This is a genomic window from Azoarcus sp. DD4, assembly GCF_006496635.1.
GTDB lineage: Bacteria > Pseudomonadota > Gammaproteobacteria > Burkholderiales > Rhodocyclaceae > Azoarcus.
The window spans coordinates 1,182,479-1,239,769 of sequence record NZ_CP022958.1 but is presented as its reverse complement, the minus strand read 5'-3'; the positions used below and the strand labels follow the sequence as shown (position 1 = coordinate 1,239,769).

Annotated in this window: 51 protein-coding genes, 3 tRNA genes and 1 other RNA gene (2 of these 55 only partly in view); 12 read left to right on the top strand and 43 right to left on the bottom strand. The window is 66.1% G+C overall.

Features of this window, described 5'->3' with window-relative positions:
• From CJ010_RS05910 to CJ010_RS05900, 3 genes are all read left to right on the top strand, one after another.
• Positions 1-107, top strand: the end of a protein-coding gene (locus CJ010_RS05910; RefSeq protein WP_141017178.1) for a hypothetical protein. Its footprint begins 988 nt before the window's first position; 107 of the gene's 1,095 nt are visible here — the last part of the coding sequence; its start codon lies beyond the left edge, outside the window; it ends in the stop codon at positions 105-107.
• 284 nt (positions 108-391) lie between these two features.
• Positions 392-2,371 carry a hypothetical protein gene (locus CJ010_RS05905; protein WP_141017177.1) on the top strand — a complete coding sequence of 660 codons (1,980 nt, stop codon included), beginning with the start codon at positions 392-394 and terminating at the stop codon, positions 2,369-2,371.
• A gap of 254 nt (positions 2,372-2,625) precedes the next feature.
• Positions 2,626-4,128, top strand: a complete 1,503-nt coding sequence (locus CJ010_RS05900) for a Fic family protein (protein WP_141017176.1) — start codon at positions 2,626-2,628, stop codon at positions 4,126-4,128.
• 131 nt (positions 4,129-4,259) lie between these two features.
• On the opposite strand, the gene CJ010_RS05895 is transcribed toward CJ010_RS05900, so the two are convergent.
• The 16 genes from CJ010_RS05895 to CJ010_RS05820 all read right to left on the bottom strand — a co-directional run bounded on the left by CJ010_RS05895 (position 4,260) and on the right by CJ010_RS05820 (position 19,757).
• Entirely contained in the window at positions 4,260-4,553 is a 294-nt protein-coding gene (locus CJ010_RS05895; RefSeq protein ID WP_141017175.1) for a type II toxin-antitoxin system RelE/ParE family toxin, read from the bottom strand.
• Complete coding sequence (locus tag CJ010_RS05890) at positions 4,543-4,791, bottom strand: type II toxin-antitoxin system Phd/YefM family antitoxin (RefSeq protein ID WP_065339862.1); 249 nt, start codon at positions 4,789-4,791, stop codon at positions 4,543-4,545. The genes CJ010_RS05895 and CJ010_RS05890 overlap by 11 nt, the downstream gene beginning before the upstream one ends.
• Positions 4,779-5,189: a hypothetical protein gene (locus CJ010_RS05885; RefSeq protein ID WP_141017174.1), complete on the bottom strand. Its 411-nt coding sequence runs from the start codon at positions 5,187-5,189 to the stop codon at positions 4,779-4,781. The genes CJ010_RS05890 and CJ010_RS05885 overlap by 13 nt, the downstream gene beginning before the upstream one ends.
• Positions 5,186-6,625, bottom strand: coding sequence for a site-specific integrase (locus CJ010_RS05880; RefSeq protein WP_141017173.1), 1,440 nt, complete (start codon positions 6,623-6,625; stop codon positions 5,186-5,188). Before CJ010_RS05880 ends, CJ010_RS05885 begins: the two co-directional genes overlap by 4 nt.
• A 259-nt stretch (positions 6,626-6,884) precedes the next feature.
• A tRNA-Phe gene (locus tag CJ010_RS05875) sits at positions 6,885-6,960 on the bottom strand.
• 173 nt (positions 6,961-7,133) lie between these two features.
• A complete protein-coding gene (locus CJ010_RS05870) occupies positions 7,134-8,852 on the bottom strand; it encodes a cation acetate symporter (protein ID WP_141017172.1) in 1,719 nt (572 codons plus the stop codon).
• Positions 8,849-9,157 (bottom strand): DUF485 domain-containing protein, encoded by a 309-nt coding sequence (locus CJ010_RS05865; RefSeq protein WP_141017171.1) that lies wholly within the window; start codon positions 9,155-9,157, stop codon positions 8,849-8,851. Before CJ010_RS05865 ends, CJ010_RS05870 begins: the two co-directional genes overlap by 4 nt.
• Positions 9,158-9,339: 182 nt before the next feature.
• A complete protein-coding gene (locus CJ010_RS05860) occupies positions 9,340-10,827 on the bottom strand; it encodes a sensor histidine kinase (protein WP_141017170.1) in 1,488 nt (495 codons plus the stop codon).
• Entirely contained in the window at positions 10,802-11,488 is a 687-nt protein-coding gene (locus CJ010_RS05855) for a response regulator transcription factor (protein ID WP_141017169.1), read from the bottom strand. The genes CJ010_RS05860 and CJ010_RS05855 overlap by 26 nt, the downstream gene beginning before the upstream one ends.
• A gap of 300 nt (positions 11,489-11,788) precedes the next feature.
• Positions 11,789-13,438, bottom strand: coding sequence for a chaperonin GroEL (gene groL / locus CJ010_RS05850; protein ID WP_141017168.1), 1,650 nt, complete (start codon positions 13,436-13,438; stop codon positions 11,789-11,791).
• Positions 13,439-13,489: 51 nt separating this feature from the next.
• Positions 13,490-13,780, bottom strand: coding sequence for a co-chaperone GroES (groES, locus tag CJ010_RS05845; protein ID WP_141017167.1), 291 nt, complete (start codon positions 13,778-13,780; stop codon positions 13,490-13,492).
• A 213-nt stretch (positions 13,781-13,993) separates the two neighbouring features.
• Positions 13,994-14,788 (bottom strand): ABC transporter ATP-binding protein, encoded by a 795-nt coding sequence (locus CJ010_RS05840; RefSeq protein WP_141017166.1) that lies wholly within the window; start codon positions 14,786-14,788, stop codon positions 13,994-13,996.
• A 152-nt stretch (positions 14,789-14,940) separates the two neighbouring features.
• Positions 14,941-15,831, bottom strand: a complete 891-nt coding sequence (locus tag CJ010_RS05835) for an ABC transporter permease (RefSeq protein WP_141017165.1) — start codon at positions 15,829-15,831, stop codon at positions 14,941-14,943.
• A gap of 105 nt (positions 15,832-15,936) precedes the next feature.
• Positions 15,937-16,908, bottom strand: a complete 972-nt coding sequence (locus CJ010_RS05830) for an ABC transporter substrate-binding protein (RefSeq protein ID WP_141017164.1) — start codon at positions 16,906-16,908, stop codon at positions 15,937-15,939.
• Positions 16,909-17,008: 100 nt separating this feature from the next.
• Complete coding sequence (locus CJ010_RS05825) at positions 17,009-18,751, bottom strand: autotransporter assembly complex family protein (RefSeq protein WP_141017163.1); 1,743 nt, start codon at positions 18,749-18,751, stop codon at positions 17,009-17,011.
• Positions 18,752-18,755: 4 nt separating this feature from the next.
• On the bottom strand, positions 18,756-19,757 hold the full coding sequence (locus tag CJ010_RS05820; RefSeq protein ID WP_141017162.1) for a class 1 fructose-bisphosphatase: 1,002 nt from the start codon (positions 19,755-19,757) through the stop codon (positions 18,756-18,758).
• A 181-nt stretch (positions 19,758-19,938) separates the two neighbouring features.
• Here CJ010_RS05820 and CJ010_RS05815 point away from each other — a divergent pair, with 181 nt between their 5' ends.
• Positions 19,939-21,189, top strand: coding sequence for a D-amino acid dehydrogenase (locus tag CJ010_RS05815; protein ID WP_141017161.1), 1,251 nt, complete (start codon positions 19,939-19,941; stop codon positions 21,187-21,189).
• Positions 21,190-21,228: 39 nt separating this feature from the next.
• On the opposite strand, the gene CJ010_RS05810 is transcribed toward CJ010_RS05815, so the two are convergent.
• On the bottom strand, positions 21,229-21,717 hold the full coding sequence (locus CJ010_RS05810) for a bacteriohemerythrin (protein WP_141017160.1): 489 nt from the start codon (positions 21,715-21,717) through the stop codon (positions 21,229-21,231).
• Between the two features lie 177 nt (positions 21,718-21,894).
• Here CJ010_RS05810 and CJ010_RS05805 point away from each other — a divergent pair, with 177 nt between their 5' ends.
• Positions 21,895-23,082, top strand: a complete 1,188-nt coding sequence (locus CJ010_RS05805; protein WP_141017159.1) for a glycosyltransferase — start codon at positions 21,895-21,897, stop codon at positions 23,080-23,082.
• Between the two features lie 35 nt (positions 23,083-23,117).
• On the opposite strand, the gene CJ010_RS05800 is transcribed toward CJ010_RS05805, so the two are convergent.
• The 8 genes from CJ010_RS05800 to dnaX all read right to left on the bottom strand — a co-directional run bounded on the left by CJ010_RS05800 (position 23,118) and on the right by dnaX (position 30,113).
• Positions 23,118-23,558: a ClpXP protease specificity-enhancing factor gene (locus CJ010_RS05800; protein WP_141017158.1), complete on the bottom strand. Its 441-nt coding sequence runs from the start codon at positions 23,556-23,558 to the stop codon at positions 23,118-23,120.
• Between the two features lie 64 nt (positions 23,559-23,622).
• Positions 23,623-24,219 (bottom strand): glutathione S-transferase N-terminal domain-containing protein, encoded by a 597-nt coding sequence (locus CJ010_RS05795; RefSeq protein ID WP_141017157.1) that lies wholly within the window; start codon positions 24,217-24,219, stop codon positions 23,623-23,625.
• Positions 24,220-24,328: 109 nt separating this feature from the next.
• Entirely contained in the window at positions 24,329-25,084 is a 756-nt protein-coding gene (locus tag CJ010_RS05790; RefSeq protein ID WP_141017156.1) for a cytochrome c1, read from the bottom strand.
• The gene (locus CJ010_RS05785; protein ID WP_141017155.1) at positions 25,081-26,349 is read right to left on the bottom strand and encodes a cytochrome bc complex cytochrome b subunit; all 1,269 of its coding nucleotides are present in this window, start codon (positions 26,347-26,349) and stop codon (positions 25,081-25,083) included. Before CJ010_RS05785 ends, CJ010_RS05790 begins: the two co-directional genes overlap by 4 nt.
• 3 nt (positions 26,350-26,352) lie before the next feature.
• Complete coding sequence (gene petA / locus CJ010_RS05780) at positions 26,353-26,946, bottom strand: ubiquinol-cytochrome c reductase iron-sulfur subunit (protein ID WP_141017154.1); 594 nt, start codon at positions 26,944-26,946, stop codon at positions 26,353-26,355.
• Positions 26,947-27,131: 185 nt separating this feature from the next.
• The gene (recR, locus tag CJ010_RS05775) at positions 27,132-27,725 is read right to left on the bottom strand and encodes a recombination mediator RecR (RefSeq protein WP_141017153.1); all 594 of its coding nucleotides are present in this window, start codon (positions 27,723-27,725) and stop codon (positions 27,132-27,134) included.
• Positions 27,725-28,048, bottom strand: coding sequence for a YbaB/EbfC family nucleoid-associated protein (locus CJ010_RS05770; RefSeq protein ID WP_141017152.1), 324 nt, complete (start codon positions 28,046-28,048; stop codon positions 27,725-27,727). The genes recR and CJ010_RS05770 overlap by 1 nt, the downstream gene beginning before the upstream one ends.
• 70 nt (positions 28,049-28,118) lie before the next feature.
• The gene (dnaX, locus tag CJ010_RS05765) at positions 28,119-30,113 is read right to left on the bottom strand and encodes a DNA polymerase III subunit gamma/tau (protein ID WP_141017151.1); all 1,995 of its coding nucleotides are present in this window, start codon (positions 30,111-30,113) and stop codon (positions 28,119-28,121) included.
• A gap of 105 nt (positions 30,114-30,218) precedes the next feature.
• Between dnaX and CJ010_RS25120 the strand changes: the two genes are divergently transcribed.
• The 3 genes from CJ010_RS25120 (at position 30,219) to CJ010_RS05755 (ending at position 32,860) form a co-directional block, all read left to right on the top strand.
• On the top strand, positions 30,219-30,365 hold the full coding sequence (locus CJ010_RS25120; RefSeq protein ID WP_168224908.1) for a hypothetical protein: 147 nt from the start codon (positions 30,219-30,221) through the stop codon (positions 30,363-30,365).
• Between the two features lie 115 nt (positions 30,366-30,480).
• Positions 30,481-31,842, top strand: coding sequence for a cyclopropane fatty acyl phospholipid synthase (gene cfa, locus CJ010_RS05760; protein WP_240794511.1), 1,362 nt, complete (start codon positions 30,481-30,483; stop codon positions 31,840-31,842).
• 109 nt (positions 31,843-31,951) lie between these two features.
• Entirely contained in the window at positions 31,952-32,860 is a 909-nt protein-coding gene (locus tag CJ010_RS05755; protein WP_141017150.1) for a ZIP family metal transporter, read from the top strand.
• Positions 32,861-32,922: 62 nt separating this feature from the next.
• Here the strand turns inward: CJ010_RS05755 and ffs are convergent.
• Positions 32,923-33,021, bottom strand: an RNA gene (ffs, locus tag CJ010_RS05750) — signal recognition particle sRNA small type.
• A gap of 193 nt (positions 33,022-33,214) precedes the next feature.
• On the opposite strand from ffs, the gene CJ010_RS05745 reads away from it, so the two are divergent.
• A complete protein-coding gene (locus tag CJ010_RS05745) occupies positions 33,215-33,748 on the top strand; it encodes a flavodoxin (protein ID WP_141017149.1) in 534 nt (177 codons plus the stop codon).
• 149 nt (positions 33,749-33,897) lie between these two features.
• Positions 33,898-34,722: a nitroreductase family protein gene (locus CJ010_RS05740; RefSeq protein ID WP_141017148.1), complete on the top strand. Its 825-nt coding sequence runs from the start codon at positions 33,898-33,900 to the stop codon at positions 34,720-34,722.
• Between the two features lie 45 nt (positions 34,723-34,767).
• On the opposite strand, the gene CJ010_RS05735 is transcribed toward CJ010_RS05740, so the two are convergent.
• The 16 genes from CJ010_RS05735 to rnr form a co-directional block, all read right to left on the bottom strand.
• Entirely contained in the window at positions 34,768-35,685 is a 918-nt protein-coding gene (locus CJ010_RS05735; RefSeq protein WP_141017147.1) for a restriction endonuclease, read from the bottom strand.
• 135 nt (positions 35,686-35,820) lie between these two features.
• Entirely contained in the window at positions 35,821-36,189 is a 369-nt protein-coding gene (locus tag CJ010_RS05730) for a cupin domain-containing protein (protein WP_205754905.1), read from the bottom strand.
• A gap of 47 nt (positions 36,190-36,236) precedes the next feature.
• Complete coding sequence (locus CJ010_RS05725) at positions 36,237-38,078, bottom strand: bifunctional diguanylate cyclase/phosphodiesterase (protein ID WP_141017146.1); 1,842 nt, start codon at positions 38,076-38,078, stop codon at positions 36,237-36,239.
• Positions 38,079-38,088: 10 nt separating this feature from the next.
• Entirely contained in the window at positions 38,089-38,997 is a 909-nt protein-coding gene (locus tag CJ010_RS05720; protein WP_141017145.1) for a nitrate- and nitrite sensing domain-containing protein, read from the bottom strand.
• Positions 38,998-39,034: 37 nt separating this feature from the next.
• Positions 39,035-40,204, bottom strand: a complete 1,170-nt coding sequence (locus CJ010_RS25255) for a methyl-accepting chemotaxis protein (RefSeq protein ID WP_141017144.1) — start codon at positions 40,202-40,204, stop codon at positions 39,035-39,037.
• Between the two features lie 58 nt (positions 40,205-40,262).
• On the bottom strand, positions 40,263-43,019 hold the full coding sequence (locus CJ010_RS05710; RefSeq protein ID WP_240794510.1) for a molybdopterin-dependent oxidoreductase: 2,757 nt from the start codon (positions 43,017-43,019) through the stop codon (positions 40,263-40,265).
• Positions 43,020-43,291: 272 nt separating this feature from the next.
• On the bottom strand, positions 43,292-43,597 hold the full coding sequence (nirD, locus tag CJ010_RS05705) for a nitrite reductase small subunit NirD (protein WP_141017142.1): 306 nt from the start codon (positions 43,595-43,597) through the stop codon (positions 43,292-43,294).
• Positions 43,569-46,070: a nitrite reductase large subunit NirB gene (gene nirB, locus CJ010_RS05700; protein WP_141017141.1), complete on the bottom strand. Its 2,502-nt coding sequence runs from the start codon at positions 46,068-46,070 to the stop codon at positions 43,569-43,571. The genes nirD and nirB overlap by 29 nt, the downstream gene beginning before the upstream one ends.
• An 11-nt stretch (positions 46,071-46,081) precedes the next feature.
• A complete protein-coding gene (gene cobA, locus CJ010_RS05695; RefSeq protein ID WP_141017140.1) occupies positions 46,082-46,846 on the bottom strand; it encodes a uroporphyrinogen-III C-methyltransferase in 765 nt (254 codons plus the stop codon).
• A 493-nt stretch (positions 46,847-47,339) separates the two neighbouring features.
• Positions 47,340-48,179, bottom strand: a complete 840-nt coding sequence (locus CJ010_RS05690; protein WP_141017139.1) for a tellurite resistance TerB family protein — start codon at positions 48,177-48,179, stop codon at positions 47,340-47,342.
• A 132-nt stretch (positions 48,180-48,311) separates the two neighbouring features.
• On the bottom strand, positions 48,312-49,106 hold the full coding sequence (locus tag CJ010_RS05685) for an ABC transporter ATP-binding protein (RefSeq protein ID WP_141017138.1): 795 nt from the start codon (positions 49,104-49,106) through the stop codon (positions 48,312-48,314).
• Between the two features lie 23 nt (positions 49,107-49,129).
• Complete coding sequence (ntrB, locus tag CJ010_RS05680; RefSeq protein WP_141017137.1) at positions 49,130-50,086, bottom strand: nitrate ABC transporter permease; 957 nt, start codon at positions 50,084-50,086, stop codon at positions 49,130-49,132.
• A gap of 91 nt (positions 50,087-50,177) precedes the next feature.
• The gene (locus tag CJ010_RS05675; RefSeq protein WP_141017136.1) at positions 50,178-51,437 is read right to left on the bottom strand and encodes a CmpA/NrtA family ABC transporter substrate-binding protein; all 1,260 of its coding nucleotides are present in this window, start codon (positions 51,435-51,437) and stop codon (positions 50,178-50,180) included.
• Between the two features lie 294 nt (positions 51,438-51,731).
• Positions 51,732-53,030, bottom strand: coding sequence for a nitrate regulatory protein (locus CJ010_RS05670; RefSeq protein WP_141017135.1), 1,299 nt, complete (start codon positions 53,028-53,030; stop codon positions 51,732-51,734).
• A 121-nt stretch (positions 53,031-53,151) separates the two neighbouring features.
• Entirely contained in the window at positions 53,152-53,904 is a 753-nt protein-coding gene (gene rlmB, locus CJ010_RS05665) for a 23S rRNA (guanosine(2251)-2'-O)-methyltransferase RlmB (RefSeq protein ID WP_141017134.1), read from the bottom strand.
• Positions 53,897-56,653: a ribonuclease R gene (gene rnr, locus CJ010_RS05660; protein WP_141017133.1), complete on the bottom strand. Its 2,757-nt coding sequence runs from the start codon at positions 56,651-56,653 to the stop codon at positions 53,897-53,899. The genes rlmB and rnr overlap by 8 nt, the downstream gene beginning before the upstream one ends.
• 38 nt (positions 56,654-56,691) lie before the next feature.
• Here rnr and CJ010_RS05655 point away from each other — a divergent pair.
• Positions 56,692-56,776: transfer RNA gene (locus CJ010_RS05655), tRNA-Leu, on the top strand.
• 161 nt (positions 56,777-56,937) lie between these two features.
• Positions 56,938-57,022: transfer RNA gene (locus tag CJ010_RS05650), tRNA-Leu, on the top strand.
• 170 nt (positions 57,023-57,192) lie between these two features.
• Here the strand turns inward: CJ010_RS05650 and CJ010_RS05645 are convergent.
• Positions 57,193-57,291: the 3' portion of an adenylosuccinate synthase gene (locus CJ010_RS05645; RefSeq protein WP_141017132.1), read on the bottom strand. Its footprint extends 1,212 nt past the window's final position; 99 of the gene's 1,311 nt are visible here — the last part of the coding sequence; its start codon lies off the right edge, out of view; the stop codon is at positions 57,193-57,195.

The window sequence follows — 57,291 nt, the reverse complement described above, 5'->3', positions numbered from 1 at the left end:
GCACCCCTGTGTGCAGCCGGGTGGCCAAGTACCACTTCAGCAAAGACAAGACCCGCCTCTATGTCGTCCGGGAAGCGTGGCCGACCAACGACGCCACCGAGGAGTAAGCAGGCGAACGGCACCCAGGACGAGCCCCCAGCCGATGGGCTCGTCAGTCTGCGATACCAAGAATCCGCTGATGAGCACGGCGCCATCCAGAGCCCCATCTTCAAGCCCCCACGGCACTCGGCAATAGAGGCGGAGACGGGCCTGCCCGCACAGCCAGTCTCCGCCACAAACTTTCTTGGCTCGCAGCAGACTCATCCCCCCCATCGCGCGCTATACGCCCTTACAACCCTGGCCCGCGATAACGCTACTCAGCCCTCCTGCCTGTCACGCAGAGGGGTGGAAAATGAAAGGAAATTACATTGGATTCAGCAACTTGGGAAACACGCGTTATTCCGTCGTTACTGGCGATAACGTCATCGAGGTCACACAGTTCAGCAGCGTGTTTGCGGGCTCCAACCCACCGGAGCTCCTCATGGCATTTCCTTACCTCGACCTCATCAACAAACTGAAGCAGAACTTCTCGATCGACGACAGCCCGACTGCCTCGGCAGTCCAGCAGTACCGCAATTACCTGAGCACCTTGAATGGCTACCTGGCGTTCTGCGGAAAAACCATCGAGTCGAACGTCGGCACGGAACTGGCCGGAAACTTCGATGCCAAGGTCCGGGACTATCTCGAAAGCATCACCGTGGCGCCTCGGACACGTCGCGACCGCAGGCTGCACCTCCAAGCGATTCAGAAGCTCTACCAGGCCTCGCTGACCGCTCGTCACACACCGCCGCCCGGCAAGCAATGCGGCCTGGGGGCTAGGCTCCGGCTGCTTATCGCCGAAACGGGCGTGCCGCCCAAGTCCTTGGCAAAGCAGGCGGGGGTAGACCCGACCACCCTGTGGCGCTGGCTGAGAGGCGCCACGCCGCGCGCCGATACGCTGCCCGCGTTGCGACGGCTCGAAGTAAGGCTCGGCCTTGCCCGCGACGCTCTCGTGAGCCTTATCGAGAAACCTGCGGACGAGCAGGCGGCGGCAGTAGCGATACCTGCTTATCGTCTCCGGATGGCAGAGCGAACACAGCACAACCTGCCGCTTCCCGAATCCGCCTTGGGTGCCTCCTTTTTGCAGGAATGGCGTGCCCTCTTCGACTACAAGATCAGTGATTTCCCTACCCTCGAGCGTCAATCGCGGGGGCATTGGCGCCTCATCCCGAGGGGCGTTTCTTCGACCCTCAGCCCCTTGGCCCAACGCGGACCGATGGTTTGTCCCACCGCTAACATCTTCATAGAGCGCATGCGGACCTTTCTAGGGGTACTGACCAACTTGCCGCCGGAGAAGGGAGGTATCGCTTGGAATGAATCCCCGCCGCAAACCCTTGCCTGGTGCGCCCACCCTCAGGCGCTCGAATGCTTCATGCAGTGGATGACCAGTCAGTCCAATGGCGTTCGACATAACGGGCAGAAGGTCTTCGCACGCGCAGTCTCCAGCCTGCTCCGCCCTCAGACCGGGTTCTTGTGGCAGCAGGCCGCCGTCTACCGGGTACGATTACCAGAGGGATTTCGGCCCGCAAGTGACGATGCCTGGCGGGAAATGTGTGCGAAGAGCCATAAATTCCTGCGCGACTATATCCGCAGTGCAACCAGTGTCAGTCGCAACCCCGCAGAGCCCATTGCGAACCTTCTGAACTCGCCAAATCCGCTCAAGCCGATTCGGGACGCGATTGCTCACATCGACACGGATGCCGCCAATGCTCCCCCTGGAAGCATCAGCGAAGCCAGACATAAGCGGAACGCACTTGTCCTCGCACTCTTGCTGTCCAACCCGATGCGAGTGCGAACCCTCGCCTCACTCACCTGGATGCCAAACGGCCACGGCACGGTCCGCGGAAGTCCGACAGAAGGTTGGCGTATCCAGCTGCAGCCGGTGCACCTGAAGACCGGCAACAGCAAGCAGTCCCGGGGATATTCGGTCAAAGTTGCGGACTGGGTCAAACCCATGATGGACGAGTACATCGAGGAGTACCGGGAGACCTTGCTGGCAGGTAAGGCCAGTACTTACCTGCTGGTCGGTGACGAGGACGGCGGAATCTGGGAGGGACTGAGCCGAACGGTGCGGCATCTGACGCGACGCTACATTCCTGGCTCGCCTGGCTTCGGTCCGCATGCCATGCGCCACCTCGTCGCCACGGACTGGCTTCGCAAACACCCCGGAGACTTCCTCACGGTGGCCGAACTGCTGAACGACAACTTGACGACTGTGCTGGAGAACTACGCCCATCTGCGCCGAGAAGACTCGTTCGCACGTTACGAGGCTTATCTCAACTCACTGGAATGAGCCTGCCCAGTCCTGCGACTGAACACGGCAGCACTGCGTAGCCCGCGTTATGAGGCGACCCTACGTTCTCGGTGGCGGTGAGCGCGTGCAGCCGAGACTCACAACTCGTCACGTAATGCAGCCTGGAGAACACGACTGAGTCCTCCAGGCTGCATTCCACACGAATCCGACATCCCGCACGAACTAATCAAACAATTTTCAGACAAAAATCTATCAATTAATACAAAATACAGACACATCATCAGGGCTTGAACGTGACAATCAAGCAGAAAACCGACATCTCGCTGCCAGAGATCCTGCTCACCGGTGAAGGCAACCCCACCGCAGACCGTCAGGTTCTTCGGCTTCTCGCCGAGGGGCAACTGCTGAAGCTGTACCAGGGGGTCTACACCAGCAATCTGACCAGCCCCCCGGAAGCGCTCGTGCTGCGTCACTGGGCGAAGATTGCGAGCCACCTTTTGCCCGGCGGCGTCCTCAGCTATCGGAGCGGGTATGACGCGAAGCCGGTTGAGGGGCGCCTTTACGTGACGCGTGGCAATCGACCGCGAACCCTGGAGCTGCCCGGCCTCGCCATCAAGATCATTCCGGGACAAGGCGCGGTGGAAGGCGATACGCCCTACAAGCGCCTGTTCCTCCCCAGCCAACCTCGCTGGCTGCTGGAGAACTTGGCGACGGGCCGTGGTGTGAGCGAGCGCGTGCTTCCCCAGGACGTGCTCGAGGCGGAGCTCGACAAGATGCTCTCGATCCGCGGGGAGGATCGGTTCAATCAACTCCGGGATGCCTGTCGCACGCTGGCTGACACCCTGGGTCGAGAAAAGGAGTTCAAGCGACTGGACGCCATCATGGGCGCCCTGCTGGAAGCCGACGAGAACAAGAAACGATATGGCAAGTCTGTGCTGGCACGTGCCGCCGGCCGCTCCTCTGACCCGGACCGCCTCGCCCTGTTCGACACGCTATTCAGCCGGCTGCGCTCGGAGGCCTTGCCGGAAGTGGCCGCCACCGCGGAAGCTGGCGTCGCGCGCGAGAACTTCGCGTTCTTCGAAGCCTACTTCTCGAACTACATCGAAGGCACCACGTTTCTGGTCAGCGAAGCCGAAGAGATCGTATTCGAAGGCCGCCTCATCCCGAACCGGCTGGAAGACGCCCACGACTTTCTGGGGACCTTCCAGAGCGCGATGCATCAGCCATGGCGCGATCAGCCCGCGAACACGGCGGACGATTTCCTGCACGGGCTCAAGAGTGTCAATGCGCTGGTCATGCAGTCCCGACCGGACAAGCACCCAGGAGAGTGGAAAAGCCGTAACAACCAGGCCGGCGCGACGCCCTTCGTAGCCCCCGAGCTCGTGCAGGGCACGCTGCGGGAGGGGTTCGAGCGGATTCAGGCGTTGGAAGACCCGCTCGCCCGCGCGCTGATGACCATGTTCATCGTCTCCGAGGTGCATCCCTTCCTGGATGGGAATGGGAGAACGGCGCGCTTGGCCATGAACTGTGTCCTGAGCGCCGCCGGTCGGTCCCGCATCATCGTGCCGACGGTTTCCCGCGAGGATTACCTGCTGCCGCTGAAGCGCCTGTCGGGCCACGCCGACGCCACGCCTTACCTCCGCACGATGCTCCGCCTCCATGACTGGACGGCAGCGTTCGACTACACCCAACCACGACACCTGCTCTACGAAGCGTTCAAGCGGAGCAATGCCTTCGAGACGGACTTACGAAACTTCCGGTTGGTGTTTCCAGAGCCCCACGCAAGAAGCGCATGAATCGACGGTCGAGCGCCTTCATGGCCGCAGGGCAGACTGACAGGTTCGCTTTCGCAGCCAGACATGGAAGAAGCCCGGGATGGCATAGGCTCTCCCGGGCTTCTCTTTTTTTCCTGCGCTAGATCCTTGCGTCAGCGTTCCGTAGGGCAGCGTCCATCCGCCACCTTGAACACCGCATTGCGATCCCGCTTGCCGCCCGCGATGACCACAACCAGTTGCTGGCCCCGCATCTCATAGACCAGTCGGTGCCCACCCCTGCGGAGCGCTATTTCATAGCGGTCCGGATGCCCCCCGAGCTTGGCTGCCGGCACGGGCAGCTTTTTCAGACGCTCGGCCAGCAGCGTCTTGAACTGCGCCCGGACGCTGCCGTCGAGTGTTCTCCACTCGGCCAGGACCTCATCGATGAAGCCAAGCTCATAGTTCATCGAGCGTCCCCCGGGTAACGCGCTGGCTGGCACGCGTATCGGCAAGGAGATTGAGCTCCAGGTCCTTCAAGCGGTCCATCAGCGCTACGTAGGCCTTTGCGGGAACACAATAGAACACAGGCGCGCTGCGATTCAGAATTGCAACGGGCATGCCCTCCCCCGCCGCAACCGTACCCATGGGGTTGCGCTTCAGTTCGGAAACGGTCGCGGTAGTTTCCGCCAGAATCAGGTGTGCCATCTCGGCCTCCAGGACGCGCTCAAAGGGGAGTGCTTGCTCAGCATCACTGCGTCGCCGGGCACGGCCACAAAGCCGTATCCGATGAGCGCATCACGCACCGGCCCGTACACCTCATCGACGATCAGCGCCTCGCCACAGAGCAAACCACACAGCTTGAGGTAGGCCCGGAACCAGCCGCACCGGCGATAGCGCGGCGGGACGTAGACGTCAGTAACCACCAACACGTCCTTGAAGGTGCCAACGCCTGGCACCGGCAACTCGGGCTCGTACTCGAGCGACACCCGAAAGCCGTGGTGGCGCAGATGCACCGCACGGGATGCGGGCGCTTCCGAAACGGCCAGGATGAACTCAACCGTCTTCAGTTCGACCGAAGGTACATGCGCACCGCCTGCCATCATGCGGCCCTCCTGCGGAAGTCGACCGGGATGATGGTGCCCGAGCGAGCGCCAGCCGCCGGCCTGGGTGCCGAAGTGATCTCAGCCACACGGGCGCCTCCCAAGCCCTCGGTGCCGACAGGCGCTTCCGGCTCCAGACTGCGAGGCCCCTTGGGTGTTTCAAGCGAGGCGTGTGCTCGCGCCTCGAGCGCCGCGTCCATCGCGGCCGTCACACCCATTTCGTAGCCGGCCGCCGTGTGCGCCACGGGCAATGGCTCCTTGTGCATCATCGTCGCGACCTGCGTCGCCTGGATGTTCACGTACCGCATCGCCATCTGGGCCGTCTTGTGACCCGTGATGACCATCAGCACCGGCAGATTGCCCTCGAACTCAAGCGCAAAGCGGGTCGCCGAGGTGTGCCGCAAGTCATGCAGCCCGACGTCCGTCAAACCCGCCTTTCTGCAGGACACCGCCCATGCTTTCTTGACCGCCTCGTAGGTCGTCGGAAACACCTTGTCGTCGGGCAGCGGAGGCGTGGGCGCATACTTCTTCAGTTGCGACAGGACGTGCAGGGCACCCGGCCCCAGAGGCACCTTACGACCGCCGGCTTTCGCATCCTGCAGCGTGAGCACACGCTGCCGCCAGTCGATGTCGCCCCAGCGCAGGTGCACCAGCGGTTCGCACGAGCGCATGGCGGTCTCGAGCATCAGACAGGCGAGCGGTGCCGCGTAAGGGTTGGGATAGGCCGCCAGGTGCACGGAGACCTTCTGCCACTCTTCGTTTGTGACGACACGGTCGCGCCCCGCCTCGACCGCGGGCATATCAAGTTCGGCACCGGCAGGATTCCCCCCCAGCCGTCGCCATTTCCACACGGCGCTGGCGTGCTTGAACAACCGGCGCAGCTCGGAACGCTCAAGGTGAATGGTCGCCGACTTCTTCCCCTCTGCACGTAACGCGTTGATGAGGGCCTGGACGTGATGCGTCGTCACATCGGCCATCATCGTGCCGGCCAACTGTTTGCGGGCCCGATCGCTCTGCGCGCTCTCCTTGCCCAAGCGATGCCGGTGCGCGGTCAGCGACGCCGGGATGACCCGTACGGGCTCTTCAACGAAGGTGACGTCCCAATAGACACGCTTGCCCTCTTTCACAAGCGTCACCGGGGCGAGCTCGATGACGGGCAGCCTGAGCGCCCGCAGGTAGCGATTGATGCGCCGAACGTCCTGACTGGCACCCTTGAGGTACGGCAGGCGCTCCCTCGCATAATCCGAGAACGCCACCCCCACGCTGGTGCGATGCGCGCCGCGTCCGGACTGTGCGGGCGCAGCGCAGCGCTCGGCCTTGAGCGCATCCATCGCACGCGCAGCCTCGGTCTTGCTCCTGAAACCGGATCGGTACAGGGCTTCGCCCCGGATCCGTATCCGGAAGGCCCAGCCGACGCCTTCCTGGAAAGGCTTAGCCATGGCATCCGCCTTTCGAGGCGAGTGCCTCGGAAGGGGTCATGAAAAGGGCTATGAACAGATACATGAGCAACTCCACGAAGGTTGGAGTTGCGTATAGGTGCACACGGTGGGGATGAACCGTCGACATGCGCTGCAAGTGCGCACTGGGGCGCATGCAAACGCCATCGGCCACCGGCCCGTTTGACAGAAAAACGTCAGAACGAGGCACAAAAAGCACTTAGCCCAGCTTTATGGGCTGGGCTAAGTGCTTGATAATTCTTGGTGGCCAGTCGCGGAATCGAACCACGGACACGCGGATTTTCAATCCGCTGCTCTACCAACTGAGCTAACTGGCCGAAGAAGCGTGCATTATAGTGTGAATTCGGCGAACGTCAAGCACTTTGTCGCTTTGCCGACCACGCGATACATCGGCCGGGTAAAACGCGATGTGCGCCGAACGCTTGTCGCGCTGGCGCACATCGATTCTGCTTCAAGCCACCCCGCACGGATGCGGGGCGGTGCGAACTACTCAGTGACCAGACGCGCCGGCGGCACCGATACCGGTTTCGGAGCGAACCGACTGCGCCAGATAGCCGGCACGGTCTTCCTTGGCACGCGCGCTGTTGTCCAGGATGGAGAACAGCCAGATGCCGATGAAGCCCGCCGCCATCGAGAACAAGGCCGGCGAGGTGTAGGGGAACAGCGCGGAACCCTTCGGATTGCCCAGCGTCGCTTCCCACACCGACGGCGACACCACGGTCAGTGCTACGGCGGTGATCAGACCGAGGAAGCCACCCCAGCAGGCGCCGCGGGTCGTGCAGTCCTTCCACAACACCGACATGAACAGCACCGGGAAGTTGGCCGAGGCAGCGATCGCGAAGGCCAGCGACACCATGAAGGCGATGTTCTGCTTCTCGAAGGCGATGCCCAGCACCACCGCGATCACACCGAGGACAATGGTGGTGATGCGCGACACGCGCAGTTCGGCAGCCGAATCCGCGTTGCCGTTCTTGAACACCGTGGCGTAGAGGTCATGCGACACCGCCGAGGCGCCCGACAGGGTCAAACCGGCCACCACCGCGAGAATGGTCGCAAAGGCCACCGCCGAGATAAAGCCGAGGAAGACGTTGCCGCCGACCGCATTGGCGAGGTGGATAGCCGCCATGTTGCCGCCGCCGAGCAGACCGCCCTTGGCATCGAGGAACTGCGGATTGGTGGACACCAGCACGATCGCGCCGAAGCCGATGATGAAGGTAAGGATGTAGAAGTAGCCGATCCAGGTGGTTGCCCAGAACACCGACTTGCGTGCTTCCTTGGCATCCGGCACGGTGAAGAAGCGCATCAGGATGTGCGGCAAACCAGCAGTACCGAACATCAGCGCCATGCCGAAGGAGATCGCCGAGATCGGATCCTTGATGAAGGAGCCCGGCCCCATGATCGCCTGACCGATCACACCTGCTTCTTCCGGAGTCTTGCCGGCAACAGTGGCGACACCGGCCTTGACCTTGACCGCCTCGGCGAACAGCGCCTCGGGCGAGAAACCGTAGTTCAGCAGCACCATGAAGGCCATGAAGCTCGCACCGCCCAACAGCAGGCAGGCCTTGATGATCTGCACCCAGGTCGTCGCGGTCATGCCGCCGAACAACACGTAGACCATCATCAGCGCGCCGACGATGACCACAGCCATCCAGTACTCAAGGCCGAACAGCAGCTTGATCAGCTGGCCGGCACCGACCATCTGGGCGATCAGGTAGAAGGCCACCACGACCAGCGTGCCGGACGCGGCAAAGGCGCGGATCGGGGTCTGCTTGAAGCGGTAGGCGGCAACGTCGGCGAAGGTAAACTTGCCGAGGTTGCGCAGGCGCTCCGCCATCAGGAAGGTGATCACCGGCCAGCCGACGAGGAAGCCGATCGAGTAGATCAGGCCGTCATAGCCGTTGGCCATCACCGCGGCGGAAATACCGAGGAAGGACGCTGCCGACATGTAGTCGCCGGCGATCGCGAGGCCGTTCTGGAAGCCGGTGATACCGCCGCCCGCGGTGTAGAAATCGGCCGCCGACTTGGTCTTGGCTGCAGCCCACTTGGTGATGTAGAGGGTGGCAACCACGAACACGGCGAACATGATGATCGCGGTCCAGTTGGTGGCCTGCTTCTCGGCCTGGCCGAGGTCGCCACCGGCGGCGAGCGCCGCCGCCGACAGCCCGGCAAGCGCAAGGCCGCCGGCAAAACGCACATGACGACCGATCATTTGCTGCTCTCCTTGACGATGTCCGAGGTCAGCGCATCGAATTCCGAGTTGGCGCGGCGGACGTAGATGCCGGTGATGATGATGGTGAACACGATCACGCCGAAACCGACCGGGATGCCGAGTGTCATGACGCCCTCGCCGAGGCGGGCAGAGAACATCTCCTTGTCGAAGGCGATGATGGCGATGTAGCCGTAGTACACGATCATCATGATCGCGGTGAGCAGCCAGCCGAAGCTCGAGCGCGTGCTGGTCAGGCGCTGATACTTCGGGTTGGCGACGATTTTTGCCACCAGGTCGTCTTGCATGTCTCCCTCCTTAACACTATTGGTCAGGCCGGACTTACGCCCGGACAGGCTGCAAGTTATTCCCGGAGACTTACGACGGGCTTACGGTTTGTAAGATTTTTCCTTACACAACAGCGTCTTAACTGTAATTTAAATATTAATTGATGAAATGATTAAAAAATTGGATAACTCGACTGCCCGGCTCATCCGAGTGTGAAGTAGTCGCCATGGGCCGGCAGCGGTGGCGGCGCCACGTGGCTACGCGGAAAAACGACTTGCGCAACGGTACCGCGGCCCCCGGCATTCGGACTGAGCGTCACCGTGGCGCGATGCAACTCGGCGATCTCCCGCACGATAGGCAGGCCGAGCCCGGAACCGTCTACGCCGCTGCCCAGCACGCGGTAGAAGCGTTCGAACACCCGCTCCCGATCCGCCTCCGGAATCCCGGCGCCGGTATCTTCGACCTCGAGGATGGGTGCGCCGGGGTGGCGGGTGCGGGCGGTCACGCTGCCGCCGCGCGGGGTGTACTTGATCGCGTTGTCCATCAGATTCTTGATCATCTCCCGCAGCAGAACAGCATTGCCTTCCACCTGCAATACCTGGCCGCTGCTTTCCACACCGAGGTCGATGTTCTTGGCCAGCGCACGCGGGAAGAGATCCTGCGCCACCTCGCGCACGACCGCTTCGAGATCGACCGGCTCCACCGTGTAGAGCTTCTCGAAACTCGCCTCGGCACGCGCCAGCGACAGCAACTGGTTGATGAGATGGCTGGCGCGATCCGCGCTCTGGCCGATCTGGGTGAGGGAGGCACGCAGTTGCTCGGGATCGCTCTCGAGCAGGGCAAGATCGGTCTGCATCTTCAGACCGGTGAGCGGCGTGCGCATCTGGTGCGCAGCGTCGGCGATGAAACGCTGCTGCGCCTGCAGGTTCTCCTCCAGGCGCGCCATCATGTCGTTGAAGGCGACGATCAGCGGCCGCACCTCTTCCGGCACGCTCGCCGGCACGATAGGCGACAGGTCGGTCGGACGCCGCCGCCGGATCAGGCTCTGCAAGCGGTTGAGCGGCGCGATGCCGCGCGTCAGCCCCACCCACACCAGCACCACCGCCAGCGGGATGATCGCGAACTGCGGCAGCAGCACCCCGGTGACCACGCGTGAGGCAAGATCCGACCGCTTGTTGCGGGTTTCCGCCACCTGCACCAGCACCAGCGGACTGGCGGGTTCGGGCCATGCCTTGAGGAACTGGTAAGCCACGCGCACCTCTTCGCCGTGGATCACCTCGTCGCGATACAGTACCTCTTCGGCCAACACGATGGGCGGCGGCGGCACCCAGGGAATCTCCCGGTCGCCGGTAATCGTTTCGCCGGACTGATTGGCGACCTGGTAGTAAACGGTGTCGTCCTGATCGGCACGAAACAAGGCGCGCGGCGGTGCCGGGAAATGTACTTCCACCTGCCCCCCCTCGACCGACACCAGGCGGGCGAGCGAACGCACGCTGTCGGCCAGCGCGCGGTCATACGGCTGGTTGGCGATGTTGTCCGCGACGTTGTGCGTGACGATGATGGATATCGGCCACAGGAACAGCAGCGGCGCGAGCATCCAGTCGAGGATTTCGCCGAAGAGCGAGTTCGGCTGCCCTCCTGCCCGCCCGCCGCTGCCGCCCTTGTCAGCCTTTCGCCGCCTGGACAGCATCCGGGTTTTCCAGGCAGTATCCAAGCCCGCGTACGGTCACGATGCGCACACCGCTCGCTTCCAGCTTCTTGCGCAGCCGGTGCACGTAGACTTCGATGGCATTGCTCGACACCTCTTCGCCCCAGCCGCAAAGGTGATCGACCAGCTGATCCTTGCTGACCAGGCGACCGACGCGGAGGATGAAAACTTCGAGCAGACCGATCTCGCGTGCCGAGAGCTCCACCACCTGACCACCGATCTTGACCACCCGGTCGGCCTGGTCGTAGCTGAGATTCCCCACCTCGATACAGCGCGGCTGGCCAGTGCCGCGGCGCGTCAGCGCCCTCACCCTGGCTTCGAGTTCGGGCAGCGCAAAGGGCTTGGTGAGGTAGTCATCGGCCCCCGCGTCCAGGCCGCGCACACGGTCCTCGACGCCGTCCTGCGCGGTGAGGATCAACACCGGCAGCGCGGACTTCCGCGCCCGCACCCGCTTCAGCACCTCGATGCCCGGTAGTTTGGGCAAGCCGAGGTCGAGTATCAGCAGATCGTAGGGCTGGGACGCCAGCGCCGCGTCCGCTTCGGCGCCGTTGCCGACATGGTCCACCGCATAACCGCTACGCTTGAGCGCCCTGACGATGCCGTCGGCGATGACCGGATCGTCTTCCGCCAGAAGGATGCGCATAGGATTCCGGATGTAAGTTGTACGTAAGCGGATACGCCTAGAGTGCGTTCCGCTGTTCTCCTTTTACTCGGTCTTCGGGAGCGTCGCCATCTTAATGGTCGCCGACGTTCCAGGGAGTTCATCGCGCAATGCGTGGTGACTCCCTGCCGCCTTTTTCCCCCTTTCCCCGTCAAGGATTATCACACGCCCGGAGCGCCGGCGGCGTGCGCTTTGCTGCGCCTGTTTCGCCACCGGCCGGTAAACGAAAACGGCCCCGCCGTAGCGGGGCCGTTCATGGCGATCAGGCTCGCCGGACTGGCATTACATGCCCATGTCCATACCGCCCATGCCACCCATGCCGCCCATGCCCGGCATTCCGCCGGCCGGCTTGTCTTCGGCCAGCTCGCCGACCATGCAGTCGGTGGTGAGCATCAGGCTGGCGACCGACGCGGCGTTCTGCAGCGCGGTGCGGGTCACCTTGGTCGGGTCCAGCACGCCCATCTCGACCATGTCGCCGTACTCGCCGGAAGCAGCGTTGTAGCCGAAGTTGCCCGAACCCTCGACAACCTTGTTCACCACCACGGAAGCTTCGTCGCCGGCGTTGGCAACGATTTCACGCAGCGGCTGCTCCATCGCGCGCAGCACGATCTTGATGCCGGCGTCCTGGTCGTGGTTGTCGCCCTTGAGACCGGCCAGATTGGCCCGGGCACGCAGCAGCGCAACGCCGCCGCCGGGGACGATGCCTTCTTCCACCGCAGCGCGGGTAGCGTGCAGGGCGTCTTCCACGCGAGCCTTCTTTTCCTTCATCTCGACTTCGGTGGCGGCGCCGACCTTGATCACCGCAACGCCGCCGGCCAGCTTGGCCACGCGCTCTTGCAGCTTTTCACGGTCGTAGTCGGAGGTCGCTTCCTCGATCTGCACGCGGATCTGCTTGACGCGGGCTTCGATACGCGAGGCTTCGCCGGCGCCGTCGATGATGATGGTGTTTTCCTTGCCGATCTCGATGCGCTTGGCCTGGCCGAGGTCCTGCAGGGTGGCCTTTTCGAGGGTCAGGCCGACTTCTTCGGCGATCACCTGGCCGCCGGTCAGGATGGCGATGTCTTCCAGCATGGCCTTGCGACGGTCGCCGAAGCCCGGCGCCTTGACGGCGCAGGTCTTGAGGATGCCGCGGATGTTGTTCACCACCAGGGTGGCGAGCGCTTCGCCATCGACGTCTTCGGCGATGATCAGCAGCGGACGGCCGGCCTTGGCAACTTGCTCCAGCACCGGCAGCAGGTCGCGGATGTTGGAGATCTTCTTGTCGAACAGCAGGACGAAGGGGTTGTCGAGGATGGCAACCTGCTTATCCGGGTTGTTGATGAAGTAGGGCGACAGGTAGCCGCGGTCGAACTGCATGCCTTCGACGACGTCGAGCTCGTTCTGCAGCGACTTGCCGTCTTCGACGGTGATGACGCCTTCCTTGCCGACCTTCTCCATCGCCTGGGCGATGATGCCGCCGATATCGGCGTCGGAGTTGGCCGAGATCGAACCGACCTGGGCGATTTCCTTGTTGGTCGAGCAGGGCTTGGAGATCTTCTTCAGCTCTTCGATGGTGGCGATCACGGCCTTGTCGATGCCGCGCTTCAGATCCATCGGGTTCATGCCGGCGGCGACGAACTTCATGCCTTCGCGGACGATGGACTGAGCCAGCACGGTGGCGGTGGTGGTGCCGTCACCGGCGATGTCGGAGGTCTTGGAGGCGACTTCCTTCACCATCTGGGCGCCCATGTTCTCGAACTTGTCCTTCAGTTCGATTTCCTTGGCGACGGAGACGCCGTCCTTGGTCACGGTCGGGGCGCCGAAGGAGCGCTCGAGCACCACGTTGCGGCCCTTCGGGCCCAGGGTCACCTTGACGGCGTTGGCCAGCACATTGACGCCGGCAACCATGCGCTCGCGGGCGGAATCGCCAAACTTGACTTCTTTAGCAGCCATTCTTTAGAACTCCTTGAAATTCGGGATTGCGGATCAGGCAATGCGGGAGGCTCAGGCCTCGACCACACCCATGATGTCTTCTTCGCGCATGACGAGCAGCTCTTCGCCCTCGACCTTCACGGACTGGCCGGCGTACTTGCCGAACAGCACCTTGTCGCCGGCCTTGACGGCCATCGGGCGGACCTTGCCGTCGTCCAGGATCTTGCCGTTGCCGACCGCCAGGACTTCGCCCTGGTCGGGCTTTTCGCCCGCGGAGTCGGGGATCACGATGCCGCTGGCGGTCTTGCGCTCGGCTTCCAGACGCTTGACGATCACGCGATCATGCAAGGGACGAATCTTCATGGATCTCACTCCTTCTTTTCGATTCAACTGACAACACGGGCCAAGCCCGCAAACTAAATTCGCTGGGGTTCCGCGGCACCGCCGCGGCTGTTAGCACTCACTGCCAACGAGTGCTAATAATAGGGACGGCCCCGGCCGATTTCAAGTACGGACATATCGATATCTTTTTCGAGGCGGCGCGCACCACCGCCCCGGGCGCCACCTGCAGGCCCGTCAGCCCAGCAGCAGTGCGTCGTCGTCCAGCTTTTCGCCACGCACCCGCTCGAACATCGCCAGCAGATCAGGCACATCCAGACCTTCCCGCTCCTTGCCGGAAACGTCCAGCACCACCCTGCCCTGGTGCAGCATCACGGTACGTTCGCCCACGTCCAGCGCCTGCCGCATGCTGTGCGTGACCATCATGGTCGTCAGCTTGTGCTCGGCGACGATGCGGGCAGTGAGCTGGATCACGAAGTCGGCCGTGCGCGGGTCGAGCGCCGCGGTGTGCTCGTCGAGCAGCAGGATGCGCGACGGCTGCAACGCCGCCATCAGCAGGCTGACCGCCTGACGCTGGCCGCCGGACAACAGTCCGATGCGGTCTGCCAGGCGGTTCTCCAGGCCGAGGCCGAGGGTCGCGAGGTGGGCGCGGTATTCCTCGCGCCGCGCCGCCTTCACCGCGCGACCAAAGCCGCGCCGGCCGCCGCGCAGGTCTGCGAGCGCCATGTTCTCCTCGATGGTGAGGTCTTCGCAGGTGCCCGCCATCGGGTCTTGGAACACGCGCGCGACGCGGCTGGCGCGCTCCCACACCGGCTGCCGGGTGACATCGACACCGTCGATCTCGATGCGGCCGCTGTCGACCGCCATGTCGCCCGACACGGCGTTGAGGAAGGTCGATTTTCCAGCGCCATTGGAGCCGATCACGGTGACGAACTGAGCGCTCGGGATTTCCAGCGTCATCCCGCGCAGCGCACGGGTCTCGATGGGCGTGCCGGCGTTGAAGGTAATGTGGAGGTCGGTTGCGCGCAGCATGTCAGTATGCGCCTAGCCGCCTCAAGCGTACTGCCGCCCCCTTGGGGGGGTGAGGCAGGGGTTTCGCGGCGCACTGCGCCGTGCCTACCGAACGGGCCGGCTGTGCAAAGCCGGCCCTACGCGAACGCAGTGAGCGTGAGGGTTGTTTCATGTCAGACTCCCTTGCGGCCGGACCAGCGGCGCTTGAGCATCGGCAGCACCAGTGCCACCGTCACCAGCACGGCGGTGACCAGGTTGAGATCCTGGGCCTGCAGGCCGATGAAATCGCTGTTGAGCGCGAGCGCGATGAAGAAGCGGTACACGATGGCGCCGACGATGACGGCCAGCGTGGCGAAGAAGAGCTTGCGCGAGGGCAGGATGCTCTCGCCCACGATGACCGCGGCCAGGCCGATGACGATGGTGCCCACCCCCATCGAGATATCGGCGCCACCCTGCGTCTGCGCGAAGAGCGCGCCTGCCATGCCGACCAGCGCGTTCGACAGAGCCATGCCGCCCAGGATCATCCAGCCGGTATTGACGCCCTGCGAGCGCGCCATGCGCGGATTGGACCCGGTCGAACGCATGCCGAGGCCGATCTGGGTGGTGAAAAACCAGTCCAGCGCGAGCTTGGTCACCACCACCACCCCGATCAGCAGCAGCGGGCGGAACACGTAGTCGGCGACGGACTCCATCTGCAGGACGGTGAACACCGTAGGCTCGGTGATCAGCGGCACGTTGGGCTTACCCATGACGCGCAGATTGATCGAATAGAGCGCGATCATCATCAGGATGCTGGCCAGCAGATCCATGATGCGCAGGCGCACGTTCAGCCAGCCCGTCACGAGGCCCGCCGCGGCGCCGGCGATGGTCGCCACCACGGTGGCCGTGAAGGGATCGTGGCCGGCCGCGATCATGGTCGCCGCAACCGCGCCGCCGAGCGGAAAGCTGCCGTCGACCGTCAGGTCGGGAAAGCGCAGCAGGCGGAAGGAAATCAACACCGCGAGCGCCACCAGGCTGAAGATCAGCCCGATCTCGAGCGCGCCGAGCAAGGAATAGAGCGACATCTTGGTTCTACCGGAAAGGGCACGAGGCCACGCGCAAATGCGGCGACTCCCCGCCGGCCAGCCTCGCTCGCCGACCGGGACGGGGAAAACGGAGCGGTGCCGGCCTTACTCGACGATCTTGGTGGCCGACTTCAGCAGGGCATCGGCAAGCGTCACGCCCTGCTTTTTCGCTGCCGCCGGATTGACGTAGAGCTCCAGCTTGGAACTGGTCTCCGAGGCGATGCTGCCGGGCTGCTCGCCCTTGAGGATGCGCACTACCATGCGGCCGGTCTGTTCGCCGAGATCGCGGTAATTGATGCCGAGCGCCGCGATCGCACCGCGCTTGACGCTGTCGGTGTCGGACGCGACCAGCGGGATCTTGGCGTCGTTGCCCACCTTCACCAGCGACTCGTAGGCGGACACCACGTTGTTGTCGGTGTTCGTGTAGATGACATCGACCTTGCCGATCAGGCTGCGCGCGGCCGAGCCGACGTCCACCGTGCGCGGCGCGGCGGCCTCCACCAGGCTCATCCCGTGGGTCGGCAACATCTCGCGCAGCGCCTTCACCACCACCACCGAGTTGGCCTCGCCCGGGTTGTAGACCATGCCGACGCGCTTGGCATTGGGCACCACCTTGCGGATCAGCTCCACCTGCTTGTCGAGCGACAGCACATCGGACACGCCGGTGACGTTGCTGCCCGACGGCGCCATGCTCGGCACCAGCTGCGCGGCCACCGGATCGGTCACGCCGGAGTAGATCACCGGCAGCTGCTTGGTCGCCGCCACCACCGCCTGCGCCGAGGGGGTCGCGATGGCCACGATGGCGTCCGGCTGGTCGCCGACGAACTTGCGCGCGATCTGCGCCGCCGTGCCGGTATTGCCCTGCGCGCTCTGGTACTGCCACTTCAGGTTCTTTCCTTCCTCGTAGCCCGCCTTGGCGAGCGCATCCTTGACGCCGTCGCGCACCGCGTCGAGCGCCGGATGTTCGACGATGGCGGTCACCGCGACCGATTTCTGTTGGGCTGCAACCGGGGCCACCAGCGATATCGACAATGCCAGCGCGCCCAGGATGGCAACGTAGGGCTTGGAAAGCGACATGGAAGGATTCTCCTTGTTGATTTGAACGGTGACATGCAGACAGCCCGCCGACCGGTAGCGATCCGCGAGACGCGGAGTTTAACCCGAGCGACAGCGCCGGTCAGAACGCAATTGCCACGCCGAAATGCAAGCGCAGCCGGCGCTCGTCCTGCGACCAGGCGAGGTCCGCTGCGAGCGGCCCGGCCGGGCTGCGCCAGCGTGCGCCGACCCCGTAGCCAGTGCGAAGGCGGAAGTCCGCACGCGCATCGGCGGCGTCGCCGCTGTCGATGAAGAAGGCGGTGCCCCAGTCGGGGCGGAACCAGCGCACGTACTCGGCGCTCGCCACCGCCAGGTAGCGGCCACCCACGGTGGCGTCGCCCTCGCGCACGCCGAGGCTCTGATAGGCATAGCCGCGCACCGTCTGCGCACCGCCGGTGCGGAAAAGGAAATCCTGCGGAATGCCGTCGCGGCTGGGCGCCAGCGTTGCGCCCCCCTCGGCGCGCAGGATCAGGGTGTCCGTTTCGCCCACCTGCTGGTAATGGACGTAGCGCGTATAGAGACGGACGAAATCCTGCTCGGCCAGGGCGATGCTGGTGCCGCCACCGAGCTGGAACTCGAGCACGTAGCCATGGCGCGGGTCGAGCAGATTGTCGACCGCGCGCCGGGTCCAGGTCCAGTTGGCGGTGAAGGTGTCGTGCTCGGTCGCTCGGGCGCCGTCCGGGCGCACTTCCTCATGCTGAAAGCGCAGCGCGATCTGGGTCTCGATATCGCCACGCAGGGTACTGCGGGCAACGCCGACTGCCTGCGTCGCCAGCTTGAGTCCTTCGAGGTCGCTGCGCTCCACCAGAGCCCCGACGCTGTCGCGGTGTCGTGCCCGCTCCGGCGGCAGAAAGACGTCCGCATACGCGGCCTGGCGGCGCTGCTCCAGCCGCAGGCCGGACGACAGCTCCCACCCGCGTGCGAACAGGTTGGCATCGCGGTAGTTCGCCTCGACGCGGTAGCCGGTATTGCTGGAAAAGCCGGCCCCGAAGCCAACCCGCCGCGGCAGCGCCTCAGCAACCTGCACCCGTACCGGTACCGCGGCCGCCAGCGCCGGATCGTGCTCGACATCCACCACCACCGAGGCAAAGTGCGGCGCGTTCTGCAGCGCAGTCTGGAAAGCGAGCAGGGCGTCGCGGTCGTAGTCCGATCCCGGCTCGAGCGTGCTGTAGTGGGCGACGAGATCGGCCGGCAGATGCTCGATGCCGCTTACCTGCAACGCCCCCAACCGGAAGGGCGGCCCGCTGTCCACCGTAACCGACAGCCGCACGCTCGCTGCCGCCGGATCGACCTCGGCTCGGCTGGCGACAATGCGCGCCGCGGCGTAGCGCCGGCGACCGACCTCGTCGATCAGGCCTTGTTTGGCCGCATCCCAATCCGCCTGCCGGAACGGCGAGCCACTCGGCAAGGCCCACTGGCGGCGCAATTCGGCGACGCGTTCGCCAGCCGACGGATCGCCGGCGATCCCGCCCTCGAAAGCGATGTCCACGCCGCCAATCACCGCCCGCGTGCCGGGCTCGACGATCAGTCGCCAGCGCGGTGCTTCGCTGCGGTCGAGCCGTATCGTCGGCGAGAAATAGCCTTCGGTGGCAAGCAGGTCGGCCACCTCGCGTCGCGTGCGCCGCGCCAGCGCGCTGCGGTCGGCCGCTTCCTCGGGCAGCGCGCGCGCCTCGCGCAGGATGCGCAGATGCTGTTCGAGCAGCGGCCGCAGCACGTCCGGCACCTGCAGTTCGACCTCGAGCCCATCCTCGGCGTGTGCGGCGCAGGCCAGCGCCAGCAACAGGCCGGCGCCCAGCCGCAGCAGTCGGCCCGCTGCAGCCGACACCCGGTCAGGACTCCCGGTGATAGCCGGTGACGCGCTCCACCTCGTTCTTCGAACCGAGGATGACGGGCACGCGCTGGTGCAACTTGGTCGGTACCACGTCGAGGATGCGCTCACGCCCGGTGGTGGCCGCACCGCCGGCCTGCTCGATCAGCATCGCCATCGGATTGGCTTCGTACATCAGGCGCAGCTTGCCGCCCTGGGCGCGACACTTCTCGTCCATCGGGTACATGAAGACGCCGCCGCGGGTGAGGATGCGGTGCACGTCGGCCACCATCGAGGCCACCCAGCGCATGTTGAAATCCTTGCCGCGCGGCCCGGTCTTGCCGGCCTGCATCTCGTCGACATAGCGCTTCACCGGCGCTTCCCAGAAGCGCGCGTTCGACGCGTTGATGGCGAACTCCTGCGTATCTTCCGGCACCGTCATGAACGGATGGGTGTAGATGAAGCTCCCCATCTCGCGGTCCAGCGTGAAGCCGTGCACGCCGTTGCCGACCGTCAGCACCAGCTGGGTGGAGGGGCCATAGACCGCGTAACCGGCCGCCACCTGCTCCTTGCCCTGCTGCAGGAAGCTCTGCTCGGTCGGCTCGGTCGAACCTTCGGGGAAGCGCAGCACCGAGAAGATGGTGCCGACCGAGATGTTCACATCGATGTTGGACGAGCCGTCGAGCGGATCGAACAGCAGCAGGTAGCCGCCCTTCGGGTAGTCGAAGGGGATCTGATGCACCGTTTCCACCTCCTCGGACGCCATCGCCGCGAGGTGGCCGCCCCACTCGTTGGCCTGCAGCAGGATCTCGTTGGCGATCACGTCGAGCTTCTTCTGCGCCTCGCCCTGCACGTTGTCGGTGCCCGCCTCGCCCAGCACGCCGGCGAGTGCCCCCTTGGACACATTGACGCCGATCGCCTTGACCGCGCGGGCCACGACCTCGATCAGCAGGCGCAGGTCGGCCGATACGCGGCCTGCCCGCTGCTGCTCGATGAGGAATTGGGTGAGTGTGACACGACGCATGAGTGACTCCCTTGCCAGGTAATTGAACTGAAACGGCGCGATTATCCCGCTTCCTGCGCTTGCGCGCACGGCCGCATCGCCCGCCGGCTGCCGCCAGCGTTTATCATGGCTGCCCGTCGCGGAACTCCCGCCGTGGCGGCAACTCGTAACAGCGCACACCTCGACAACACCAGAATCCCTTATGCACGTGATGGTCCTGGGCGCCGGCGTCACCGGCGTCACCACCGCCTGGTATCTGCGCAAGGCGGGCTTCGATGTCAGCATCGTCGATCGACAAGCGGCTGCCGGACTTGAAACCAGCTTCGCCAACGGCGGCCAGATTTCCGTCAGCCACCCTGAGCCCTGGGCCAATCCGTCTGCGCCGCTGACCGCCCTGCGCTGGCTTGGCCGCGAGGATGCGCCGCTGCTGTTCCGTCCCCATGCGCAACGCGACCAGTGGCAGTGGGCGCTCAGCTTCCTGTTCGAATGCCTGCCGTGGCGCACCCGCCGCAATACCGAAGCGATCGCCCGGCTGGCCGTGCATAGCGCCGAGCGCCTGCGCGAGCTGCGCGAAGAAACCGGCATTCGCTACGACCAGCTGGAACGCGGCATCCTGCACCTGTTCTTCAGCGCCCAGACCTTTGGCGATGCGCCGCGCCGTGCGGCCGAACTTCATCATCTCGGAATCGCTGCCGAGGTCGTATCGGCAGAAGAATGCGTTCGGATAGAACCTGCGCTCGCGGCCAGCCGGGCCGAGCTTGTCGGCGGCCTTTACGCACCCGACGACGAATCCGGCGACGCGCATTGCTTCACCCAGGCCCTGGCCGCACGCCTGCCCGAACTCGGCGTTCAGGTTCACCTGAACACCACGATAGAACGCCTGTCGTCTGCCGGCGGGCGCATAGACGGCATCGAGGTCCGCGACGTGGCCGGCCGCACCGGCACGCTCTCCGCCGACGCCTACGTGCTGTGCCTCGGCAGCCACAGCCGGCAGCTGATGGCGCCACTCGGCGAACACTTGCCGATCTATCCGGTGAAGGGCTATTCGCTGACGGCGCCGGTCATCGATCCCGCCCACGCACCCGAGGTCAGCCTCACCGACGAATCGCGCCGCATCGTCTGCTCCCGCCTGGGCGATCGCCTGCGGATTGCCGGAACCGCCGAACTGGACGGCTACAACACGACGCCGCGCGAGGAACGCGGCCGGATGCTGCTGGAATGGGCGCAGAACCGCTTCCCCGGCGCCATCGACCCGGCTACGGCAACGCTTTGGGCCGGCCTGCGGCCGGCCACGCCGGGCAACGTCCCCATCATCGGCAGGAGCGCTTACGACAAGCTCTGGTACAACACCGGCCATGGCACGCTCGGCTGGACGCTGGCCTGCGGATCGGCCGCAGCGCTGGCAGAGCTGATTTCCGGACGCCGGCCGACACCCGACTTCCCGTTTCGCTGACGCCAGCCGCTGCGCACCCCTCGAGCCCGCAGCGAAGCGTCAGGCGGCCGCTGTTGCGTCGCTCGACGTCGAACAGGCGCAACCGCTGGCAGTCGATCCGGAACAGCTCCCGGCAGCGGCGGCGGACATGGTGCCGGTTTCCACGTCGAAACCGATACTCTGCAGATGAAAGGCGAGCGCGGCATCCATGCCGCCGACGTGATTATCGAACCACGGCGGCAGTTCCTCGACCAGCCTGCGGCCGAGGAAGAGGTCGCCGCGGGCGGCGCGCTGGCGCACGTCGCGCATCACCGTCAACACACGGTCGTGCTCGGCGCGATGGCAACCGGGGAAATTCACCTGCTCCATCCAGCGGTTTTCCTGGTCGAAATGCGCTTCGGTGTGCGCGATGAAGGCATCCAGCCGCTCGATGAAGGTCTCTCCCGTCGCTGCGGCGAGCACGTTGTAGAGTTCGACGAACTCGCGGTGGGTATCGTCCATCCGCCCCAGGCCGAGCTCGAACTGATCGGTCCATTCCATCTGCTGCATCTTTCCTGCCTCCTTGTCTGCCGCCCCGGATACGAGCGACGTTCCGCCTTATAACCCAGCAAACGGCCGCCCGCGATGACACCGGTCAAGAAATCCGGCCCCACCCTCCGGGTAGGCTGCAACGAAACCGTCACCGCGATCGCCTAGATTGTCGGCACTCGGCAATCCGGACGGCCAATGAACATCCTGATGATTTCCGATGTGTTCTTTCCGCGCATCAACGGCGTGAGCACATCGATCGAAACCTTCCGCCACGGCCTTGCCGCACGCGGCGTACGCTCAACGCTGATCGCACCCGACTATCCCGCCCCTGCCGCCACCGCGGCAGACATCATCCGCATCCCCTCGCGCTTCATCCCGCTGGACCCGGAAGACCGCATGATGAAGCGCGGCGAGATCGACGCCCGGTTCGACAGCCTGCGGGCCGGCGGCTTCGACCTGGTGCACATCCACACGCCCTTCATCGCCCACTACGCGGGGCTCGATATCGCGCGGCGCCTGGGGATTCCCTGCGTGGCGACCTACCACACCTTCTTCGAGGAATACCTGTTCCACTACATCCCCTTCCTGCCCAAGGCCTGGTTGCGTGCCCTCGCGCGCCGCTTCTCGCGCGAACAGTGCAATGAACTCGACGCTGTGATCGTACCGTCACGCGCGATGGCCGACACACTCGCCGACTACGGCGTGACTCGCCCGGTCGAGATACTGCCGACCGGCGTCCCTGCCGAGCAATTCCGAGACGGTGAAGGGCACTACTTCCGCAGCCGCTACGACATTCCAAACGATACCCGGCTACTGCTCTTCGTCGGTCGCGTTGCCCATGAAAAGAACATCGGCTTCCTGATCGACATGATCGACCGACTACGTCGACTGGACGACAAGGTCCTGCTGTTGATCACCGGCGAAGGGCCTGCGCTCGCCGGTCTGCGCGCCGCTGCCGAGCAGCGCAGACTTGGTGGCCATGTCCGCTTCCTCGGCTACCTCGATCGTCACAGCGAACTCCACGATTGCTATCGTGCAGCCGACCTGTTCGTCTTCGCGTCGCGCACCGAGACCCAGGGCCTGGTGTTGCTCGAGGCGATGGCACTCGGCACGCCGGTGGTCGCACTGGCAGAGATGGGTACGCAAGACATCCTCCTGCCCCAACGCGGCTGCCGGATCGCCCCGGACGATCCCGCCCGCTTCGCCGAGATCGCAGCGGCGCTACTCGCCGACCGCGGCGCACTTGATGCACTCGGCCACGAGGCACGCAACTACGCCCGCAACTGGCATTCGGACGAAATGGCCAAGCGGCTTGAGCAGCTCTACCGCGGCTGGATTCACGCGCGCAAGACGGCCAACGCCGAACTACGCCCCGCGGCCTGAGGCATGGCGGGGCCGTGGGCACCGCCATGCCTGGGTCACTTCACGACTTTGAGATGGTTGCCACGCGGGGGCGGCTTGCCGCCCTCACCGCCAGGTTCGGCGGCTGCCGGGGCCGGCACGAGTGCGACCGGCTCCGCCGCCTCGCCGCCGGCTTCAACAGCGCCCGACTCGAGTTCGAAGGCCATGCCGTGCCCGTTCTCGCGGGCATAGATCGCAACCACGTTACCGACCGGTATCAGCAGCGAGTGCACCGTACCGTTGAAGCGCGCCTGGAAGCTGATCAGCTCGTTATCCATGACCAACTGGTGGGTCGCGTCCTGGCCGACGTTGAGCACGATCTGGCCGTCACGCGCATAACCCGGCGGCACCCGCGTGTTGTCGTCGACCATGGCCGCGATGTATGGCGTATAGCCTTGATCGGTACACCACTCGTAGATGGCTCGGATCAGGTAGGGCTTGGTGGATACGTTGCTCATGACTTGCTCTTCGGCATTGAACGGGTAGTGGCGCCTCCGCGCACGGCTGCGCCACTGAACGGGTTCAGCGACGCATGACCTTTTCGGACGGCGTCAGCGCGTCGATGAAGCCCTGACGGCTGAAAATGCGCTCGGCGTACTTCATCAGCGGCGCCGCCGCCTTCGGCAGCTCGATGCCGTAGTGCTCGAGGCGCCACAGCAGCGGGGCAATCGCGACGTCGAGCATCGAGAACTCTTCGCCCAGCATGAACTTCTGCTTGGTGAAGATCGGCGCCAGCTGCGCGAGGTGGTCGCGCACATGGGCACGCGTCTTGTCGACACCCTTCTGGTTGGCCTCCAGCGCTTCGATGTGGGAGAACAGCTCCTGCTCGAAGGTGTGCAGCAACTGGCGGGCGCGGGCGCGCATGATCGGGTCGGGCGGCATCAGCTGCGGATGCGGGAAGCGCTCGTCGATGTACTCGTTGATGATGTTGGACTCGTACAGCACGAGATCGCGGTCAACCAGCACCGGCACGCGGTTGTACGGGTTGATGACGGCGATGTCCTCGGGTTTGTTGTAGAGGTCGACATCGATCACCTCGAAATCCATGCCCTTTTCGAAGAGCACGATCCGGCAGCGGTGACTGAAGGGATCGGTCGTGCCGGAATACAGATTCATCATGGGATTACGACTCCGGATTACAAAAGCAAAAGCGCACCACGCGGCGTGCGCGTGGTGCGGCAGGCAATAACGAAAGCAGGCTAGGCCCTACGGCCGCTCAAGCTTCCGCTCAATGCACGTCCTTCCAGAAATTCTTCTTCAGAGCGTAGGACAGCACGAACAGACCGGCCAGGAAAATCAGCACCACGGTGCCGATGGTCCGGCGCTTGTCGGCGACCGGCTCACCCATCCACACGAGGAAGGAGACGAGATCGGCGACGGTCTTGTCGTACTCTTCGGCGGACAGCAGACCCGGCTTGGCGAGCTTGAGTTCGACGTGCTTGGTGCCGTCCGCGTTCTCGGTGACGTGCGCAACCTGCTCGCCCTGCAGCTGCCACAACACGTGCGGCATGCCGACGTTGGAGAAGATCACGTTGTTCCAGCCGGTAGGCCGGGCCGGATCGCGGTAGAACTGGCGCAGGTAGGTGTAGAGCCAGTCGGCGCCGCTGCCGAACTCGGACGCACGCGAGCGGGCGATCACGGTGAGGTCCGGAGGTGCAGCACCAAACCACGCCTTGGCCTCGTCGCGCTGCATCGCGATCTTCATGAGGTCACCGGTCTTTTCAGCGGTGAACAACAGGTTGTCGCGGATGAGCTGCTCCGACAGACCGATTTCCTGCAGGCGGTTGTAACGCAGGTAGGAAGCGCTGTGGCAGTTCAGGCAGTAGTTCACGAAGACCTTGGCGCCGTGCTGCAACGCCGCCGGATCCTTGCTCACCGGAGCCTTGTCCAGGTGCAGGACATCACCGGCCGCCATCGCCATCGCCGGCGCGAAGAGCGCGACGGCGGCAACGCGCTTGATGAAACTCATGACACGCGATTTCATTTGAAAGTCACCCTTTCCGGTTCGGGTTTGCACTTGTCGAGCTTGCTGTACCACGGCATCGCCAGGAAGAAGGCGAAGTACAGCACCGAGCAGATCTGCGACACCAGGGTACGGCCCGGGGTCGGAGGCAGCACGCCGAGGTAGCCGAGGATGAAGAAGCAGATGACGAAGACGACCAGCGCGGTCTTGAAGATCGGGCCCTTGTAGCGCACCGACTTCACCGGGCTGCGGTCCAGCCAGGGCAGGAAAGCGATGATGACGACCGCCGCGCCCATCGCGACAACGCCCCAGAACTTCGCGTCCAGCCCGAACAGCGGATAGGTCACCGCACGCAGGATGGAGTAGAAGGGGGTGAAGTACCAGACCGGCGCAATGTGCGGCGGGGTCTTCAGCGGGTCGGCCGGGATGAAGTTGTTGAACTCGAGGAAGTAGCCGCCGCCTTCCGGCGCGAAGAACACCACCGCGCTGAAGAAGAACAGGAAGGCAACCACGCCGACAATGTCCTTCACCGTGTAGTACGGATGGAAGGGGATGCCGTCGAGCGGGATGCCGTTGGCGTCCTTCTTCTTCTTGATTTCCACACCGTCCGGGTTGTTGGAGCCGACTTCGTGCAGCGCCACGATGTGGGCAGCGACGAGACCGATCAGCACCAGCGGCACGGCGATGACGTGGAAGGAGAAGAAGCGGTTGAGCGTGGCATCGGACACGACGAAGTCGCCGCGGATGACCAGCGACAGGTCCGGCCCGATCAACGGGATCGCCGAGAACAGGTTCACGATCACCTGCGCGCCCCAGAACGACATCTGGCCCCACGGCAGCAGGTAGCCCATGAAGGCTTCGGCCATCAGCGCCAGGAAGATCAGGGTGCCGAAGATCCAGATGAGTTCGCGCGGCTTGCGGTAGGAACCGTAGAGCAGGCCGCGGAACATGTGCAGGTACACCACGATGAAGAACGCGGAAGCACCGGTCGAGTGCAGGTAGCGGATCAGCCATCCGCCCGGCACGTCGCGCATGATGTACTCGACGCTGGCGAAGGCGACCGGCACGCCGGCGGCATTCAGCGACGCATCCGGCTTGTAGTGCATCACCAGGAAGATGCCGGTGACGATCTGGATCACCAGGACCAGCAGCGCCAGGGAACCGAAGAAGTACCAGAAGTTGAAGTTCTTCGGCGCGTAGTATTCGGTCAGATGACCCTTGATCGACGAAGTGAGCGGGAAGCGCTCGTCGACCCAGTTCAGCAAGGCTTGGGATTTGGTCGTCATCGCTTAGGCCTTTCCGTCTTCGCCGACGAGGATGGTGGTGTCCGCGACGTACTTGTGCGGCGGAATCTCGAGGTTGTCCGGCGCCGGCATGCTCTTGTAGACGCGGCCGGCGAGGTCGAACTGCGAACCGTGGCAGGGGCACAGGAAACCGCCGGGCCAGTCTGCACCGACACCGCTCTCGGCGCCGACCTTGAACTTGTCGGACGGCGAACAGCCCAGGTGAGTGCAGATGCCCACTGCGATCAGGTACTCGGGCTTGATCGAGCGGTGCTTGTTCTTGGCGTATTCCGGTTGCATCGGCTTGGCCGACTCAGGATCGCTCACATTGGCGTCCGTCTTGTCCAGCGATGCCAGCATTTCCGGCGTGCGGCGCAGGATCCACACCGGCTTGCCACGCCATTCCACAGTCATCATCTCGCCCGGAGCGAGTTTGCCCACATCGACCTCGACCGGCGCACCTGCTGCCTTGGCGCGCTCCGAAGGCGTCAGACTGGCAACGAACGGCACCGCCGTCGCCACCGCGGCGACACCGCCGGCAGCCGACGTCGCCAGCAACAGAGTGCGGCGGCCGTTGTCCATCTTTTGTTCAACGCTCATGACCCTCTTCCCTGAAAGGAAAACCAAAGACCCGGATACAAAAAACCTTCGGATTATAGCGGAGTCACTGCAGCAGAGAAAGCGTGAAGTCAGGAAATCCAGTGCCCGCAAGGCTTTGGACGCGATCTCCTTATAGCCAGAAGGGCTAAGAGCACATCCTCGTGCGGCACTGCAGCAGAGCGAAACTACAGGGCGCGACGCTCGACCAGCGCCTGGGCGATGGTGCCGGTATCGGTGTGTTCGAGCTCGCCGCCGACCGGGACACCACGCGAAATGCGACTGACCTTGAGGCCGCGCGCGGCGAGCAGCGTAGCCACGGTGTGGGCGGTAGCCTCGCCCTCGTTGGTGAAATTGGTGGCGAGGATGACTTCGCGCACGCTGCCGTCGGTAGCGCGCGCGATCAGCCGTTCGAGACCGAGTTCGCGCGGGCCTATCCCGTCGAGCGGCGACAATCGCCCCATGAGCACGTAGTAGAGACCGTCGTAGGACTGCGTTTGCTCTATCATCGCCAGGTCTGCCGGCATCTCGACCACGCACAGCAGGCCCGCATCGCGGCGGGGATTGGCGCAGCGCTGACAGACCGGCTCTTCCGAGAAGGTATTGCAGCGCTCGCAATGGCGCAGCACTTCGAGGGCATGCCCGAGGGCCCCCGCCAGCCGCGCGGCACCGCGCTGGTCGCGCTGCAGCAGATGGTAGGCCATGCGCTGCGCCGACTTCGGCCCGACGCCGGGCAGGCAGCGCAACGCGGCGATCAGCTCGTCCAGACTGGATGGCGACATCAGAACGGCAGCTTGAATCCCGGCGGCAGATTGAGTCCGGCAGTAAAGCCAGCCATCTTTTCCTGGGTCGTGGATTCGACCTTGCGCACTGCATCGTTGAGCGCAGCGGCAACGAGATCCTCAAGCATTTCCTTGTCGTCCATCACCGAGTCGTCGATGCTGACCCGCCGCACGTCGTGCTTGCAGGTCATCACCACCTTGACCATGCCGGCGCCGGACTGGCCCTCGACCTCGACGCTGGCCAATTGGTCCTGCATCTTCTTCATGTTGTCCTGCATCTGCTGAGCCTGCTTCATCAGACCGGCAATGCCGCCTTTCATCATGATGGATTCTCCATTCAGAATGGTTGTTGGATAGGTATTCGGAGTGCGGCCGCAAGGCGATACGCCCCTCCTAAAGCGGCCGTACCGTGTCTTCCAGCAAGGTTGCGTCGAAGCGTTCGATCAGCTCGCGCACGAAAGGATCCAGTTCGAGCGCCGCCACCGCCGCCGCATGGCGTTGCCGCCGCTCGACCTCGTCGCGCTGCGCCGGGGTTTCGCCCTCGATGTCGCCAACCGAAATTTTCAGGCGAAAGTCGCGCCCGAACAGCGTCCCGAGGAATTCCTGCAGGCGGTCCACCGCGTTGCGGTTCATCTCCAGCAGATGGCGGTGGGTCGACGACAGGCGCAACTCGAGATGCCCGTTATCGTGCCCCAGCCATTCGCAGTGCTGAGCGAGTTCGCGCACCATGCCGCCCAGACCGAGCATGCGCACCAGCGCACGCCAGTCGCCTGCGGCCAGGGCGGCCTCGGCGTCACCGGACTCGACCGCCGGCGCACGCGGCACCGGCGAGGACTCGGCGATCGCTGCCGGCTCAACTCGCGCAACCGGCTCGGGCCGCGGAGCCGGCGACTCGGCCTCGGCATCGAATCCGCCACGGGAAGCACCGGCCAGCGGATCCTCGCCCCACTGAGCCTCCGGCGGCAGATCCTCCCACGGCGGGATATCACGCGCCGGCATGGCTGGAGGCGACGGCTGCGAGACGGTTGCCGGAACCGCAGTCGTGGGTGCGGGCGCCGCAGCGGGCGCAATCCGGTCCAGTCCTGCCAACTGCGGCGTTGCCACGGGCTGCTGCACCGGTGGGACGGCAATGGTGCGCTCGGCAACGGACTGCGGTTCGGCAACGGACTGCGGTTCGGCGACGACCGCGGCCGGCGGCACGCCGCCGGCGGGCTGCGGCGTGGGCGCCCCGGCACCGACATCCGGCCGACGCGCCAGACCGGCACCGCCATCGCCCCGTCCGGCCGGCCCGCCGAGCGCGGGCGGCTGCTCCGGCCGGAAGGCGTGCAGGCGCAGCAAGGTCATCGTGAAGCCGGTGTATTCGTCGGGGGCGAGCGCAAGTTCGTCGCGTCCATGTATGGCAATCTGATAGGCGAGTTGCAGGAACTCCGCATCGAAAGCCGCCGCATGCGGCTCGATGCGCTGGCGCTCGGCCTCGTCGGCGATCGCGGCCGGCGCGAACTGGAACAGTGCAACCCGGTGCAGCAGCGAGGCCAGTGCCTGCAGCGCAGCGTCGAAGGACAGGCTGCGTGCCTCCATGCCGTCGGCCACCGCCAGCAGGCCGGCTATGTCGCCTGCGGCCAGCGCTTCGAGGATCGCATGCACGTGGTCGTCCCCCACCGTGCCCAGCATGTGGGTGACCTGCTCCTCCTGCACCTTGCCCGCACCGTGCGCGATGGCCTGATCGAGCAGCGACAGCGCGTCGCGCATCGAGCCGTTGGCCGCCTTGGCGATGTGCCGCAGCGCCCCCGCCTCGAAGGACACCTGCTCGGCAGCGAGAATGCGGTCGAGGTGCTCGACGATATGTCCCTGCGGCATCTGCTTGAGGTTGAACTGCAGGCAGCGGGACAGGACCGTGACCGGAATCTTCTGGGGATCGGTGGTCGCGAGGATGAACTTGACATGCTCGGGCGGCTCTTCCAGCGTCTTCAGCATCGCATTGAAGGCATGCCCGGTGAGCATGTGCACTTCGTCGATCATGTAGACCTTGTAGCGGCCCTGTACCGGCGCATACACCGCCTTGTCGAGCAGCGCGGCCATGTCCTCGACGCCGCGATTGGAGGCGGCGTCCATCTCGACGTAGTCGGGGAAGCGGTCGGCATCGATCGCGCGACAGGCATCGCACTGCCCGCAAGGTTCGGCCGTCACGCCGGTTTCGCAGTTGAGCGCCTTGGCCAGGATGCGGCTGATGGTGGTCTTGCCCACGCCGCGCGTTCCGGTGAACAGATAGGCGTGATGCAGCCGCCCCGTCGCCAGCGCGTGCGACAGCGCCCGGACAACGTGCTCCTGACCGACCAGCGTGCCGAAGGACTTCGGCCGCCATTTGCGTGCGAGAACCTGATAGCTCATGGCGGCCGATTCTAACAGAGCGGCCAATCACGTCCGGCTCTCCTTCGCGCGGTCGGGATCAATTTGCTTCTCCAATCGTCGGGATGCACACAATCCATTGGAGCTATGAATCCCGCTTGCCTAATCTACACCTATCGACCGGAAGCCAAGGTTCGCAAGGAGGAAGCAGAGATGGCCAAGCTCAACGAGGACGCCCGACAGCTGTTCGACATGCTGTGTGCCATCTGCGCCGACTTCGCCGCAACCGTCTAGGCGCGGATCGTCCGTTGTCGATTCATCCGGCCACAAGACCGCTCGCGGCCAAGCGCAGCGAGGGCCGAACTCTTTCGGCGGTCCGGTCTCGAACCCGGATATGAAGGAAGTAAGCTTGCGCATATCGGTCGATGCCGGCGTGCGCGAGGCGCTGGCGCTGATGCAGTGCCGCCGCGAGGCGGCAAGCCGTGTGGATCACAGGCAAGTCTGGGAGGCGTGCATGGATTCGACTCATCCTGAACTTTCCCCCGCTGGCGGCCACCGCAGCGACTCATCTTTGCCGCATGCGCACCGCCGTTCAGCACGGCGCCACCGCGTCCGGCTGCGTACCGAAAGCGGTGCGCTGCGTGCGATCGCCGCCCTGCTCGCCCAGGCCGATGTCCGCATCGACGGCGAGCGGCCATGGGACATGCAGATCCACAATCCGGAAACGGCCGAACGCATCCTCGCGCAAGGCAGCCTGGGCTTGGGCGAAGCCTACATGGACGGCTGGTGGGACTGCCCCCGGCTCGACGAATTCTTCCTTCGCGTGCTCCAGGCCCGTCTCGATGAAAAGGTCGGCACTACCTCACTGCTCGTGCAGGGCCTGCGCGCACGCCTTTTCAACCTGCAGAACCTGCGCCGCGCCTGGCAGGTAGGCGAAGCGCACTACGACATCGGCAACGACTTCTTCGAAGCGATGCTGGACGGCCACATGGCCTACACCTGCGCCTACTGGGGCAGCGGCGCGAAGACGCTGGAAGAGGCCCAGACCGCCAAGCTCGACCTCATCTGCCGCAAGCTCGGCCTGCGCCCGGGCATGCGCCTGCTCGACATCGGTTGCGGCTGGGGCAGCCTGATGAAGTTCGCCGCCGAGCATTACGGCGTGTCCTGCGTCGGCCTCACCATCTCGCGCGAGCAGGCGGCGCACGGCAGCGAACGCTGTCACGGCCTGCCGGTCGAATTCCGCCTGTCGGACTACCGCGAGTTCAGCCCCCTGCGCGACGAACGCTTCAACCGCGTTGCCTCCGTCGGCATGTTCGAACATGTCGGCCGCAAGAACCACCACGCCTTCTTCGCCGCGGCCCGCCGCAGCCTGCCCGCCGACGACACGGACGCGCTCTTCCTGCTCCACACCATAGGTAAGAACCTGCGGCGCATCCCCACCGACCCGTGGATAGACCGCTACATCTTCCCCAACGGCGATCTGCCCGCGCTCGGCCAGATCGCCGACAGCGCCGAGAACGATTTCATCATCGAAGACGTGCACAACTTCGGCGCCGACTACGACCAAACGCTGATGGCCTGGCACGCCCGCTTCGAGGAGGCCTGGCCACGCTTTGCCGAGCGCTACGGCGAGCGCTTCCGCCGCATGTGGCGCTACTACCTGCTCGCCTGCGCCGGCACCTTCCGTGCGCGTACCACACAGCTGTGGCAGATCGTCATGTCGCCGACGGGCGTGCCGGGCGGCTATCGTCGTCCTGCCGACCACGTATAAATATTTTACTATCGAGTTTGTTATTTCATTCAATTAGCCCTATTGAGCGCCGATCGCCATAGTTGACTCGAGGGGAAGCCGCGCTTCCCGAGCCACGAGGAGTTCGATCATGGTCGCCAGAGTCGCCCGCCTGCATTTCATGCCCGCCACCCCGTCCGGCGCCTTGCGCGCCATCGCCGGCTGGCTGATCGCCCTCACCGGCCTCGCCATCCTCGCAACCCGCGTTGCAGACACCCTCGGGCATGGCGCCGTCGATGGGCCGCTTGCCGACGCGCTTGCCGGTGGCGCGATGGCCGCCACCGCCACTGCGCTCGGCGCCGTCCCCCTGCTCGTGATGCGGCGCATCGGCGCCGGCGTGCAGGGCATGCTGCTCGGCTTCGGCGCCGGCGTGATGCTCGCCGCCAGCGTGTTCTCGCTCTTGTTGCCGGCTTTCGATGCCGCGCAGGCGCAAGGCGCGAACCATGGCGATGCCGCCATGCTCGTCGCCGCCGGCATCGTCATCGGCGCCGCCCTCCTGCTCGTGATGGATCGCACCTTGCCGCACACCCATGCGCCCGACGGCAGCCGCAGCGCTGCCGCGGTGTGGCTTTTCGTGTTCGCGATAGCGGTCCACAACATCCCGGAAGGGCTCGCCATCGGCGTGGCCAGCGGCATGAATGCCGCTGCAGCAGGCAGCGGCAACGCGGTTGCCACCGGCATCTCCCTCCAGAACGTGCCGGAAGGCCTCATCGTCGCCATCGCGCTCGCTACCGCCGGCTACAGCCGTAGCTTCGCCTTCGCGGTAGCAACCGTGTCCGGTCTCGTCGAACCGGTCGCTGCGGTTGCGGGCTCGATGATGGTGTCCGCTTCGGCTGCCCTCCTGCCCTGGGGTCTTGCCGCCGCGGCCGGTGCAATGCTCTTCGTGGTCAGCCACGAGATCATCCCCGAATCCCATCGGCGCGGACACGAAACCCTCGCCACCGCCGGACTGGTCGTCGGATTCGTCGCAATGATGTCGATGGACAGGCTGCTCGGCTGAACGCCCCTTGCCGGAATGCAAAAAGGGCGCCCCCGCGAGGAGGCGCCCTTTTTCTTGTTCGGGGTGGCGAGCCCGACCCCCGGCACTTGCAGGGAACGGCTGTGGCTGCTGCCTTCCGGCCCTGACCAGGTTCACCGCGCTGCAATGCGGGGAGACCCGCCACGGCCGGCATTGTAGCAGCTCGACCGGACGCCGTCCGCGCGCGACAGCAAAAAACACGCCCAGACCCTTTCGACGACATGGCAAGCGGTTTGCTTAAAGCACCGCAAACGCAGCTTGCGCTGCACGAACTGCCTGGCCGGACGGCCGGCCGGCACTTCAAGGCATCGTCACTCACCTGAAAGGAAAAAAGCCATGTCACGCATCGGTATCTTCTACGGCAGCAGCTCCGGGGTCACCAAGGCGGCGGCCGAAAAGCTCGCCGAACTCCTCGGCGAGGACCGTTGTGACCTCTTCAGCATGGAAGAGGATTTCGTCGATTTCGACGAAATGCTCGACTACGAGCATCTGCTGTTCGGCTGCTCCACCTGGGGTTCCGGCGAGGTCCAGAACGACTGGCGCGACCCGCTGCTGGATCTCGACAACGACAAGCCCGACTTCTCCGGCAAGACCATCGCGGTGTTCGGCGCCGGCGACTATGTGTCGCATGGCGAACAGTTTGTCAGTGCGCTTGGTATTCTTTACGACAAATTCAAGGCCCGCGGCGCCACCCTGGTCGGCAGCTTCCCGACCGAGGGCTACACCTACAAGTACTCTTTCGCCGAACGCGACGGCCAATTCGTCGGTCTGCCCTTCGACGACATCAACGAAGCCGACAAGACCCAGGAACGCCTCGAGCGCTGGGTCGAGGTGCTGCAGGAATTCCTGCCGGAAGCCGAAGAGGCCTGAGCCTGACCGCCGTCGCGGGGCAACCACGCCCGGCGACGGCTTCCTGCGTGCGGCGGCCGACATAAGCCGTCCGGACGTGGCCGGCGACGTATACTCGGGCTTTGCCAGACCCAATGGCCGCAACCGCGCCACTGTCCGATGGAGCCCCGATGACCGACGCTCAGCAACTCTTCCAGACCCGATACGGCGACCCGACCCTGCCAGCCCCGGCGGCGTGGTCGCCCATTGTCGAACACCTGCTCGATCACCGCTCGGTGCGCAGCTACCTGCCCGACGCCGTGACCGAAGACCAGCTCACCGCCATCGTCGCCGCCGCACAGTCCGCGGCCAGTTCTTCCAACCTGCAGGCCTGGAGCGTGGTTGCCGTGCGCGACCCGGCCCGACGCGCCGCACTGGCGGAATGCGCCGGCGGCCAGGCGCACGTGGCCGAAGCGCCGCTGCAACTGGTGTGGCTGGCCGACCTCGCCCGTCTCGAACACCTCGCCCGCAGCAGCGAACGCCCGGCGGCCGCACTCGACTACCTCGAAATGTTCCTGGTCGGCGTCATCGATGCTGCACTGGCCGCGCAGAATGCGGTCGCGGCGGCCGAATCGCTCGGCCTGGCGACGGTGTACATCGGCGGCATGCGTAACAAACCGGAAGCGGTGGCCGAACTGCTGCAACTGCCGCCCAAGGTCGTCGCGGTATTCGGCATGTGCGTCGGCACCCCCGACCCTGCCAAGCCCGCCGACATCAAGCCGCGGCCGCCGCAATCGGTGGTGCTGCACCACGAGACCTACACCCCGCTCAGCGCCCAGGATGCCGGCATCGCCGCCTACAACGGCGCCATGGCCCGCTTCTACGAGGCCCAGAAGATGGACGTGCGCGGCACCTGGGCGGTGCACTCGGCCAAGCGCGTGGCCGGCCCGGAGAGCCTCTCCGGGCGCGACCGCCTGGTCGAAGCGCTGCACAATCGCGGTTTCCAGCTGAAGTAAGCCCCGGCCCGCGCGAGCGGCTCCCAGCCGCGCCGCGCGTGACGTTCAGTTCGTCCGCATCGGCAGCAGGCCTCGGCATTGTGGATAGGCGACACAGCCCCAGAAGGCGCCGCGCTTGCCGTCGCGCACCGTCATCCGGCCGCCGCAGCTCGGGCAGGTCGGCGTCGTCCAGTCGCCTTCGGTGGCGAAGGCCAGCAGACGCCGGCGCGAGGGTTCGGGCAGGCGCTGGAGCATCGCCAGGAAGAGCCGGCCGTCGAGCAGGGTGATGCGGTTCGCGGCGGCGAAAGCGCGGGCCTCCTCGGTGTAGCCGCGTGGCGCCATGAAGAAGGCCTTCTCCACTTTTTCATGCGCCATCACCCCGCGCAGTTCCCGCACCGGCTTTACGCCCACCTGCCGGCTATGCGCCTTGCACTGGACGATGGCGGTGACGCGGCCCGGGTCGGTCTCGTCCTGGAACAGGCGGATGTCGACGCCGCCATCCGCGCCCAGACGGGTCGTTTCGGCGCGGATGCCCTTCTCACGGTAGAACTCGCAGCAAAGATCCTCGAAGCGCTTCCATTCGACCCGGTCGAGCACCTCGGCCGACCAGGCCTGCGGCCGCGGCGGACTCGGTGGCGGCGGCGGAAACACCGAAGCAAGCGCCTTGTCGAGTTCGTCGGGTTCGCGCGCAGACGGTTCCTGGCGCGGCATTGCCGTCGCGGCAGCGGTGCTGCGCCCGCCCTCGCCTCGTCCAGCGTAGTAGCGCAACAGCGCGGTCGCGCCGAACAACAGCGCAAACAGGTAGGCAAGCGGCACCAGCATCATCGCGAGCGGCCGCAGCAGCGGACTGCCGCCCAGCAGCGCCGGCAGGATCGCCGTCGCACCCAACAAGGCCACCGCCGCCAGCACCGCGGAGAACTTCCAGTCGGCGCGCAGCGCGACCGTCAGCCAGCCTTCCCTTCTTCGGTATCGACGACGAGCCATCCGTTCCGCATCCCCGGCAGGCCCGGCGCTGAACGGGATCAGCGGCGTCCTGCTATCTGGTTTGAATGGATGCGGATGCTACATTTGTGACAAATTATTGACGACGACATATTTCACGCCGCGCCGCGAGCGTCCCTACAGCAGCTCGGTGTCCTCGTGCGCGTACGCCGGACTGCAGCAACACAGGATATGCAGCGGGGCTGGGCCGACGGCCTCGATGCAGTGCGGTGTGCCGGGCGGGATCAGCACGGTGTCGCCGACATCCACCGGGAAGTGCGCCTCGCCCAGCGTCATCAACCCGCTGCCGGCGATGACGTGGTAAAGCTCCTCGGTCAGGCGATGACGATGCAGCAGGGTCCGGCAACCCGCTTTCACAATGGCTTCGGCCAGGCTCTGGTTGTAATTGCCATGTTCGGCCGGATGCAGCAGTTCGCGAATCTCGGAACCATCCTTGGTGAGGTAGGCGGGACGATCGGCGTAACGGGTTTTCAGCGCGGGTTTCATGACGGACGGACATCGGGACGGAAGCCCGATTGTGCTACAGCCACGGCTCAGCCGAGCGCCACCAGGGCGGGGCGCGCAAGCGTCTGCGGACGCCGGCCGCGCCGGTTGGCGGCGAGGAAATCGTGCAGGGCCGCGGCCGCCAGCGGTCGTGCGTAGAGATAGCCCTGCAGCTCGTCGCAACCATGGGCCAGCAGGAAAGCCGCCTGCGCCGGGCGCTCGACGCCTTCTGCCACCACGCTCAGCCCGAGGCTGCGACCGAGCGAGAGTATCGCCTTGGTGATCGCGCGCGCGTCGCCGACGTGCTCGCATTCGCCGACGAAGGAGCGGTCGATCTTCAGCACGTCCACCGGAAAGCGCTTGAGGTAGGCGAGCGAGGAATAGCCGGTACCGAAGTCGTCGATCGCCAGCGTCACGCCGAGCCTCTTCAGCGCGTTGAGTATCTTCACCGTCTCCTCGACATCGCCGACGAAGAGGCTCTCGGTCAGCTCCAGCTGCAGCCGTTCCGGCGGCAGCCCGCTGCCGCGCAAGGCCTCGCTCACCAGTGTCAGCAACTGGCCGTCGCGGCGGAAATGGCGGGCGGAAATGTTCACCGCCACGCTGGGCACGCCGAGTTCCCGCGCCGGCCAGCGCGCCGCCTCCTCGCAGGCGGTGCGCAGCACATGGCCTGTCAGCTGCATGATCAGGCCGGTCTCCTCGGCCAGCGGAATGAAGCGGTCGGGCGTTACCTTGCCGAACTCGGCGCTGTGCCAGCGTGCCAGCGCTTCGCAGCCGCATACGCCGCCACCGGCGTCGAGCTTGGGCTGGTAGACGACCTCGATCTCCCCGCAGCCGTGCTCCAGCGTGCCCCGCAGCGCCGACTCCAGCGCCAGCCGCTCCTGCGCCCTCGCATTGAGGCCGGCCTCGTAGAAGCGGAACTGGCCCTTGCCCGCCGCCTTGGCGTGGTACATCGCCGCATCGGCATGGCGCAGCAGGGTTTCGAGATCCGCACCGTCGCGCGGATAGACCGATACCCCCATCGAACAGCCGATGCTGATGTCGCGCCCCTCCAGCATCAGCGGCAGGCGCACGGTTTCCTGCACCCGCTCCAGCACCTGCACCGGATCGGCCTGCACCGCGGCGCTGCTGACGATGAGCACGAACTCGTCACCGCCGTAACGCACCAGGGTATCGGTCTCGCGCACGCAGGCCTGCAGGCGGCGCGCCATCTCGACCAGCAGGCGGTCGCCCACGGCGTGACCCATGCTGTCGTTGACGAACTTGAAGTTGTCGAGATCGATGAAGGCCACCATCAGGCGTTCGCCGCGGCGGCGGGCGCCGCTCATGGCGCGCTCCAGCCTGTCCTGCAGCAGGTAGCGGTTGGGCAGGCCGGTGACCGGATCGTGGGTGGCCTGGTGTTCGAGCTGCGTGCGATGGCGACGACGCTCGGAGATGTCCTCCACCGAGCCTTCGTAGTACAGGAAGCGGCCATCAGCGCCATACACTGCGTGCGCGTTCTCGCTGATCCAGATGCGCTCGCCGTCGCAACGGTAGACCTCGGACTCGAAATCCACCACCCGTTGGCGGGCGCGGATCATGACCTTGAAGTCGTCGCGACGGCCGCGCTCGACGTAGAGCCGCCCGGCGATGTCCGACAGGCCCGCTATCAGCGCCGCCGGCGTGGCATAGCCATAGAGGTCGGCCAGCGCCTGGTTGGCGGCCAGGTAGTGGCCGTCCTCGGTGGTCTGGTACATGCCCAGCACCGCGTTGTCGAAGATGCTGCGAAAGCGCAGTTCGGCTTCCACGGCCTGCGCCAGCGCCGCCGCCCGGCCGCGATGCAGGCGCCAGCCCCACCACGCGGCCAGCCCCGCCGCCAGCGCCAGGCCGGGCAACGTTGTCAGCGACAGTTCCATGTCTTCGCCTTCAGCTACGGCAACGCGCTTGCTGCTGCGCGGCCCAGCCGTCGGCACTTCCGGCCTTGGCCGATGCCGACTGCAGCGCGTGTTCGAGCGCAGCACGCTCCTGCGCCAGCCAGGCATAGACGGCATCGACTGCCTCGGTACCGAGACGGAAGCAAGTCGCCGCATCCATGTCCACGCTGGCGCTCAGCAGCATGCGTTCGCGCAGCGCCAGCAGGAATCCTTCGGCCGGCCGTCGCGCCTGTGCGCCGGCGCTGCCCTGCGCGGCACGCGTCAACAGCTCGGTGGCGCGCGACACCAGGAAATGCAGCCGGACCCGCGCCACCGGCGCGCAGCGGCCACGCGCCGCCACGGCGCTGCCGAGCGCACGCGCCTGGCCAAGGCATTCCGCCAATGCCGGAAGGTCGGCCACCACCTTGCGCACGCTATCGGACGGTGCCGCCCCGGCCGCGACCGGGGCGATGCGGACTTCGCCCACGGCAGCCAGCCAGCCGAGCACCTCGCCCAGCAGACGGCAGTGGTGCTGGAAGCTCTCCTCCGGGCTGAGACGGCCGAGAACGGCAAGCAGCTCACGCCACTGCGCCTGCAGGCCCGACACGTCGGCCGCGGTGAAACAGGGCAGGCGCTCGCCCTCTTCCAGCGCCGCGTCGCCGCACAGCGCGGCCAGCACGGCCTCGACCTCGCGCTGCTTGGCCGGCAGCCGGCTGGCAAAACTGGCGTCGCCGGAGCGCCACGCGCCGCTCATGCCACGATGCTGCTGGATATGGGCGACCAGCTCGGTGAGCCGCGCCACGGTGGCCAGCGCCGCCAGGGCCCGGCCACCTGCCTTGCCCTGACGACGCCACACGCCCGGCGCCAGCCACAGCGCCACCCCGCCCAATGCGGCCACGGCACCGATGTCGATCTCCATCATCCCGCTCCTATCCCCGTTCCCTTCGATCTGCGACGCGCTACTCGTAGCGGTAAACGCGCACCCGCGCCTCCAGGCGGCCCACCAGCTCGTCCTGGTAACGGGCAAGCTCGCCGCTCTCGGTCACCCGCAGGGCGTTGTCGTCGGCCAGCCGCGCGACCTGCTCCACATCGACCGCGATGCGCTCGCCGGCGGTGCTCTGTTCGGCGCTGGCGTCGGCGATTTCGCGCATGCGCGCCAGCGTCTGCGTCGCCGCGCCACGGATGCCGGCCAGCACCGCGGCGGCGGCCTGCGCCTGCGCGCTGCTGTCGCCCGCGCGACGGCTGGCCTGGCCGATGAGTTCGGCCAGGGTGTCGACCTCGGCCAGCACCTCGTGGATCAAGCCACCGATCTCGCCGGTGGCCGCCGCGGTGCGGTCGGCCAGCTGGCGCACCTCGTCGGCCACCACCGCAAAGCCGCGGCCCGCCTCGCCGGCGCGCGCCGCCTCGATCGCCGCATTGAGGGCGAGCAGATTGGTGCGCGAGGCGATGCCGGCGATGGTCGCGGCGATGCCGTCGATGCGGCGCGACCGTTCGGCCAGCGCCGTCGCCACCTCGGCCGCCGCCGCCACCTCGCCTGCCAGCACATCCATGGCGCCCGCCACCGTGGCGACCTGCGCCTCGCCGCGATCGGCCTCGGCCACCGCCGCCGAGGCCGTCCCGGCCGCATCCACCGCGGCATCGCGGGTGGCGGCCAGGCTGGTGATGAGCTCTTCCAGCGTCGCCGCTGACGACACCGTGATGTCGCGCTGGCTGCGTACGCCGGCCTCCCCGGCGGCGACGTCGGCCAGGGTTTCGCGCGAGACGTTGCGCAGTTCGTCGGTGGCGCGGCCGAGTTCGGCCAGCACGCCGGCCATGCTGCGCGCCGCCATGTTGAGCTGCTCGGCCAGCGGGGTCAGCAGTTCGCCCTCCGGCGTCGCCAGGCGGGCGACGAAACTGCCCTGGCTGCAGGCCACGGCAAAGGCGTCGAACTCGGCCAGACGGCACTCGACGCGGCGCACGGTACGCAAACCGGCGATCAGCGCAGCAGCCAGCACCGCGCCGCCCGCCGCCTGCGCACCGGTCTCGCCCGCCATCAGCAGGCCGGCACCGGCCAGTGTCGCCGCCCACCATGCCAGCAGGCGCGGCCACAGGCGCGGCGGCGCGGCGCTGCCGGTGTGCGGTCTGCTCATCGTCATCGTCGCGGCCATGGTTTCCCTTTCTCGTTCTTGTGCCTAAGCGTCTTTGCGATCAGGCGACACCGAGCTTCGCGCCCTCGGCCACCAGCCGGCGCAATTCCGGCAGGCAGGAGCCGCAGGATGTGCCGCACTTGAGCCCGCCCTGGAGCGCGTCGAGGTCGGCCCCGCCGGCGATCGCGGCACGGATCTCGCGCTCGCCGACGCCAAAGCAGTTGCACACGGTACGTTCCGCCTTGGCGAGCCCGGCCGGCGGCTTGGACAGTGGCGCGAACAGCCAGCGGCGCAGCGGCTCGGCGGGTTCGGCGTGGGCGATGGCGGCAATCAGCCAGTCGATGGCCGCCACCTCGCCGACCAGGCGGATCGCCGTCAGCGTGCCGTCGGTGATGCGGGCGCGCTTATCGATGCCGCGCCGGGCGTCGCGGAAGGCCAGCACCGCCTCATCGTCGGGGACACAGCCGAACACACCGTCGATCGCGGCCAGCAACGCAGCCGGCGCCGGCTGGGCGTCGGCCAGTTGCAGCACCACCACGTTGCGCTCGCGCCCGGCCAGCGACAGCGCGGCATAGCCGAAACTGCCGAGCAGCGGGCGCAGCGCGTCCATCCAGGCCGAGGCCTCGGCCGCATCGGCGGCAAGTGCCGCCCAAGCCGCGCGCCAGCCGAAATCGACGGGCTTGATCGACACGGCGGACTGCTTGAGCGCGGGCTGCTTCGACACCGGATCGGTGGCCGGCGACGTCAGCACATTGGTGCCCGGCTGCGCCAGCGTGGCGCCGCCCCAGTGCATCGGAATCCACGCCTGGCCGGGGGCGACGCCGCTGTCGGCGGCCACCGGCAGCACCAGCGCGCCGCGGCGGCTGGCGATCTTGACCAGCTGACCGGCACTGAAGCCGCGGCGGGCGAGATCGGCCGGGTTCAGCGCCACCTCGGCGCGCGGCGAGTGCCCCCACAGCGCAGCGACCTTGCCGGTGCGGCTCATGCCGTGCCACTGGTCGCGCAGGCGGCCGGTGGTGAGCACGAAGGGATGGTAGGCATCGGTCGGCTCCGGCAGCGGCGCGTGGCGCACCGGGAAGCCGACCGGATTGAAGCGGGCGCGGCCGTCGGCGGTGTTGAAGCGGCCGTCGCTGAAGAGGCGCGGCGTGCCGCCGCTGGCGCCTTGCGGGTAAGGCCACTGCTGCGGGCCGAGCGCTTCGAGCACGCCGTAGGACAGGCCGCTCATGTCGCAGTCGCGGCCGGCGGACAGGCTGACGTGCTCGGCGAACACCGCCGCCTCGTCGGCCCAGTCGAAGCCTGCCGCGGCGGCAGGCGCGAGGCGGGTCTGCAGGCGGCGCGCGAAGTCGGCGGCGATCGCCCAGTCGGAGCGGGCTTCGCCCGGCGCCGGCACCACGCCGCGCACTCGGCTGACGCGGCGCTCGGAATTGGTGACCGAGCCGGACTTCTCGCCCCAGCTCGCCGCCGGCAGCAGCAGGTCGGCATAGGGCACGGTTTCGGTATCGGCGAAGGCTTCCTGGACCACGACGAATTCCGCCTTGTCCAGCGCGGCGCGCACCTTGTCCTGGTCGGGCAGCGACTGCGCCGGGTTGGTGCAGGCGATCCACACCGCCTTGATCTTGCCGTCGCCGATGGCGTCGAACATCTGTACCGCGGCGAGGCCGGGGGCTTCCGGCAGCGCCGGCACACCCCACAGCGTCGCCAGCTCGGCGCGATCCGCGGGATTGGCGGGGTCGCGGTGGGCCGGCAGAATGGTGGCCATGGCGCCGACCTCGCGCCCGCCCATCGCATTGGGCTGGCCGGTGAGCGAGAAGGGACCGGCGCCGGGACGGCCGATCTGGCCGGTGGCCAGGTGCAGATGGATCAGCGCGGCGTTGTTGGCGACGCCGTGGTGGGACTGGTTGAGGCCCTGGCACCACAGCGACACCGCGCCGCGCGCCTTGCCGAAGCGGCGCGCGGCCTCGACGATCTTCTCGGCCGGCACGCCGCAGACGCCGGCGACGTTACCCGGCGAGCAGTCGGCGAGTTGCGCGCGCAGCGCGTCGAAGCCGCTGGTGTGGTCGCGGATGAAATCGCGGTCGACCATGTCCTCCCACAGCAGCACCTGCAGCATGGCGTTGTAGAGCAGCACGTCGGTGCCGGGGGCGATCTGCAGGTGCAGGTCGGCGAATTCGGCGGTTTCGGTGCGGCGCGGGTCGACCACGGTGATGAAGAGGTCTGGGTTGGCGCGGCGGGCGTCCTCGATGCGGCGGAACACGATGGGGTGCGCCCAGGCCGGATTGGCGCCGGCGATCAGCAGATGGTCGGCGAGCGCGAGGTCTTCGTAGCTGGCCGGCACGCTGTCGCTGCCGAGCGTGCCCTTGTAGCCGGCGACCGCGCTCGACATGCACAGCCGCGAGTTGGAGTCGATGTTGTTGGTGCCGACCAGCGCGCGCGCGAGCTTGTTGAAGACGTAGTAGTCCTCGGTCAGCAACTGGCCGGAGATGTAGAAGGCGACCGCGTCCGGGCCGTGCTCGCGGATGATCGCGGCGAAGCGGTCGGCGGCGGTGTCGAGCGCCTCGTCCCAACCGACGCGGCGGCGGCTGCCGGCGCGGGCGCTGCGCAGTTCCGGGTGGCGCGCGCGGCCGCCGGGCGCGGCGGCCAGGTGCAGGGTGGAGCCCTTGGTGCACAGCCGACCGAAGTTGGCCGGATGGGTCGGGTCGCCGCGCACGCCGGTGATGCGGCTGCCGTCATGCTCGACGATCACGCCGCAGCCGGTGCCGCAGTAGCAGCACACCGAGCGGGTTTCGTTTGCCTTCAGGCCCAGGTCGGCCAGGTTCATGTTCGGCTCCATATTCTTGATTCCTTTTGCTTCTCTTTGCACCGCCGGGCGCAGCGCGCCGGGGCGGTCGGCAGAATTTGCTCCCTCCCCTTCAAGGGGAGGGCTGGGGTGGGGATGGGGTACACACAACGCAGATACCCGCCCCAACCCATCCCCCTCCCAACCAGTAGTCTCGGCTTCGCCTCGCCGCTCCGCCGGCGGCAAGCAGTGCTTGCCGAAACCCCGGCTACGCCCCCCTTGAAGGGGGAGGAGCAAGAATCAGCGCCTTGCCCTCACACATCCAGCCACACCACGCCCTGCTCCACCTTGGTCGCATAGCGTTCCGCACAGCCTTCGTCCGGCGCGCAGGCGGTTCCGGTACCCAGCTCGATGTTCCAGCCGTGCAGCGGACAGGTCACCTTGTGGCCATGGACGATGCCTTGGGACAGCGGGCCGCCCTTGTGCGGACAGGCGTCGCGCAGCGCGAACACCGCGTCGCCCTCGGCGCGGAACACCGCGATGTCGCCGGCGCCGCACTCGACGACGCGGGCGCCGAGCGCCGGGATCTCTTCAAGGGGACACAGTTTCTGCCAGGCCATGGCGATCTCCCGGGTTGGCGTCGATGACGATGGGTTGGTAGTTGCGGGCCAGCGGCGCGGCCTGTTGTTCGGCCCAGGGGTCGGGGGCGTCCTTCAGCGCGAACAGCAGGCGTTCGTAGAGCGCCTTGCGGTTGGCGGCGTCCTCCACCACCTGCTTCTTGGCGTGGTCGAGGCCGACGCGCTCGATGTAGTGGCAGGTGCGTTCGAGGTAATAGCCTTCTTCCCGGTAGAGCTGCAGGAAGGCGCCGGCGTACTCCAGCACCTCCTCGTCGCTGCCGACCTTGCAGAAGAAGTGGGCGACCTCGGTCTTGATGCCGCCGTTGCCGGCGACGTACAGCTCGTAGCCGGAATCGACGCCGATCACGCCGACGTCCTTGATGCCGGATTCGGCGCAGTTGCGCGGGCAGCCGGACACCGCCAGCTTGACCTTGTGCGGGCTCCACATGCCGAACAGCATCTTCTCCAGCTTGACGCCCATCTCCATCGCCAGCTGGGTGCCGAAGCGGCAGTGCTCCATGCCGACGCAGGTCTTCACCGTGCGCAGGCTCTTGCCGTAGGCGTGGCCGGAGACCATGCCGGCGGCGTTGAGGTCGGCCCAGATCTTCGGCAGGTCGGCCTTCTTGACGCCGAGCAGGTCGATGCGCTGGCCACCGGTGACCTTCACCGTCGGCACCTGGTACTTTTCGGCGGCGTCGGCGATGGCGCGCAGCTCGGCCGGCGTGGTCAGCCCGCCCCACATCCGCGGCACCACCGAGTAGGTACCGTCCTTCTGGATGTTGGCGTGGGCGCGCTCGTTGATGAAGCGGCTCTGCGGATCGTCTTCGGCCTCGTGCGGCCAGGTGGACAGCAGGTAGTAGTTCAGCGCCGGGCGGCAGGTGGCGCAGCCGTTGGGCGTCTTCCATTCCAGCGCCTTCATCGCCGCCGGGATGGTGAGCAGCTTCTGGCTGCGGATCGCGTCGCGAAGTGCGCCATGGGTATGGTCGGTACAGCCGCACACCGGCTTGTCATACTTGTCGGTGGCCTGGTAGGCGCCGCCGACGGTGGAAGCCAGGATCTGCTCGACCAGGCCGGTGCAGGAGCCGCAGGAGCTCGACGCCTTGGTGTGCTTGCGCACGTCGTCCAGGGTGAACAGGCCCTTCTCGCGGATGGCGCTGACGATGGTGCCCTTGCACACGCCGTTGCAGCCGCACACCTCGGCGGTGTCGGGCAGCAGCGCGGCCTGGCTCTGGCCCTGGTGGCCGGCGTCGCCGAGGTGGGATTGCGAAAAGCTCTGGCCGAACATCAGGTGGTCGCGCAGCTCGGAGACGTCCTTGCCTTCGCGCACCAGCTGGAAGTACCAGGCGCCGTCGGCGGTGTCGCCCACCATCACCGCGCCAGCAAGCTTGTCGTCCTTCAGCACCAGCTTCTTGTACACACCGCCGGCGCGGTCGTGCAGCACGATCTCGTCGCAGCCCTCGCCGCCCATGAAGTCGCCGGCGGAAAACACATCGACGCCGGTGACCTTGAGCTTGGTCGAGGTCACCGAGCCGGTGTAGCGGCCGATGCCGTAACCGGCCAGATGATTGGCGCAGACCTTGGCCTGCTCGAACAGCGGCGCGACCAGGCCGTAGGCGGTGCCGCGGTGATTGACGCATTCGCCCACCGCATACACCCGCGGGTCGGTCACCGTCTGCAGGGTGTCGCTGACCACGATGCCGCGGTCGCAGTGCAGCTTGGCCGATTCGGCAAGGCCGGTGCTCGGGCGGATGCCGGCGGCCATCACCACCAGGTCGGCGGGGATCGCGCTGCCGTCCTTCAGCTTCACCACCGCGACGCGGCCGCTCTCGCCGGCCACCAGTTCGGCGGTCTGCGCCTGCAGGCAGAACTGCATGCCCTTGGCTTCGAGCGAGGCCTGCAGCAGGTCGGCTGCCGGCTTGTCGAGCTGGCGGTCCATGATCCAGCCGCCGAGGTGCACCACGGTGACGTCCATGCCGCGCAGCACCAGGCCGTTGGCGGCTTCGAGGCCGAGCAGGCCGGCGCCGATCACCACCGCGTGCTGGTGATGTTTCGCCGCGGCGATCATCGCCTCGGTATCGGCGATGTCGCGGTAGGCGATCACGCCCGGCAGGTCCTTGCCCGGCACCGGCAGGATGAAGGGCACCGAGCCGGTGGCGAGCAGCAGGCGGTCGTAGGCGGCTTCGGTGCCGTCGTCGGCGCGCACCACGCGACGGGCGCGATCGATCTCGACCACGCGGCGGCCGGCATGCAGGGTGATGCCGTTGTCGCGGTACCAGTCCATGTCGTTGAGCATGATGTCGGGCAGGCTCATCTCGCCCGCCAGCACCGGCGACAGCAGGATGCGGTTGTAGTTGCCGTGTGGCTCGGCGCCGAACACGGTGATGTCGAACACGTCGGGGGCGTGCTTGAGCAGCTCTTCCAGGGTCTTCACGCCGGCCATGCCGTTGCCGACCATGACGAGTTTCTGTTTGCGCATGATGCTCTCCTTCAGGCGGCGAGGACGCGGGCGGCCGCTTCGTCGATGCCCAGATCCTGGACCCGGGCGAGCGCGGCGACTTCGCCGACGACGATGATGGCCGGCGAGGACAGGCCTTCGGCGATGACACGGTTGGGGAGGTCCGCGAGCGTGCCCTTGACGTGGCGCTGGCCGGGCAGCGTGCCGGAAGCGATCGCGGCGGCCGGGGTGTCGGGCGGCATGCCGGCGGCGATCAGGCGGGCGACGATGTTGAGCAGGCGGCCCAGGCCCATGTAGATCACCAGCGTGGTGCCGCACTTGGCGAGCGCCGCCCAGTTGGGTTCGTCGCGGCCGTCGCCGGCGGTGCCGGTGACCAGGGTGACGCCGTGGGTGTAAGCACGGTGGGTGACCGGAATGCCGACCGCCGCCGGCACCGCGATGCCCGAGGTCAGACCGGGCACCACCTCGACGTCGATGCCGAGCGCTTCGAGATATTCGGCCTCCTCGCCGCCGCGGCCGAACAGGAAGGGATCACCGCCCTTGACCCGCGCCACCGTCAGCCCACGCCGTGCATAACGCGCCATCACACGGTGGATGAAATCCTGCGCCGTCGATTTCATGCCTCCGCGCTTGCCCACGCGCAGCACCCGGGCGCTCGGCTTGGCCAGCGCCAACACTTCATCCGTGACCAGCGCATCGGCAAGCAGCACATCGGCCTCACCAATGGCGCGGGCCGCACGCAGGGTCAGCAAGTCTGCAGCACCCGGGCCGGCTCCGACGAGTAACACCTTGGCCATGATCGAACTCTCCACTACAAAAACGTAAGGCGAAAAAAAACGGCATCGCGTCGTTTTCCAGGTCTTCCGACCCGGTTGAACGACGGACGCCGTTGTCCGCATGCCATACATCAGCACTGCGCCGGAGCCTCGTTGCCCCGGCCTATACCCGATCTAATGCAAGAGCGGTGCCAGCCGGAGCGAAATTGATCAAGCGATTGATTTATCGATGTTTACTTGAATCTGCGGGAATAGATGAGTCGCGCCACGCCGGCTTGCCGGCACCGCACTGGTGCATGTACCAGGATGCTGCACCACAACATCGCACATCGTGCTTCCACGGCCCGTCCGCCGCGACGAAGGAGGACGGATGCGCCCCATCCCGGCAGAAACAGGCGGGGATTTCCGACTTGCCCGGAGGGTTCGAGGTGCAGCCGTAATCCGTCGACAGCATCGCGAACATGACGGCACCGGTCAGCGCCTGCCGGAGTGGCGGCGCCGAACCGGCCCTTGTTCAGATCGCGGGCGCGCCGGTCAGCGCGTGCAGCCGTGCGACGGTAGCGGAATCGAGGCCGAGGGCCGCAGACAACTGGCGCAGGTAGGCGACCTCGGCCTCGGTGTCGAGATCTATCGCCAGCAAGGACGCGCCATAGACCTGCGCCGCCACCGCCTGGTCGGGTACCGCTGCGACCAGGGCCTGCAGGTCGAGCGGTTTGCGCAGTTCGGCGAACAGGAATTCCTTCTCCGCCGGGCTGACGCCGTCGTCGTCGATTTCCCCGACGATGCGCTGGATCTCGGCTTCGTCGACCGCGCCATCGGCTTTTGCCGCGCAGAGCATGGCCTGCAGCACGACTTGCCCGGTCTCCGGCGCGGTGAGCGCCGCCATTTCCTCCGGTGCGGCAGCCGTCAGGCCCAGCGCGCCATTACCCGACCGGGTCCAGTTCTTGAGCGCGGCCATGGCGATGGTCGCGAGGATGGTCATGCCCGCGCCGCCGAGGGGATTGCTGCCGCCGGTTTGGCTAGCACGACCGCCGCCCAGGACGCTGCCGAGGACGTCACCCAGCCCACCGGTGCCACCCGGCGTCGCCCCGCCAAGCACACTACCCAGCAGATCGCCCAGCCCGGCGCCGGAAGCACGCGGCGCCTGACCGCCGAGCGCGCCACCGAGGATGTCGGCGAGGCCGCCACCGCCCGCACGGCCCGCCCCCTGACCGCCAAGCACCGCGCCGAGCAAGTCGCCCAAACCCGGCACGCCGCCCAGGCCCTGCGGCCCCATACTGTGCTCCAGGCGTGTCCGGCTCTGGCTGGTCATGCCCTGCTGCAGCATCCGTCCGACGATGTCTCCAAAGCTCATGCCCTTCTCCCGCGAGGTATCGAGCTTTCGATTGTAGTCGGGCGGAAGGCCGTTGCGCCGGGCGCGTGCGCGCCTGGAAGCGCCTGATCGCCGGCGCCCGGTGGCGGCCCGGGAGCCGGCCTCCGCCTGCGCTTACGCGGCGACGCGCAACTGCTTCTGGTAGAGGAACTCCATGATGGCCGCGCGACATTCGGCGAAATGCGGGTCGTGCGCCAGCGCCAGGCGGTCGCGCGGGCGCTCCAGGCCGACTTCCAGGATCTCGCCGATGGTGGCCGCCGGACCGTTGGTGAGCATCACCACGCGGTCGGACAGCAGCACCGCCTCGTCGACGTCGTGGGTGACCATCACCATGGTGGCCTTGGTCGCGGCGAGGATTTTCATCAGCTCGTCCTGCAGGTTGGCGCGGGTGAGCGCGTCGAGTGCGCCGAAGGGCTCGTCCATCAGCAGGATGCGCGGCTGCATCGACAGCGCGCGGGCGATGCCGACACGCTGCTTCATGCCGCCGGAGATTTCGTGCGGGTACTTGTTCTCGGCGTGCGTCAGGCCGACCAGCGCCAGCGCGTCGTGGGTGCGCTGCTTGAGCTTGGCCTTGCCTTCCTTGCTGGAGAACACCCGCTCCACTGCCAGGTAGACGTTGTCGAAGCAGGTCAGCCAGGGCAGCAGCGAGTGGTTCTGGAACACCACCGCGCGCTCGGGGCCGGGGCCGGCGATCTCGCGACCGTCGCACAGCATCACCCCGGAAGTCGGCCGGGTGAGGCCGGCGATGAGGTTGAGCAGGGTGGACTTGCCGCAGCCCGAGTGGCCGATCAGCGAGACGCTCTCACCTTCGAAGATGTCGAGGTCGATCTCACGCAGCGCGGTGAACTTGCCCTTCTTGGTCTCGAACGTCTGGCCGACGTTTTCGATCTGGACGATTTTCTTGCTCATGACCGTGACTCCTCAGTGGCCCGTTAGCGGCTTTCGTAGTTGAAGCGGCGCGCGATCAGCATCAGCGCCTGCTCCAGGATGAGACCGACGATGCCGATCACGAAAATGGCGATGATGATGTGCTCAACCTTGAGATTGTTCCATTCGTCCCACACCCAGAAGCCGATACCGACGCCGCCGGTGAGCATTTCCGCGGCCACGATCACCAGCCAGGCGGTGCCGATGGAGAGGCGGATGCCGGTAAGCATGTAGGGCAGCACCGCCGGGAACAGGATCTTGGTGAAGATCTTCCACTCGGACAGGTTGAGCACGCGGGCGACGTTGAGATAGTCCTGCGGAATGCGCGTCACGCCCTGGGCGGTGTTCATGATCATCGGCCAGATCGAGCAGATGAAGATGGTCCAGGTCGCGGCCGGGTCGGCACGCTGGAACACCAGCAGGCCGATCGGTAGCCAGGCCAGCGGACTCACCGGACGCAGCAGGCTGATGATGGGGTTCATCATCTGCGACAGCACCGCGAAGCGGCCGAGCATGAAGCCCGCCGGAATGCCAACCAGCGCGGCGATGCCGAAGCCGATGCCGACGCGCTGCAGCGAGGCCAGCACGTTCCAGCCTATGCCCTGGTCGTTGGGGCCTTCGCGATAGAAGGGGTCGGAGAACAGCGCCACCGCCGCCTGCCAGGTCTTGGCCGGGCTGGGAATGCCGCCGCCGTTGAGCGTGCCGAGGTGCCACAGACCGATCAGCAGGGCCATGCCGATCACTGGCGGCAACACCGCGCGCAGCAACGCCTGCAACCACTCGCCCACCCTGCCGGGGTTCTTGGCCGCTGGTGCGGCGGCCGGCTTCACGATTTGCTCCACAGCCTTCTCCGTCACCTTTTCACTCCGCACCGCGGTGCTGCGCGCAGCGGGGGCATCGACACCTTCGGCGGCGGGCGCCACGCCCGACGCACCATCCATCGTCACAGTTGCAGTCGCCATCATTCGCTCCTTACATTCGTTGTGCCCCCGCCCGCTCCACGGTCGCCCCCGAAGGGGCCGGCGTGCCGGGGCGGTGCGGCGCCGGGTTCGCTCAGACCTTCACCTTGAAGCTGCCGGCGTACTTCGCCGGATCCTTGCCGTCCCACACCACGCCATCGATCAGCTTGCTGCTGCGCATCTCGCTCTTGGGCAGGGACACGCCAGCGGCAGTGGCGGCCTGCTTGTAGATGTCGATACGGTTGACCGCCTTGGCCACCCCGAGGTAATCCGGATCCTTGTCGATCAGACCCCAGCGGCGGTGCTGGGTGAGGAACCACATGCCGTCCGACAGGTAAGGGAAGGTCACCGCGCCGTCGTTGAAGAACTTCATGAAATTGGGATCATCCCAGGTCTTGCCGAGGCCGTTTTCGTAGCGGCCGAGCATGCGGCCGAGGATGACGTCCATGTCGGTATTGACGTAAGAGCGCGCCGCCACGGTTTCCGCAGTGGTACGGCGGTTGGCGATCGAGGCGTCGATCCAGCGCGAGGCCTCCAGCACCGCGGCGGTGAGCGCGCGGGCACTGTTGGGGTTCTTGGCCACCCAATCACCGGTGGTGCCGAGCACCTTTTCCGGATGGTCGGTCCAGATGTCCTGGGTGGTGACCGCGGTGAAGCCGACGTTGTCGACGATGGCGCGCTGGTTCCAGGGCTCGCCCACACAGTAGCCGTGCATGTTGCCGACGCGCGCATTGGCCACCATCTGCGGCGGCGGCACCACGATGGACTTGACGTCCTGGAAGGGGTGGATGCCGTTGGCGGCCAACCAGTAATACAGCCACATCGCGTGGGTGCCGGTCGGGAAGGTCTGGGCAAAGGTGTAGGTGCCCGGCGCGCTGGCGGCGACCACCTTTTTCAGCGAGGCACCGTCGGTCGCCCCCTTCTCCTTCATCTGGTTGGAGAGCGTGATCGCCTGGCCGTTGTTGTTGAGCGTCATCAGCACCGCCATGTCCTTCTTCGGGCCGCCGATGCCGAGATGCACGCCATAGACCAGGCCGTAGAGCACGTGCGCCGCATCGAGCTCGCCGGACACCAGCTTGTCGCGCACCGCTGCCCAACTCGCTTCCTTGCTCGGAATGATCTTGATGCCGTACTTCTCGTCGAACTTCTGCGTCGCGGCCATCACCACCGACGAGCAGTCGGTGAGCGGGATGAAGCCGACCTTGATTTCCTTCTTCTCCGGCGCGTCGGAACCCGCCGCCCACACGCCCCCCGGGAACAGCCCGGACAGCAGCGTGGCGGTACCGGCAGCGGCGCCGGCCTTGAGGAATCCCCGGCGGGACAGTTCGGGGGTCTTGATGGTCTGCTTGGTCATCTCGCGCTCCTTGGCGAAGTCCAAAAACAAAAAGGCGCCCATCTCCTTGCTACAACTGGTGCAGTAAGGAAATGGACGCCGTTGTCCAGTGTTCGTCAGATATCGAACGCCGAACCGTCGTTGGTTCGGCTTACCAAGGGATTAGCAGCAAGCGTGCCAGCTTCGGAAAACCGCTGGAAATGCGGGTTTGCGCCAGATCTGTGCGGTTTGCGGCCTGCAGCGAATGCGCGAATGCGCACTGCTGCAGTGCAATAGGCAGACGTGCCGCACAAAGCCAGTGCGGCAAGAGGGGATTTACTCGGGGCGCAACACGTCGGCGAGTGCGAGCGTGGCCTCGGCGACCTCGACCAGGCGACGGTTCTGGTTCATGGCGGTCTGACGCAGCAGCTTGTAGGCCTCTTCCTCGCTCAACCCGCGGCTGGCCATCAGCAGCCCCTTGGCACGCTCCACCAGCTTGCGCTCGTTGAGCGCGGCGCGCACGGTATTGAGTTCGTCGCTCATGGTCTGCAGACGCTGCGACTGCGCCTGCATCAGCTCCAGCACGGAGCGGCCGAGTTGCGGCCCGAGGCCGTCGCCAGCAGGCAGACCGCCCGGCGGCGCCGGCGGCACCGCGGCCAGGCCGGCACCGGCCTGCTGGAGCAGGGCCTCCAGCGTGGCGGGCGGCAGCGCATCCCCCCCGGCCGCAGTCAGCGTGTCGAGCACGCGGGTATGGCTGTCGAGATCCGCACGCACGGCGGCGAGCTTGGTTTCGCACAACTGCAGCAGCGCGTTGGTCGCACAGTCCTCGACCTGGCGCATCACGTCGATGCGGGCCGTGGCGCACTCGAACCAGCGGTCGCTGCTGTCCGGCACCGGTTTGCCCGCCGCCGTGGTCGTGGCGATGCGGCGCATGCGTTCAAGTTCGGCGATTTCGGGCGTGGTCTGGGCGTTGCGCCAGATGGTGCGTAGTGTGGGATCGGCAAATTCGACGAAGAGCTGGAAGCAGCGCTCCTGACCGTCGATCAGATGGAGCATGCGCTGCTGCTCGCCGGCCTCCAGCCGCCCGGCGGCGAAGGCGGCGGCGCCGACCGCACGCTCCTGGCCGGCCAGTTCCTTGCCCTGCATGAAGTTGAAGAGCGCAACCAGCGCGCGCGAAATGGCCGGATCGACAGCCGTGTCGGCCGCCTCGAACACCACCGCCAGCAGGCCGGCGATCAACTCGCTGAAGCTGCGGGTGGACAGTTCGGCCGTGATCTGGTGCTGGGCGACACGCCTGCGCAGTTCAGGCAAGGTGTTGAGTCCGTGCAGCACATAGGCGATGCGGCTGAAGAGGCGCATGCCGCCAGCCATGCGGGCAGAATCGGTGGCAAGCCGTTCGAACAGCTCGCGCACCGCTGCCTCGACCGCGACGCTGGCCGCCACGTGCTCCGCGCGCTGCTCGCCGAAGCGGCTGCCGCGCGAGGCGAGAAACACATTGGATGCGCCGCGCTCTTTCTGCAGCATGTGGATCAGCTCCCCGACCTGCTTTACCAGCCCGCAGGTGACTTCGAGCTGCTCCAGCCCGTGGATTTCGCAGCGCTTGGCCGCGACCAGAAAACTCAGCGCAGATTTCATCCTCGACCTCGCTGTCGATGCACGTCCATCGCCTTCCTGTTTCGATGACTACTTTGACTGCGGCAAGCAAGACGCGTGCGCCTGGCCGCACACGCCGTCCCGCATGCCACTTTTGTGGCGCTCAGTCGCGCTGGCGGCGTGCCTCGAACAGGCAGATGCCGCTAGCCACCGAGACGTTGAGACTCTCGACACTACCGTGCATGGGAATGCGGGCCAGCTCGTCGCAGGTCTCGCGCGTCAGCCGGCGCAGACCATCGCCCTCGGCCCCCAGCACCCAGGCCACCGGCCCCTTCTGGTCGACCTCGTAGAGCGATTTTTCTGCCTCGCCGGCAGCTCCCACCACCCAGATGCCCGCCTCCTGCATCTCGCGCAAGGCCCGCGCCAGGTTGGTAACGGTGATATAGGGCACGGTGTCGGCAGCCCCGCTCGCCACCTTGACCGCGGTGGCATTGAGCCCGACCGCCCTATCCTTGGGCGCGATCACCGCATGCGCACCGGCGGCGTCGGCCACCCGCAGGCAGGCGCCCAGATTGTGCGGATCCTGCACGCCGTCGAGCACCAGGATGAGCGCGTTCTCGTCCAGGCTGTCGAGCACGTCGGCCAGCTTGAGCTCGCGCCGGGTGGCGTCGATGCGCGCCACGACCCCCTGATGGCGACGGGTACCGACCATGGCGTCGAGCCGATCGCCTTCGCTGGGCACGATACGCACGCCGGCAGCTTCGGCCACGGCGAGGAATTTCTTGACGCGGGCATCCTTGCGGTCGCCCGACAGGTAGATTTCGAACACCGCCTCCGGTGCCTGGCGCAGCTTCGCCGATACGGCATGAAAGCCGTAGATCAGGCGGGAGGCGGAGGTGTCTGCGGCTTTAACCAATGCGTTTTCCCTTCTTTGCTGTACTGCTCGTACCGCTGGCGGCCTTGCTCGTCTTGGCCGGAGCCTTCTTGGCAGTCGTGGTTTTAGCCTTGACCGGCTTCGACTTAGCCGCCGCCGGCTTGCCGGCCTTGGTTGCCGGAGCCTTGGTTGCCGGAACCTTCGCCGCCGGGGACTTCACCTTCGCCGTCGCCGGCTTGGCCGTAGCACGCTTTGCGGCAGGCTTCGTAGCTGCAGGCTTTGCCTCTTCCGCAACGGCAGGTTCGACCACCTCGGCAGCCCGCTTGGGCGATGCCGCACGTGCCCGACGAACCGGTGTCTTTGTTTCCGCCACGGCTGCGGCGGGGCGCGATTCTACCGTTTCGGGCGCACTTTGCAGCACCGGCGCGACATCGACGGGCGCCGCCGACTTCGCCTTGCGGCCAGTTTTTCCGGGCGCCTCGGCCACGATAGTCGCCGGCTTGGCGAGCAACGGCCCTTCGACCAGGCGGAAATCGATCTTGTTCGTCACCATGTCCACGCGGACCAGCTGCACCCTCAGCCGGTCGGACAGACGGAACTGCTTGCCGGTACGTTCGCCCAGCATCGCGTGGCGGGTCTCGTCGAAATGGAAGTAGTCGGCGCCGAGCTCGGAAACGTGCAGCAGGCCCTCTATGAAGATGTCGTCGAGCGCGACAAAGAGGCCGAACGGCACCACCGCCGAAACGCTGCCTTCGAACTCCTCGCCGACCTTGTCCTGCATGTAGTAGCACTTGAGCCAGGACACCACGTCGCGGGTCGCCTCGTCGGCACGGCGCTCGGTGGTCGAGCAGTGCAGGCCGATGTCGTCCCAATCACCCGCAGCGTACTTTTCGCTCTTCAGTACAGCCTTGATCGCGCGGTGCACCAGCAGGTCGGGATAGCGGCGGATGGGCGAGGTGAAGTGGGTATAGGCCTCGTAGGCGAGGCCGAAGTGACCGACGTTGTCCGGGCTGTACACCGCCTGGCGCAGCGAGCGCAGCATCACCGTCTGCAGCAGCTGGGCATCGGGGCGATCCTTGACCTTGTCGAGCAGGGCTGCGTAATCCTTGGCATGCGGTTCGTCGCCGCCGCCCAGGCCCATGCCGAACTCGGAAAGGAAACCGCGCAGCTTGTCGAGCTTCTCCGGCGTCGGCCCCTCGTGCACCCGATAGAGCGCCGCGTGCTCGTGCTTCTGCAAAAAGTCGGACGCGCAGACGTTGGCAGCCAGCATGCACTCCTCGATCAGGCGGTGCGCGTCGTTGCGGGTTTCCGGGACGATGCGTTCGATCTTGCCGTTGTCATCGAAGATCATCCGCGTCTCGGTGGTCTCGAAATCGATCGCACCGCGCTTTGCTCGCGCCTTCAGCAACACCCGGAACAGCTTGTCGAGATCCTCGAGCTGCGGCAGCAGCGCACCGACCTCGTCGAGCGCGGCTGCGTCCTTGTCGTACAGCGCGGCCGCCACCTTGGTGTAGGTGAGCCGGGCGTGCGAGAACATCACCGCCGGATAGAAACGGTAGGCCTTGATCGCGCCGGTCAGCGAGATGCTCATGTCTGCGACCATGCACAACCGCTCCACCTGCGGATTGAGCGAACACAATCCGTTGGAGAGCTTTTCCGGCAGCATCGGGATCACCCGCCGCGGGAAATACACCGAGTTGCCACGATCGTAGGCATCCTTGTCGAGCGCACTACCTGCCGCCACATAGTGCGAAACGTCGGCGATCGCCACCACCAGGCGGAAACCGCGGCCTTGGCGTTGGCAATACACCGCATCGTCGAAGTCCTTGGCGGTCTCCCCATCGATGGTGACCAGCGGCAGCGCAGTGATGTCTTCGCGGCCGGCCCAGTCCTTCTTGCGCACCGTCGCAGGCAGCTTGCGCGTTTCGGCCTTGGTCTCGGCCGAGAACTCGAAGGGCAGGTCGTGCTTGCGCAGCGCGATCTCGATTTCCATGCCGGGGTCGGCGTAGTTGCCCAGTACTTCGACGACGCGACCGATCGGCTGCGCATACTTGGTCGGTTGCTCGACCAGCTCGACCGTCACCACCTGGCCGGGCAGCACCTTCTTGCCCCCCGGCGCAACCAGGATGTCCTGCGCCAACCGGCGGTTTTCCGGCACCACGATCATGACGCCGTGCTCGTTGAGCACACGGCCGACGACGCGGGTGTTGGCGCGCTCGAGCACCTCGACGATCTTGCCTTCCGGCCGCCCACGCCGATCCTGCCCGGCGATGCGGACAATGGCACGATCGCCGTGCAGAACCTCGCGCATTTCCTTGGGGCCGAGGAAGATGTCGGGCTGCCCGTCCTCACGCACCAGGAAGCCGAAGCCGTCAGGATGCCCCTCGACGCGACCGCGAATCAGATCGGCCTTGTCCGGCAACAGGAAGGCATCGCGGCGATTGCGCAGGAGTTGGCCATCACGCTCCATGGCACGCAGGCGACGCTCGAAATGCTCGAGTTCGTGCGTCTGTATGTCGAGCGCCGCTGCCAGCGCGGCGAAGGACATCGGCACGCCCTGCTCCGCCAGCACTTGCTCGATGTACTCGCGGCTGGGCAGCGGATAGTCGTATTGGGCAGACTCGCGCTCGAAGAAAGGATCGGCCTTGCGGATCTTGCTGAGGGCCGGCTTGCGCCCGGCCTTGCCTGCTTGCGGCTCGGTGCGCGATGTACCGGAGCGGCGACCACGCGCCGGGGCGGCTTGTTCGGCCCCAAGGGCCGGGGTATTGGATTTTTTTCTATTTCTACTCATTGACATTCTTCTATTCGTGCTTATAATGCGCCGCTCTTGCCCAGATGGCGGAATTGGTAGACGCACTAGTTTCAGGTACTAGCGCTGCAAGGCGTGGAGGTTCGAGTCCTCTTCTGGGCACCAGTTTCACAGGAAAGCCGCTCTTCGGAGCGGCTTTTTTGTTGCGGTCGTCGATCTGTTCGGCCTGTTCGGCAACACGCGTTTGCATACCGCCGAACGATATCATCGAAATTCCAAAAAACGACTTTCCTTCTTTGTAGGTCGTGGCTATAATCGCGGTCCCTGCCCAGATGGCGGAATTGGTAGACGCACTAGTTTCAGGTACTAGCGCTGCGAGGCGTGGAGGTTCGAGTCCTCTTCTGGGCACCAGTTTCAAGCAAAGACCGGCCTTGTGCCGGTCTTTTGCGTTTACGTCGCCACTATTGCGATCCACCCCGGACCTGGGCGACACGACGGCAGCTGCGCCGTCACCGCACTCGCACTGCATGGGACGCCAGAACGACAAGCCGGTCTTTCGACCGGCTTCTTGCATCTGACGCTCAGGCACCAAAGGGATGGCGGCGCAGGATGGTTTCGTCACGCTCCGGACCGGTAGAGATGACATCGATCGGTATCTCGCAGATCTCCTCGATCCGGTG

Coding starts and splice junctions, on each gene's coding strand:
- groES (WP_141017167.1), bottom strand. CDS start 13,780: ATGAAGATTCGTCCCTTGCATGATCGCGTGATCGTCAAGCGTCTGGAA.
- CJ010_RS05870 (WP_141017172.1), bottom strand. CDS start 8,852: ATGATCGGTCGTCATGTGCGTTTTGCCGGCGGCCTTGCGCTTGCCGGG.
- CJ010_RS25120 (WP_168224908.1), top strand. CDS start 30,219: ATGAATCCCGCTTGCCTAATCTACACCTATCGACCGGAAGCCAAGGTT.
- CJ010_RS25255 (WP_141017144.1), bottom strand. CDS start 40,204: ATGAGCAGACCGCACACCGGCAGCGCCGCGCCGCCGCGCCTGTGGCCG.
- CJ010_RS05835 (WP_141017165.1), bottom strand. CDS start 15,831: ATGTCGCTCTATTCCTTGCTCGGCGCGCTCGAGATCGGGCTGATCTTC.
- CJ010_RS05810 (WP_141017160.1), bottom strand. CDS start 21,717: ATGCAGCAGATGGAATGGACCGATCAGTTCGAGCTCGGCCTGGGGCGG.
- CJ010_RS05840 (WP_141017166.1), bottom strand. CDS start 14,788: ATGCTGCGCGCAACCGACCTCCACATTACCTTCAACGCCGGCACGCCC.
- groL (WP_141017168.1), bottom strand. CDS start 13,438: ATGGCTGCTAAAGAAGTCAAGTTTGGCGATTCCGCCCGCGAGCGCATG.
- CJ010_RS05710 (WP_240794510.1), bottom strand. CDS start 43,019: ATGAACCTGGCCGACCTGGGCCTGAAGGCAAACGAAACCCGCTCGGTG.
- petA (WP_141017154.1), bottom strand. CDS start 26,946: ATGAGCGTTGAACAAAAGATGGACAACGGCCGCCGCACTCTGTTGCTG.
- rnr (WP_141017133.1), bottom strand. CDS start 56,653: ATGAGTAGAAATAGAAAAAAATCCAATACCCCGGCCCTTGGGGCCGAA.
- CJ010_RS05865 (WP_141017171.1), bottom strand. CDS start 9,157: ATGCAAGACGACCTGGTGGCAAAAATCGTCGCCAACCCGAAGTATCAG.
- CJ010_RS05755 (WP_141017150.1), top strand. CDS start 31,952: ATGGTCGCCAGAGTCGCCCGCCTGCATTTCATGCCCGCCACCCCGTCC.
- cobA (WP_141017140.1), bottom strand. CDS start 46,846: ATGGCCAAGGTGTTACTCGTCGGAGCCGGCCCGGGTGCTGCAGACTTG.
- CJ010_RS05855 (WP_141017169.1), bottom strand. CDS start 11,488: ATGCGCATCCTTCTGGCGGAAGACGATCCGGTCATCGCCGACGGCATC.
- CJ010_RS05730 (WP_205754905.1), bottom strand. CDS start 36,189: ATGAAACCCGCGCTGAAAACCCGTTACGCCGATCGTCCCGCCTACCTC.
- CJ010_RS05770 (WP_141017152.1), bottom strand. CDS start 28,048: ATGATGAAAGGCGGCATTGCCGGTCTGATGAAGCAGGCTCAGCAGATG.
- CJ010_RS05885 (WP_141017174.1), bottom strand. CDS start 5,189: ATGATGGCAGGCGGTGCGCATGTACCTTCGGTCGAACTGAAGACGGTT.
- CJ010_RS05720 (WP_141017145.1), bottom strand. CDS start 38,997: ATGATGGAGATCGACATCGGTGCCGTGGCCGCATTGGGCGGGGTGGCG.
- CJ010_RS05685 (WP_141017138.1), bottom strand. CDS start 49,106: ATGAGCAAGAAAATCGTCCAGATCGAAAACGTCGGCCAGACGTTCGAG.
- CJ010_RS05820 (WP_141017162.1), bottom strand. CDS start 19,757: ATGCGTCGTGTCACACTCACCCAATTCCTCATCGAGCAGCAGCGGGCA.
- CJ010_RS05690 (WP_141017139.1), bottom strand. CDS start 48,179: ATGAGCTTTGGAGACATCGTCGGACGGATGCTGCAGCAGGGCATGACC.
- CJ010_RS05735 (WP_141017147.1), bottom strand. CDS start 35,685: ATGGCTCGTCGTCGATACCGAAGAAGGGAAGGCTGGCTGACGGTCGCG.
- ntrB (WP_141017137.1), bottom strand. CDS start 50,086: ATGGCGACTGCAACTGTGACGATGGATGGTGCGTCGGGCGTGGCGCCC.
- nirD (WP_141017142.1), bottom strand. CDS start 43,597: ATGGCCTGGCAGAAACTGTGTCCCCTTGAAGAGATCCCGGCGCTCGGC.
- CJ010_RS05785 (WP_141017155.1), bottom strand. CDS start 26,349: ATGACGACCAAATCCCAAGCCTTGCTGAACTGGGTCGACGAGCGCTTC.
- CJ010_RS05740 (WP_141017148.1), top strand. CDS start 33,898: ATGACCGACGCTCAGCAACTCTTCCAGACCCGATACGGCGACCCGACC.
- dnaX (WP_141017151.1), bottom strand. CDS start 30,113: ATGAGCTATCAGGTTCTCGCACGCAAATGGCGGCCGAAGTCCTTCGGC.
- CJ010_RS05815 (WP_141017161.1), top strand. CDS start 19,939: ATGCACGTGATGGTCCTGGGCGCCGGCGTCACCGGCGTCACCACCGCC.
- CJ010_RS05745 (WP_141017149.1), top strand. CDS start 33,215: ATGTCACGCATCGGTATCTTCTACGGCAGCAGCTCCGGGGTCACCAAG.
- CJ010_RS05805 (WP_141017159.1), top strand. CDS start 21,895: ATGAACATCCTGATGATTTCCGATGTGTTCTTTCCGCGCATCAACGGC.
- CJ010_RS05860 (WP_141017170.1), bottom strand. CDS start 10,827: ATGCTGTCCAGGCGGCGAAAGGCTGACAAGGGCGGCAGCGGCGGGCGG.
- CJ010_RS05795 (WP_141017157.1), bottom strand. CDS start 24,219: ATGATGAATCTGTATTCCGGCACGACCGATCCCTTCAGTCACCGCTGC.
- CJ010_RS05830 (WP_141017164.1), bottom strand. CDS start 16,908: ATGTCGCTTTCCAAGCCCTACGTTGCCATCCTGGGCGCGCTGGCATTG.
- CJ010_RS05675 (WP_141017136.1), bottom strand. CDS start 51,437: ATGACCAAGCAGACCATCAAGACCCCCGAACTGTCCCGCCGGGGATTC.
- CJ010_RS05890 (WP_065339862.1), bottom strand. CDS start 4,791: ATGGCACACCTGATTCTGGCGGAAACTACCGCGACCGTTTCCGAACTG.
- CJ010_RS05725 (WP_141017146.1), bottom strand. CDS start 38,078: ATGGAACTGTCGCTGACAACGTTGCCCGGCCTGGCGCTGGCGGCGGGG.
- CJ010_RS05905 (WP_141017177.1), top strand. CDS start 392: ATGAAAGGAAATTACATTGGATTCAGCAACTTGGGAAACACGCGTTAT.
- CJ010_RS05800 (WP_141017158.1), bottom strand. CDS start 23,558: ATGAGCAACGTATCCACCAAGCCCTACCTGATCCGAGCCATCTACGAG.
- CJ010_RS05790 (WP_141017156.1), bottom strand. CDS start 25,084: ATGAAATCGCGTGTCATGAGTTTCATCAAGCGCGTTGCCGCCGTCGCG.
- recR (WP_141017153.1), bottom strand. CDS start 27,725: ATGTCGCCATCCAGTCTGGACGAGCTGATCGCCGCGTTGCGCTGCCTG.
- nirB (WP_141017141.1), bottom strand. CDS start 46,070: ATGCGCAAACAGAAACTCGTCATGGTCGGCAACGGCATGGCCGGCGTG.
- CJ010_RS05895 (WP_141017175.1), bottom strand. CDS start 4,553: ATGAACTATGAGCTTGGCTTCATCGATGAGGTCCTGGCCGAGTGGAGA.
- CJ010_RS05880 (WP_141017173.1), bottom strand. CDS start 6,625: ATGGCTAAGCCTTTCCAGGAAGGCGTCGGCTGGGCCTTCCGGATACGG.
- CJ010_RS05670 (WP_141017135.1), bottom strand. CDS start 53,030: ATGAAATCTGCGCTGAGTTTTCTGGTCGCGGCCAAGCGCTGCGAAATC.